Annotated in this window: 44 protein-coding genes, 1 tRNA gene and 4 pseudogenes; 24 read left to right on the plus strand and 25 right to left on the minus strand. The window is 46.0% G+C overall.

What is annotated here, in order from left to right; all coding sequences use genetic code 11:
* Positions 1 to 455: 455 nt before the first annotated feature.
* From QUA27_RS11500 to QUA27_RS11510, 3 genes are all read left to right on the plus strand, one after another.
* Positions 456 to 1,943, plus strand: a complete 1,488-nt coding sequence (locus QUA27_RS11500; RefSeq protein ID WP_333068092.1) for a catalase — start codon at positions 456 to 458, stop codon at positions 1,941 to 1,943.
* A 384-nt stretch (positions 1,944 to 2,327) separates the two neighbouring features.
* The gene (locus tag QUA27_RS11505; protein WP_333068093.1) at positions 2,328 to 2,768 is read left to right on the plus strand and encodes a peroxiredoxin; all 441 of its coding nucleotides are present in this window, start codon (positions 2,328 to 2,330) and stop codon (positions 2,766 to 2,768) included.
* 434 nt (positions 2,769 to 3,202) lie between these two features.
* A complete protein-coding gene (locus QUA27_RS11510) occupies positions 3,203 to 5,857 on the plus strand; it encodes a C39 family peptidase (RefSeq protein ID WP_333068095.1) in 2,655 nt (884 codons plus the stop codon).
* Between the two features lie 96 nt (positions 5,858 to 5,953).
* On the opposite strand, the gene QUA27_RS11515 is transcribed toward QUA27_RS11510, so the two are convergent.
* A complete protein-coding gene (locus tag QUA27_RS11515) occupies positions 5,954 to 6,841 on the minus strand; it encodes an XDD3 family exosortase-dependent surface protein (RefSeq protein WP_333068097.1) in 888 nt (295 codons plus the stop codon).
* 554 nt (positions 6,842 to 7,395) lie between these two features.
* On the opposite strand from QUA27_RS11515, the gene QUA27_RS11520 reads away from it, so the two are divergent.
* Positions 7,396 to 7,554 (plus strand): hypothetical protein, encoded by a 159-nt coding sequence (locus QUA27_RS11520; protein ID WP_333068099.1) that lies wholly within the window; start codon positions 7,396 to 7,398, stop codon positions 7,552 to 7,554.
* A 185-nt stretch (positions 7,555 to 7,739) separates the two neighbouring features.
* On the opposite strand, the gene QUA27_RS11525 is transcribed toward QUA27_RS11520, so the two are convergent.
* Entirely contained in the window at positions 7,740 to 7,955 is a 216-nt protein-coding gene (locus tag QUA27_RS11525) for a hypothetical protein (RefSeq protein WP_333068100.1), read from the minus strand.
* Positions 7,956 to 8,565: 610 nt separating this feature from the next.
* Here QUA27_RS11525 and QUA27_RS11530 point away from each other — a divergent pair.
* The 9 genes and pseudogenes from QUA27_RS11530 to QUA27_RS11570 all read left to right on the plus strand — a co-directional run.
* Positions 8,566 to 10,104 (plus strand): annotated as a pseudogene (locus tag QUA27_RS11530) (ferredoxin--nitrite reductase); the annotation flags it as partial.
* A gap of 66 nt (positions 10,105 to 10,170) precedes the next feature.
* On the plus strand, positions 10,171 to 10,449 hold the full coding sequence (locus tag QUA27_RS11535; RefSeq protein ID WP_333068192.1) for a 2Fe-2S iron-sulfur cluster-binding protein: 279 nt from the start codon (positions 10,171 to 10,173) through the stop codon (positions 10,447 to 10,449).
* A gap of 91 nt (positions 10,450 to 10,540) precedes the next feature.
* Complete coding sequence (locus QUA27_RS11540; RefSeq protein WP_333068101.1) at positions 10,541 to 11,863, plus strand: CmpA/NrtA family ABC transporter substrate-binding protein; 1,323 nt, start codon at positions 10,541 to 10,543, stop codon at positions 11,861 to 11,863.
* 166 nt (positions 11,864 to 12,029) lie between these two features.
* Positions 12,030 to 12,899 carry a nitrate ABC transporter permease gene (gene ntrB / locus QUA27_RS11545; RefSeq protein WP_333068102.1) on the plus strand — a complete coding sequence of 290 codons (870 nt, stop codon included), beginning with the start codon at positions 12,030 to 12,032 and terminating at the stop codon, positions 12,897 to 12,899.
* Between the two features lie 167 nt (positions 12,900 to 13,066).
* Complete coding sequence (locus QUA27_RS11550; RefSeq protein ID WP_333068103.1) at positions 13,067 to 15,091, plus strand: ABC transporter ATP-binding/substrate-binding protein; 2,025 nt, start codon at positions 13,067 to 13,069, stop codon at positions 15,089 to 15,091.
* A gap of 104 nt (positions 15,092 to 15,195) precedes the next feature.
* Complete coding sequence (locus QUA27_RS11555) at positions 15,196 to 16,914, plus strand: ABC transporter ATP-binding protein (protein ID WP_333068104.1); 1,719 nt, start codon at positions 15,196 to 15,198, stop codon at positions 16,912 to 16,914.
* Between the two features lie 373 nt (positions 16,915 to 17,287).
* Positions 17,288 to 19,471, plus strand: coding sequence for a molybdopterin oxidoreductase family protein (locus tag QUA27_RS11560; protein WP_333068105.1), 2,184 nt, complete (start codon positions 17,288 to 17,290; stop codon positions 19,469 to 19,471).
* 635 nt (positions 19,472 to 20,106) lie between these two features.
* Positions 20,107 to 20,418, plus strand: coding sequence for an RNA-binding regulator (rbp, locus tag QUA27_RS11565; protein ID WP_332948676.1), 312 nt, complete (start codon positions 20,107 to 20,109; stop codon positions 20,416 to 20,418).
* Between the two features lie 360 nt (positions 20,419 to 20,778).
* Positions 20,779 to 21,237 carry a phosphate-starvation-inducible PsiE family protein gene (locus QUA27_RS11570; protein ID WP_333068107.1) on the plus strand — a complete coding sequence of 153 codons (459 nt, stop codon included), beginning with the start codon at positions 20,779 to 20,781 and terminating at the stop codon, positions 21,235 to 21,237.
* Between the two features lie 76 nt (positions 21,238 to 21,313).
* On the opposite strand, the gene rimM is transcribed toward QUA27_RS11570, so the two are convergent.
* The 3 genes from rimM to QUA27_RS11585 form a co-directional block, all read right to left on the minus strand.
* Entirely contained in the window at positions 21,314 to 21,955 is a 642-nt protein-coding gene (gene rimM, locus QUA27_RS11575) for a ribosome maturation factor RimM (RefSeq protein WP_333068193.1), read from the minus strand.
* Positions 21,956 to 22,162: 207 nt separating this feature from the next.
* Positions 22,163 to 22,795 carry a response regulator gene (locus QUA27_RS11580; protein ID WP_015179099.1) on the minus strand — a complete coding sequence of 211 codons (633 nt, stop codon included), beginning with the start codon at positions 22,793 to 22,795 and terminating at the stop codon, positions 22,163 to 22,165.
* A gap of 115 nt (positions 22,796 to 22,910) precedes the next feature.
* A complete protein-coding gene (locus QUA27_RS11585) occupies positions 22,911 to 24,185 on the minus strand; it encodes a molybdopterin molybdotransferase MoeA (protein ID WP_333068109.1) in 1,275 nt (424 codons plus the stop codon).
* 117 nt (positions 24,186 to 24,302) lie between these two features.
* Here QUA27_RS11585 and QUA27_RS11590 point away from each other — a divergent pair, with 117 nt between their 5' ends.
* The 3 genes from QUA27_RS11590 to cobO all read left to right on the plus strand — a co-directional run bounded on the left by QUA27_RS11590 (position 24,303) and on the right by cobO (position 26,366).
* Complete coding sequence (locus QUA27_RS11590; RefSeq protein ID WP_333068111.1) at positions 24,303 to 24,920, plus strand: DUF8692 domain-containing protein; 618 nt, start codon at positions 24,303 to 24,305, stop codon at positions 24,918 to 24,920.
* 170 nt (positions 24,921 to 25,090) lie between these two features.
* Positions 25,091 to 25,669: a Uma2 family endonuclease gene (locus QUA27_RS11595; RefSeq protein ID WP_333068113.1), complete on the plus strand. Its 579-nt coding sequence runs from the start codon at positions 25,091 to 25,093 to the stop codon at positions 25,667 to 25,669.
* Between the two features lie 70 nt (positions 25,670 to 25,739).
* Positions 25,740 to 26,366 carry a cob(I)yrinic acid a,c-diamide adenosyltransferase gene (gene cobO, locus QUA27_RS11600; RefSeq protein WP_333068114.1) on the plus strand — a complete coding sequence of 209 codons (627 nt, stop codon included), beginning with the start codon at positions 25,740 to 25,742 and terminating at the stop codon, positions 26,364 to 26,366.
* 57 nt (positions 26,367 to 26,423) lie between these two features.
* Here the strand turns inward: cobO and QUA27_RS11605 are convergent, their stop codons facing one another.
* The 8 genes from QUA27_RS11605 to ribBA all read right to left on the minus strand — a co-directional run bounded on the left by QUA27_RS11605 (position 26,424) and on the right by ribBA (position 39,146).
* A complete protein-coding gene (locus QUA27_RS11605; protein WP_333068115.1) occupies positions 26,424 to 28,961 on the minus strand; it encodes a CHASE4 domain-containing protein in 2,538 nt (845 codons plus the stop codon).
* Positions 28,962 to 29,149: 188 nt separating this feature from the next.
* Positions 29,150 to 29,632 carry a hypothetical protein gene (locus QUA27_RS11610; protein ID WP_333068116.1) on the minus strand — a complete coding sequence of 161 codons (483 nt, stop codon included), beginning with the start codon at positions 29,630 to 29,632 and terminating at the stop codon, positions 29,150 to 29,152.
* A gap of 481 nt (positions 29,633 to 30,113) precedes the next feature.
* Entirely contained in the window at positions 30,114 to 31,118 is a 1,005-nt protein-coding gene (locus tag QUA27_RS11615; protein ID WP_333068118.1) for an RNA polymerase sigma factor, RpoD/SigA family, read from the minus strand.
* Between the two features lie 878 nt (positions 31,119 to 31,996).
* Positions 31,997 to 33,730, minus strand: coding sequence for a helicase HerA domain-containing protein (locus QUA27_RS11620; RefSeq protein WP_333068119.1), 1,734 nt, complete (start codon positions 33,728 to 33,730; stop codon positions 31,997 to 31,999).
* A 98-nt stretch (positions 33,731 to 33,828) separates the two neighbouring features.
* The gene (locus QUA27_RS11625; RefSeq protein ID WP_333068194.1) at positions 33,829 to 35,268 is read right to left on the minus strand and encodes a pentapeptide repeat-containing protein; all 1,440 of its coding nucleotides are present in this window, start codon (positions 35,266 to 35,268) and stop codon (positions 33,829 to 33,831) included.
* 43 nt (positions 35,269 to 35,311) lie between these two features.
* The gene (locus QUA27_RS11630; RefSeq protein ID WP_333068120.1) at positions 35,312 to 36,580 is read right to left on the minus strand and encodes an RNA-guided endonuclease InsQ/TnpB family protein; all 1,269 of its coding nucleotides are present in this window, start codon (positions 36,578 to 36,580) and stop codon (positions 35,312 to 35,314) included.
* A 129-nt stretch (positions 36,581 to 36,709) separates the two neighbouring features.
* Positions 36,710 to 37,165, minus strand: coding sequence for an HAD domain-containing protein (locus tag QUA27_RS11635; protein WP_333068121.1), 456 nt, complete (start codon positions 37,163 to 37,165; stop codon positions 36,710 to 36,712).
* 265 nt (positions 37,166 to 37,430) lie between these two features.
* A complete protein-coding gene (ribBA, locus tag QUA27_RS11640) occupies positions 37,431 to 39,146 on the minus strand; it encodes a bifunctional 3,4-dihydroxy-2-butanone-4-phosphate synthase/GTP cyclohydrolase II (protein ID WP_333068122.1) in 1,716 nt (571 codons plus the stop codon).
* Positions 39,147 to 39,316: 170 nt separating this feature from the next.
* Here ribBA and QUA27_RS11645 point away from each other — a divergent pair, with 170 nt between their 5' ends.
* From QUA27_RS11645 to QUA27_RS11655, 3 genes are all read left to right on the plus strand, one after another.
* On the plus strand, positions 39,317 to 39,547 hold the full coding sequence (locus tag QUA27_RS11645; protein ID WP_333068123.1) for a DNA methyltransferase: 231 nt from the start codon (positions 39,317 to 39,319) through the stop codon (positions 39,545 to 39,547).
* Between the two features lie 139 nt (positions 39,548 to 39,686).
* Positions 39,687 to 41,060, plus strand: a complete 1,374-nt coding sequence (locus tag QUA27_RS11650; protein ID WP_333068124.1) for a DUF4339 domain-containing protein — start codon at positions 39,687 to 39,689, stop codon at positions 41,058 to 41,060.
* 111 nt (positions 41,061 to 41,171) lie between these two features.
* Positions 41,172 to 41,438, plus strand: coding sequence for a ribbon-helix-helix domain-containing protein (locus QUA27_RS11655; protein ID WP_333068125.1), 267 nt, complete (start codon positions 41,172 to 41,174; stop codon positions 41,436 to 41,438).
* Between the two features lie 114 nt (positions 41,439 to 41,552).
* Here QUA27_RS11655 and QUA27_RS11660 read toward each other — a convergent pair.
* Positions 41,553 to 41,625 (minus strand) — tRNA-Phe (locus QUA27_RS11660).
* A 133-nt stretch (positions 41,626 to 41,758) separates the two neighbouring features.
* On the opposite strand from QUA27_RS11660, the pseudogene QUA27_RS11665 reads away from it, so the two are divergent.
* Positions 41,759 to 44,436, plus strand: a pseudogene (locus QUA27_RS11665) (phospholipid carrier-dependent glycosyltransferase).
* Between the two features lie 89 nt (positions 44,437 to 44,525).
* On the plus strand, positions 44,526 to 45,461 hold the full coding sequence (locus tag QUA27_RS11670) for a cobalamin-binding protein (RefSeq protein ID WP_333068126.1): 936 nt from the start codon (positions 44,526 to 44,528) through the stop codon (positions 45,459 to 45,461).
* A gap of 138 nt (positions 45,462 to 45,599) precedes the next feature.
* Here QUA27_RS11670 and QUA27_RS11675 read toward each other — a convergent pair whose 3' ends face one another.
* From QUA27_RS11675 to QUA27_RS11705, 7 genes are all read right to left on the minus strand, one after another.
* On the minus strand, positions 45,600 to 46,229 hold the full coding sequence (locus tag QUA27_RS11675; protein ID WP_333068127.1) for a fasciclin domain-containing protein: 630 nt from the start codon (positions 46,227 to 46,229) through the stop codon (positions 45,600 to 45,602).
* Positions 46,230 to 46,394: 165 nt separating this feature from the next.
* Entirely contained in the window at positions 46,395 to 47,177 is a 783-nt protein-coding gene (locus QUA27_RS11680; protein ID WP_333068128.1) for an MBL fold metallo-hydrolase, read from the minus strand.
* 323 nt (positions 47,178 to 47,500) lie between these two features.
* Positions 47,501 to 48,088, minus strand: coding sequence for an anthranilate synthase component II (locus QUA27_RS11685; protein ID WP_333068130.1), 588 nt, complete (start codon positions 48,086 to 48,088; stop codon positions 47,501 to 47,503).
* Between the two features lie 178 nt (positions 48,089 to 48,266).
* On the minus strand, positions 48,267 to 48,779 hold the full coding sequence (locus QUA27_RS11690) for a diacylglycerol kinase (protein ID WP_333068132.1): 513 nt from the start codon (positions 48,777 to 48,779) through the stop codon (positions 48,267 to 48,269).
* Between the two features lie 161 nt (positions 48,780 to 48,940).
* Positions 48,941 to 49,477: an rRNA maturation RNase YbeY gene (ybeY, locus tag QUA27_RS11695; protein ID WP_333068133.1), complete on the minus strand. Its 537-nt coding sequence runs from the start codon at positions 49,475 to 49,477 to the stop codon at positions 48,941 to 48,943.
* Between the two features lie 206 nt (positions 49,478 to 49,683).
* Positions 49,684 to 49,902 (minus strand): DUF3285 domain-containing protein, encoded by a 219-nt coding sequence (locus QUA27_RS11700; RefSeq protein ID WP_333062727.1) that lies wholly within the window; start codon positions 49,900 to 49,902, stop codon positions 49,684 to 49,686.
* A 266-nt stretch (positions 49,903 to 50,168) separates the two neighbouring features.
* Entirely contained in the window at positions 50,169 to 50,657 is a 489-nt protein-coding gene (locus QUA27_RS11705) for a tetratricopeptide repeat protein (RefSeq protein WP_333068195.1), read from the minus strand.
* A gap of 42 nt (positions 50,658 to 50,699) precedes the next feature.
* Here QUA27_RS11705 and QUA27_RS11710 point away from each other — a divergent pair.
* Positions 50,700 to 51,429, plus strand: a pseudogene (locus QUA27_RS11710) (IS1 family transposase); the annotation flags it as partial.
* A gap of 162 nt (positions 51,430 to 51,591) precedes the next feature.
* Here the strand turns inward: QUA27_RS11710 and QUA27_RS11715 are convergent.
* From QUA27_RS11715 to thrS, 4 genes and pseudogenes are all read right to left on the minus strand, one after another.
* Entirely contained in the window at positions 51,592 to 52,905 is a 1,314-nt protein-coding gene (locus tag QUA27_RS11715; RefSeq protein WP_333068134.1) for an aminotransferase class I/II-fold pyridoxal phosphate-dependent enzyme, read from the minus strand.
* A gap of 372 nt (positions 52,906 to 53,277) precedes the next feature.
* Positions 53,278 to 53,750, minus strand: a pseudogene (locus QUA27_RS11720) (IS1 family transposase); the annotation flags it as partial.
* A gap of 267 nt (positions 53,751 to 54,017) precedes the next feature.
* Positions 54,018 to 54,152 carry a DUF4058 family protein gene (locus QUA27_RS11725; RefSeq protein WP_333068136.1) on the minus strand — a complete coding sequence of 45 codons (135 nt, stop codon included), beginning with the start codon at positions 54,150 to 54,152 and terminating at the stop codon, positions 54,018 to 54,020.
* A 162-nt stretch (positions 54,153 to 54,314) separates the two neighbouring features.
* Positions 54,315 to 56,144 (minus strand): threonine--tRNA ligase, encoded by a 1,830-nt coding sequence (gene thrS / locus QUA27_RS11730; protein ID WP_333068137.1) that lies wholly within the window; start codon positions 56,142 to 56,144, stop codon positions 54,315 to 54,317.
* A gap of 410 nt (positions 56,145 to 56,554) precedes the next feature.
* Here thrS and QUA27_RS11735 point away from each other — a divergent pair, with 410 nt between their 5' ends.
* Together QUA27_RS11735 and QUA27_RS11740 are read left to right on the plus strand one after the other, a co-directional pair.
* Positions 56,555 to 56,884, plus strand: coding sequence for a DUF2605 domain-containing protein (locus tag QUA27_RS11735; protein ID WP_333068139.1), 330 nt, complete (start codon positions 56,555 to 56,557; stop codon positions 56,882 to 56,884).
* Between the two features lie 158 nt (positions 56,885 to 57,042).
* Positions 57,043 to 57,354 carry a DUF2973 domain-containing protein gene (locus tag QUA27_RS11740; RefSeq protein WP_333068140.1) on the plus strand — a complete coding sequence of 104 codons (312 nt, stop codon included), beginning with the start codon at positions 57,043 to 57,045 and terminating at the stop codon, positions 57,352 to 57,354.
* Positions 57,355 to 57,671: the final 317 nt, after the last annotated feature.

Consider the following 57,671-nt stretch of genomic DNA (forward strand, 5'->3'; position numbering starts at 1 on the left):
CACCAATCGTGCCTCCTAGAAGGCCACCTTGCCTCGGCGATCGCTTGACGCAGATTGTGCCAGTTGCGTAAGTCCTGCTAAAGTCAGAAATTCGTGTAATTCATTAATAGAAAGAGGCTTGAGACAAACATCAGACTCTAATTCATAGACTTCGGAGAATGACTCAATAGCTTAGCTTGTTTGAGTTTATCAATAGATTGTTCAGGAGTATTTATTTGACCCACCCAGCCATTTTTTTAACAAAAATAAACCCAAGAATCAGCATTTTATCTGAGAATCACAGTGTAGAAATAAATCATATTTTATTGAGAAATTAGTTTTAATTGACTCAGCAAATTTTGAAAACCTACTAATAATTTAACACAAAATCGCCAATCTGAAAATAACCTCCGCAGAAACACCTCTGCCCCAGAAAGGTATAGAATACTGAGGATGGAGCAAGAGATTTACCCACTATGACAGAAGACAAAACATTGACAACCGCTAGCGGAATTCCGGTTTCAGATAACCAAAATTCCTTGACTGCGGGTGAGCGCGGGCCTATCCTCATGCAGGATTTTTACCTGATGGAAAAACTGGCTCACTTCAACCGGGAACGCATTCCTGAGCGCGTTGTCCATGCAAAAGGAGCCGCTGCATTTGGCACGTTTACCGTCACCCATGACATGACTCGCTACACCAAAGCTCAGCTATTCTCAGAAGTTGGCAAAGAAACTCAAGTTCTCCTCCGTTTCTCTACGGTAGGCGGGGAACAAGGTTCAGCGGATGCCGAACGTGACCCCAGAGGTTTTTCGATGAAGTTCTACACCGAAGAAGGAAACTGGGATTTAGTAGGCAATAACACCCCTGTTTTCTTCATCCGCGATCCGCTCAAATTCCCTGATTTGATCCACACCCAAAAGCGCCATCCCCAAACGCATCTCAAAGATGCTGACGCGAAGTGGGATTTCTGGTCGCTAAGTCCAGAAGCTTTGCATCAGGTGACAATTCTGTTTTCCGATCGCGGTACGCCGAAAAGCCACCGCCACATGGACGGTTTTGGCAGCCATACCTTCAGCCTAATCAATGCTCGAGGAGAACGGGTTTGGTGCAAATTCCACTTCAAAACCATGCAAGGTATTGATAATTTCACCGCCGAAGAAGCGACGCAGATCAAAGGCGAAGACCCCGATCATGCGACTCGCGACTTGTTTGAGGCGATCGAGCAAGGTAATTATCCCAAATGGCGGTTTTGCATTCAAGTAATGACCGAGGCCCAAGCGGCAGAGTATCGCGAAAGCCCCTTTGACTTGACAAAAGTGTGGAAGCACTCAGAGTTTCCGTTAATTGACGTGGGAATTCTTGAACTCAATCGCAATCCACAAAACTTTTTTGCTGAGGTGGAACAAGCGGCATTTTCTCCTTCTAATGTCGTTCCAGGTATTAGCTTCTCTCCCGACAAAGTGCTGCAATCTCGCATCATGTCTTATCCAGATGCTCAACGCTACCGTCTCGGTGCAAACTATCAGCAATTGCCCGTCAATCAACCAAAGTGTCCGGTGATGCACTATCAACGGGATGGCGCAATGGCACCGGGTAACAACGGTGGTAGCGGGCCGAACTACGAACCCAACAGCCACGAGGATGCGCCGAAGCAAAACTGTGCTTATGCTGACCCAGCTTGGGACTTAGGAAACGTCAAAGTCGATCGCTACGATCACCGTAAGGGAAATGACGATTACACCCAAGCAGGAGACCTCTATCGCTTGATGAAACCCGACGCACAGCAGCGGCTTGTCGCTAACATTGTGGAAAGTTTGAGTGCAGCAAAACCGGAGATTCAGATGCGCCAACTGTGCCATTTTTTCCGCGCCGATCCTAATTACGGCCACCAAGTTGCAGAAGGTTTGGGAATTGCGATTGATCCGTCTACGATCGCCGCTGCTCAAGCGGTTGGTGTGTAGAATTCGCGAACATTCAATTAGACATCTGCTTTTTAGCAGATGTCTATTCTCACATCTTGCACCATTTTCGCTGAACAGGACAAGATGCCTGTTCCACAAGAAAATCTACTCTTTGTGGAACAGGCATCTTGCCTGTTCCACAAAGGATTATTGACAATGGTACAAGAGCTCAGTATTGAAACTATGCGTGTAATAGGCACTCTTACCCCGCGTCTTAGGTGCAAAATTAAATGCAGTAAAGCTTAACGTCATGGAGTTGGGGGCGATTAAGAGCGGGATAGCTTCGCTTCACGCTATTTTTAGCAATTGTCTCTTGAAAAGTCACAGAACCAAGTAAAATAACTTGAGGAACTGCAATAAAAACCAAACAAGAGAAATCAAACTATGACATTACCAATTGGCTGTGCCGCTCCTCAATTTACCGCCAAAGACACCAACGGCAACACCGTCTCCCTGTCCCAATTTGCCGGTAAAACCGTAATCTTGTATTTCTACCCCAAAGATGACACCCCCGGCTGCACCAGACAAGCCCAAAGCTTCAAAGCAGCCCATGAAGAATACAAGGGAAAAGATATAGTAGTTCTCGGTGTCAGCCGAGACAACGAGGAATCGCACAAAAAGTTCACAGAGAAATACGGTTTGCCTTTCCAGCTATTAGCAGATGTTGATGGCACGATTACCAAAGCTTACGATGTCGAGAAAGGCGATTATGCCAAGCGCGTTACTTTTGTCATCGACGGTACCGGCAAAATTATTCAGGTTTATGAAGGAGAAAATCTGAAAGTTGACTCTCACGCCCAAGATATTCTGGTCACCATAGTTTAGTCGAAATTTAGCCGATCGCACTAACACTCCTGCACGCACCAAACGGCTAAAAACCCGGTTTCTTCCTAGATGCTTCGTTGCTATAAGCAATATTCTCCTAGGAACCGGGTTTTTTTCGTAAGTCCTGACTCAGCAAGTGAGGGGTCAAAGGTACAGGGGGAAGCAACCTACTCGAACTAAATTCCTTCCCTCAAAACTTGCACCAGAAATCCTCTCAACCAGACATATATTCAGTTAAGGTGCTCATTGTACGCCTAAAGTTAGATTTGTGGCGCCACTCCCGCCAATAATTAAAAACTTATGCTGGAAAAGGCATTAACCGCCCGTAGGGTGAATCTAGGGGCGATTTTGTCCTGGTTCAGGTCATTGTGTTTAATAAAATCAGAAGTTATCCTTGCTTTAGCTGAATAATTAAGTAGGTAGGGGGATATATAATGACAAACAGCAACATTATTTTAAGTTACTTAGGCCCGCGAGAAATTGAGGTCAATAGAGCCGCTGTCTTAGTTGGCACTTTTGACAAAAATCTAGTGGCAGCGATTTCAGCAGCAGAAGGCTCAAATGCCCTGAATGTGGGGATAAATCTCTCTAGAGGCATTTGGAACATCAGTTTAGAAAAAGGATTCGATAGCGCCGGAACTCGCACAGTGCAGGTGAGGGCAAGTGATAAGACCGGCAAAGTTATCGGCCAACAAACAATTAACATCAAAGTTAATCCTGCTTCTCAGTCACCCGCTCAATTTTTCACGTTAATTACTCTCACAGATACCAAATTTAAAGCCGGAACACTGCCCGCGAGCAATCTCAACGAGCTGCAAAAAGCGGACATACCAGCAGGGAAAATTTATCAAATTACTGACTACGAGTTAGAAGACGGACATCTGAATGTTCAACTAAATAATCCAATTAATCCGGTAGGAAAGTCCGGCTTTTTCTACGAAAAACACGTACTCATCACCAAAGGCGCAAAAATTCTCATATTCGATCGCGCTGAGTTGCCGGTCCCGCCGCCTGGAATGCAGTTACTGTGGGTGATCAAAAAGACCTGGTTAAAGTTCACCCCCGTAGATTCTGGAACTTTAGGATCGACTCAGAAATTACAATTTAACCTGGGAGAAACTTTCAATCTTCTTGGCTACGCTTGCGTGGAAAACCATTTCCGAGTCGCTTTTGCTCGGGCAGTTCCTAACCTAGGAACTTCGGGATTTCTGTACTGGCAGCACGTCCAAATTTTGCGAGACGGCAGGGGAATTGAGTATGATAGAAATGCAGTTACGATGACAATCATCAAAACGACTGTGTTTAAAAAGCGGCCGATAAATGCCGCTAGCCTGCCACCCCAAGAAAAAATTACCTTGCCGGCGGGAATGATTTACGGAATTGCCGGATTCTCGATCGAACAAAGCCACATTAAAGTCTCGCTGACCGAGAATTTGCCGCAATTTGGCAATACAGGTTTCATTTATCCCGATTTTGTGCAATTCAGCCGCGGTGGCAAATCTTTTAATCCCGCTGTGAATTTAACTTATCAAGGGCCGTCAGAAGTTTTAGTCAATCAGCCGATCGTCCTTCGGGGTACTTTTGATCGGCAACAAGCAGCAAAAATTGACGTGATAGCTGAGGATAAATTTCCCCTAACCGTCACTCTAAACCAAGAAGCCAGCACTTGGCAAGTTAATTTGTCTAAAGGGTTTAGCGTAGCGGGAGCTCGGTGGCTTAGGTTGCGGGCAACTGACAGCAAAGGCAACGTTACTGGCAGCCAAATAATTTACATCACCGTAACTTCCGATCCGCTAACTGTCGGGCAAGGTTTGACCTTAAAGATAGTTTCTGACACTTTGTTTAAGGTAGCTCCCCTTGATTCTTCCCGGCTCAACAATCAGCAAAAAGTTTTTGTCAAAGCAGGCCAGACGTTGGCCGTTAGCAAATACGGATTTATTGACGGGCATCTCAAGGTGGTCCTGGATTCAGCAATTTGGCCGATCGGCACTTTTGGCTATTTTTACGAACCCGACGTTCAGTTGGCCAAAGGTACTCAAATCCTAAAATTTAACCTGGCTGACGTACCCAATAGCAACGTCAGCGCTCAACTATTGGTAACTCAAACAACTCAGATTAAAGCTAAGCCCGAAGATTCATCTAAACTGCCTGCCAATCAAGTTGCTGACCTACTTTTAGGCACTACCTATGCCATCACTGGTTATGCCTGCATTTTGGGGCATTTCCGAGTAACTCTAGCCGAATCAATTCCCGGTTTCGGCAATATCGGATTTATTTATTGGCAGGACGTTAAAATTAAAAAAGACGGCAAAGAAGTTCCCTTTGACCCCGATGCTTTGACCATGACAATCCTGCAAGCAACTGTGTTTAAAAAACGGCCGGTAGATGCTGCTAGCCTGAGCAGTAGCGAGAAAACTACGCTGCCTTTAGGTCGAGTATACGGCGTGAACAGCTACGGTGCGGAAGGATCTCACCTGAAAGTTTCCCTGACTGAAGAACTGCCTAATTTTGGCAATACAGGTTATGTTTTTCCTAGTTTTGTTCAGTTCAAGCGGGGAGATAAAATTTTCGATCCGGTTCCGAACAATGTGGAATTGAACGTGCCGTATTTTTCGCAGCGGGACAATCCGCGTTTTGACTGGTCTACTTGCAACGTAACTTCGATCGCCATGGTGCTTTATTATTACGGCCTTCGTTCTGAGTGGGGCGGACAGTTGGAGGATGAGTTGTTGCAGTGGTGTTTCGACTATGCCGGCCAGGGTTCTCAAACGGATCACAGCGTGCTTTCGGCGCTGATTCAAGCCTACGGGTTTAAGACGAGTTTTAGTACGACTCGCACATGGGCAGAGGTGCGATCGGAATTGCTGAATCGGCGGCCAGTAGTTTTAGCCGGAGATTTTACTGCGGCCGGTCACATTCTTACTGTAATTGGCTACAATTCTCAGGGTTATATCGTGCAAGATCCTTGGGGAAATGCACTCACTGGTTACAGCGATACTGAGGGGAGAAAGTTGACGTATCCCTACAGTTACGTCAATCAAGTTGCTGGGCCAGATGGGAATGTTTGGGCGCATTTTATCTCTCCCTAATCTACTCTACTGTTTGCAATTTGTGAGGCCCTACGCCTATTCGTAAGGTGTGCATAACAGCTATTCGTAAGGTACTTAATGCACACCCTACCTAACTTAGGAAATCTTGCGCTTAATTTTGCATTTTGCTGCGCCAATACCTAAAAAGCTCAATCCTACTAAAGTACCAAACCAAGTAGAAGGTTCGGGTACAGCCTCAAACGATCCCTGAACGGCGATCGCATCGTTAGCACACTCGGCAAAAAAGTTAGCAATATAGTTCCCCGAAGGCATTGAGGATTTATTGAAACTGAATCCAATTGTTTGAGAACCTACTGCATTAAACTGAGCGAAATCAAGACCGAGGATGCTCAAAGTCGCTGGCGTTAAAAAAATGATTTCTCCTACTTTTTTACCCGTAGCTATTGAGTTGAGAATAGTCAAGTTTCCTGTTTGTTCAAAGTAGGGGTCTGTGGCAGCTAAATCGCCCATTGATGGGGTTCCGCCTTGAGATGCCACTACCGTATTGAATTGATTTAAATTGCTAAAGCCAGAGTTAGTTTGGGTGACGTTGTTCGCTGTAACATTTGTGTAAACGCCTGTTGTCGCCACGCCGGAGTCATTGCCTTCGGCAAAGCGGATACCAAACAAGCTGCCGTTTGCGTTAGCTGTATTGAAGTTTTGACCGGAAAAATTGAAGAATAAATCGCCGTAGTTGATGTTGCCTCTTTGAGCTAGTGGGTCGGCATATCCTGCTAAACTTAGATTAGAATTGATGGCGATGAAAGCTGTATCTGATGTTTCTTTAATGGCGATGCCGTAAAATTCAAATTCTCCGCCGCCGATTTGGGGCCCTGTCACGCCGTCGTTAAAGGAATCGATCGCATAATTCCAGCCGTTAGATAGCGTTGCTGCTGTAGCTTTTTGTTGCTGTATTGCGAAAAGGGCACAGAAAATAGCCACTGAGTAAGTCCAGTGGATGCTGTTTTTAGCAATGGATTTCATAAAATGCTCCCTGGGAATCATTGTTAAATTGTCAAGTCTGCTCGCTCGACTGTTTTTAATTTTCAGTCAATCGTATATTTCGCCTGAAAATATTAAAATATTGCTAAAAATTTGGTCGGGCGATCGCATTATATCAACTATTTTGGTTAAAAAACTAACCAATGGCAGTAACTAAATACAGGATTTATGCAGGCACAATATAAAGTATGGCTGCATAAGCTTTGTATAGGTGAAAATAAACTGACTACCAGTTTTAGGTGGTTGAGTGCAGCAATAAACTGTCCGCGATTCAAGATCGAGGCTTTACCGGCCCCTACAAGATATTATTGTTTTTTCCTGCCGATCGACTTAATTGACTTTTTATCAATTACCAACGAATTTTGACAAAAAGGGGCATGATGTTGTAGATGCCGATGCCTGCTTCTGTGAATATTTCGATTTTTCGATTAATAAGTTTCATAACTTACCTGTCATCTCCAGCCCAGTTCAATAGACCTACCCAATAATTATTGTGGAACAGGCATCCTGTCTATTCAAGACAGGCTTTTATGGAGATGTCTAATAATTATAATTACGTGGGTTGGGATGACTTCATTCCTCAAACTCCTCAAATGCCGATCGCGCACAGCAGTTTTACTAATTTTACCATCACCGTTCCACCCAACAGGCTCTCAATTGAGGGTCAAAACTGTGAATCAGCACTTTTTCTGTAAGTGCCGCCCAAAGCGAGAATTGGATAATCAAAAAAAATCATACGGCAAGAACGATCGCACGTTTTTACAACAGCCAATAAACTTCCGGTCCTACATCCGCTGCCGGCATCGTGGGTTCCTTTTAACTCGGGCGGTGGTCTCTGCACTTGCAGCCCTGCATAAATCAATCAAATTTTTAAATGCTGTTAACATATCACCGAAAGTTCATTGACTATCTTGACTCTTCCCTTCACTACAGAACGCAGCAGGCGGTTAATTGAAAGTCTGTATTCATCGTCGAGAGAGTCGTCCAAAACAGCGGCCATCAAGCCGTAGCGATCGGCTAAAGTCAAACAACCCGTATCGGTAACAGAAGCAAGCATTTCGGAAATAGCGCCGGGGATAAGTTGAACTAAAAGCATGAGACCTTCCCTGAATTCGATACTTGTATCATCTCTCGTTCTTGGAAAATTAATAGTGACGCTGGCATAGCACATAATGTGATGTTTTGAGACAAACTGTGTGACAGCGACCGCTCTAATTTTGTGACGATCTCGTTTTAAGTCTGCGATCGCACTCACAACATTAATCTTAGATATTCCCATTTCCCCCTCTTCCGTCGTAAATCTAAAGATTTAGAGAGATTTTTCGGTTTTGGGGGTGTCTTTACCCATTCCCCATGTATAAAACGCATCGGCATTATGCGAAATATTCATAAAACTCAATATTCTGTAAAAATAGCTACGAATATTTACAATCGTGGGCTTTACATTAGCTCATAACAAAGGTGCATCGAAACGCAGCGATCGACCGAATCATCGGTAGCAACTATAACCATAAATAGTTTGGCGACGTTCGAGCCAGCGCCCAGTCAAACTCTAGTTTACAGAAGACCAACCATGCTTAAAAGAAATTCGATCTAGTAACTAAATATACAGTTTTAAATTCATACAGTCACTAAGGTTAGCAGGAAACACACACTTTATGCTCCAAGTCAATACCTCCCCACAAGCCAGCAGCGAGGGTAAACCGATGACCCAAACAATAGAACCCAAAGCCCAAGCGAGCCTGAACAAGTTTGAAAAACTCAAAGCCGAAAAAGATGGCTTAGCATTAAAAGGCGAACTCGACCACTTCGCCGCAATCGGCTGGGAAGCAATGGACGAAACAGATCGCGAGCACCGCCTCAAATGGCTCGGCATCTTCTTTCGGCCAGTAACTCCCGGCAAATTCATGATGCGGCTGCGCTTGCCCAACGGCATAATTACTAGCAATCAAACCAGAACGCTAGCAGAAATCGTCCAACGCTACGGCGACGACGGCAGCGCCGACATCACCACCAGACAAAACCTGCAATTGCGCGGAATTCGCATCGAAGACGTACCCGACATCTTCCGCCGCCTCAAAGAAGCGGGCATGACCAGCATCCAGTCTGGCATGGACAACGTACGCAACATCACGGGTTCCCCAGTCGCGGGCCTGGACGCCGACGAACTGATAGATACGCGGGAACTGGTGAACCAAGTCCAAGACATGATTACGAACAGCGGCGAAGGCAACCCCGCGTTTTCAAATTTGCCGAGAAAGTTTAATATTGCGATCGCAGGCTGCCGCGACAACTCAGTCCACGCAGAAATCAACGACATCGCCTTCGTACCCGCTTACAAAGACGACAACATCGGCTTTAACGTTTTAGTCGGCGGCTTCTTCTCAGCCAAACGCTGCGAAGCTGCAATTCCTCTCAACGCATGGGCAAGTCCCAGCGACGTTGTAGATTTGTGCAAAGCAATTTTAACAGTGTTTCGCGATCGAGGCCCGAGAGCAAACCGCCAAAAATCGCGGCTGATGTGGCTGATTGACGAACTCGGAATCGAACAATTCCGAGCAGAAGTCGAACAAGAATTAGGGCGCACTTTACCCGCCGCCGCGCCCAAAGATGAAATCACCTGGGACAAACGCGACCACATCGGCATCTACCCCCAAAAACAATCAGGTCTCAACTATGTAGGGTTGCACGTTCCAGTCGGACGGCTGCAGGCATCGGATTTGTTCGATTTGGCCAGAATCGCCGAGGTTTACGGCAGCGGCGAGCTCAGACTCACTGTCGAAGAAAACGTGATTATTCCCAACGTTCCCGACTCGCGGATTGAATCGCTGGTGAAAGAACCGCTGTTGCAGCGTTTTTCGATCGACCCCGCACCGCTGACGCGAGCCTTGGTTTCCTGCACCGGCGCCAAGTTTTGCAACTTCGCCCTCATCGAAACCAAAAGCCGATCCGTGGCAATGATTGAGGAACTCGAAGCCGAACTTTCAGTTCCCAAACCAGTGAGAATTCACTGGACGGGTTGCCCCAATTCCTGCGGTCAACCCCAAGTAGCAGACATCGGTTTGATGGGAACCAAAGTTCGCAAGAACGGCAAAACCCTCGAAGGTGTAGACATTTACATGGGAGGCACAGTCGGAAAAGACGCTCATTTGGGTACTTGCGTCCAAAAAAGCATCCCTTGCGAAGACCTCAAACCAGTGCTGCATCAATTGTTAGTCGAGCAGTTTGGGGCAGTTCCCAAAGAGATTACAGGGGATGTAGCTGTGCTCAACAGGCAACTGCAACTGACGGTTGACAGGGACGAAACGGCAGTGTCGGCAGCCAAACCTCAGACATCTACTGTCATTTTCGCTCGATCGGGCAAAGAAGTTGCTTGCAGCGAAGATGAGTTCATTCTTGATGTTGCCGAACGGGCCGGAGTCGAACTTGACAGCAATTGCCGGTCGGGAAGCTGTGGCACTTGCCAGCAAAAACTCCTAGAAGGCCAAACAGTCTACGACAGCCAACCCGACGCGGCCCGAGACTTAGAACCAGGGTTCATTTTAACTTGCAGCGCGCGGGCGATCGGCAAAGTGACGATCGACGCCTAATCTCACAATGTGAGATGCGATGCGAAGGTCCCGAATCAATCTCACATCTCACATTTCCACGATCTCAAAGTACAACAACAATTCAAGACAAATGAGCAACCTTTCCAGAAGAAAATTCATCATCACCGCTGGAGCAACAGCAGCCGGCACCCTTCTCGCCCACGGTTGCAGTTCCGCTTCCACTTCCACCACATCTAGCGCAACTCCCAGCGGCGCATCACCCAGCGCCGCACCAGCAGTCAACATCAACCCCGCCGACGCGCCAGAAGTTACCGCAGCCAAACTCGGATTCATCGCCCTCACCGACTCAGCACCCTTAATCATCGCCCAAGAAAAAGGGTTATTTGCCAAGTACGGCATGAAAGACGTAAAAGTTGAGAAACAAGCATCTTGGCCAGTTACTCGCGACAACTTAGAACTCGGTTCCGAAAAAGGCGGCATTGACGGAGCTCACATCTTATCCCCGATGCCTTACCAATTGACATTAGGCACAATTACCAAAGGCAATCAGCCAGTGCCGATGAACATTGTTGCCCGGTTAAATACTAACGGTCAAGCAATTTCCCTCAGCAAAAAATACCTAGATTTAAAAGTAGGTACTGACAGCAAACCTCTCAAAGAAGCCCTCGCCAATCAAAAAATTGCTATAACTTTTCCCGGCGGCACCCACGACTTATGGATGCGCTACTGGCTAGCAGCCGGCGGTATTAATCCAGATACAGATGTTTCCGTGATTCCCATTCCGCCGCCCCAAATGGTAGCGAACATGAAATCTGGCAGCATGGAAGCCTTTTGCGTAGGCGAACCTTGGAATGCTCAGCTAGTTACTCAAAAGGTAGGATACACCGCCTTAGTAACCGGAGAACTTTGGAAAGACCACCCAGAAAAAGCTTTTGCTTTAAGAGGAGATTGGGTTGAGAAAAACCCCAAAGCTGCTAAAGCAATAACAATGGCCGTACTGGAAGCCCAGCAGTGGTGCGACAAGGCAGAAAATCACGATGAGATGTGCCAAATAATCTCTCAAGATAAGTGGTTAAAAGTTCCAGTAGCAGATATTATCGGTCGCTCTAAGGGTCAAATTGACTACGGTACCGGCCGCATTGAAGCTGCTAGCCCAGTGGCGATGAAATTCTGGGCTGATAATGCTTCTTATCCCTATAAGAGCCATGATACTTGGTTCTTAACTGAAAATATTCGTTGGGGTTATATGCCGGCAACTACCGACATCAAAGCCACGGTTGATAAAGTTAACCGCGAAGATATTTGGAAAGCTGCTGCGACAGCACTTAGCGTTCCTGCCGCCCAAATTCCTACTTCCACTTCTCGCGGTGTTGAAACCTTCTTTGACGGCGTAAAGTTTGACCCAGAAAAACCACAAGAATATCTGAATGGTCTGGCAATCAAAAAAGCATAATTAATTTGTTTAGTGTTGACACTTGAGTGTTGACACTTGACAAACGCCTAAAATTGACGGTGTTGGGCCGAGTGAAACGCAGGGTGCGTTCCATGGTCAAAACCTGCTCAACTCTGTTCAAAGTATCTACACATAATCGATTATTCACAATACTGCAAAAACAAAAATGGCAACAAACCTCGCTGTTACTAAAAGCAAAAATCCAGTAAATTTCGTTCTGGATCAGGTTCAAAAAAACCGCCGAAAAATCATCCGCCCGCTGGTAGCAATTACAGTTTTGCTCATAATCTGGCAAATCCTCTGCCACGATGCCTCATCCACCTTGCCGGGACCAATCAAAGCTGTCCAAGAAAGCTGGAATCTGATTATCAATCCTTTCTTCGACAACGGCGGTACAGACAAAGGCTTGTTCTGGCAAATTTTGGCTAGCTTGCAGCGGGTGGCGATCGGCTTTACTCTAGCAGCAGTTCTCGGCATCAGTTTGGGAATCCTTATCGGCACAAACTCTTTAATGTTCGATGCTTTAGACCCGCTGTTTCAAGTATTCAGAACTATCCCGCCCCTAGCTTGGCTGCCGATCGCCCTGGCAGTATTTCAACAGTTCAATCCCTTTGAAGGCATGGGGGTAAAAGCTAACGAAGTATCAGCACTATTCGTAATCTTAATTACAGCAATTTGGCCGATTTTAATTAATACCACAGTAGGGGTTCAACAAATACCCCAAGACTACAGAAACGTCGCCCGCGTCTTGCGCCTCCCCAATCAAAAATACTTCTGGAAAATCCTGCTTCCCTCTTCTGTTCCTTACATCTTCACTGGGTTGAGAATTGGTATCGGTTTGTCTTGGCTGGCGATCGTAGCTGCGGAAATGTTAGTCGGCGGCGTCGGCATCGGGTTCTTTATCTGGGACGCTTACAACAGTTCTAGACTCAGCGCAGTTATTCTAGCAGTGCTTTATGTAGGAATTGTCGGTTTAATTTTAGACAGAATCGTTGGTTTCGTCGCTTCCAAAGTAGTTCCTGAAGAACAGAAATAGAATTTGGGGATTGGGCATCGGGCATCGGGCATGGCGAATGGGAAATGGGGAATGGTTGCCAACTACAAACTGGTAGAAATTAGTTGTAAATTAATGCCCAATGCCCCATGCCCTATGCCCAATTAATAATCAGCATCATACAAATTACAAACTAACCTAAAATTACCATGTCAGTATTTGTTGAAGTAGACCACGTTGACCGCGTATTTAACTTGCCCAATGGAGAGCAATACATCGCTCTTAAAAATATCGAACTGAAAATAAAAAAAGGAGAATTCATCACCTTAATTGGGCACTCGGGCTGCGGCAAATCTACACTGCTAAATATCATCGCCGGTCTCGACAAAGCAAGTCAGGGCGGGATTACTTTAGAAGGGCGCGAAGTCCGCGATCCAGGCCCGGACAGAATGGTGGTGTTTCAAAATTACTCGCTGCTACCTTGGCTGACGGTGCGCGAAAATATTGCCCTAGCAGTAGAGGAAATTTACAGCGGTAACTCGAAAGAAGATCGCGAGTTGGTGATCGAACACCACATTAAATTAGTCGGACTCGGACACGCCGCCGACAAACGCCCGGGCGAAATTTCTGGGGGGATGAAACAAAGAGTTGCGATCGCCCGCGCCTTGGCGATTCGCCCGAAATTGCTGCTGCTAGACGAACCCTTCGGCGCCCTCGATGCCTTAACTCGCGGCGGTTTGCAAGACCAGTTGATGAAAATTTGCGAGGAAAGCAAAGTCACTAGCGTGATGGTAACTCACGACGTGGACGAGGCTTTATTGCTGAGCGATCGCATTGTGATGCTAACCAACGGCCCGGAAGCGCAAATCGGGCAAATCCTCGAAGTGAACATTCCCCGCCCCCGCAAGCGCATGGAAGTTGTCAACCATCCGAGTTACTACGCGCTGCGTAACGAAATGGTTTACTTCCTCAACCAGCAAAAGCGCGTCAAACAGCGCCGGGCAAAACAACAGCCGCCTGTCATCGCCCGCAACGGCCTGGAAAAAATCAACCTCGACATCGGCTTTATTCCCCTCACCGACTGCGCCCCCTTAGTAGTAGCTAAAGAAAAAGGATTTTTCAAAGCCCACGGCTTGGAAGAAGTTACTCTCAGCCGCGAACCTGGCTGGAAAGCGATCGCCAAAGGAGTCGCCGAAGGACGGCTGGACGCGGCGCAAATGGTCGCAGGAATGCCGATCGGTATGCTGTTGGGGCTCGACGGTGAAGTCCCTGTGCCCGTCTGTAGCGCCCTCACGCTGTCCCGCAACGGCAATTCAATTGTTTTCAGCAAAGACCTTTACAGACAAGGCATTCGGACATTAGAGGATTTCAAAGCTGCGATCGCCAAGAGTCCCGATAAAGTTCACACCTTGGGCATGGTACACTCCGCCTCCATGCACAATCTGCTCTTCCGCTACTGGCTGGCTGCCGGCGGCATCGACCCAGACCTCGACGTGGGCTTGACCGTGATTCCGCCCCCGCAGATGGTAGCGAATTTAAAAGCAGGCAACATTGACGGCTACTGTTCAGGCGACCCCTGGAACTCCCACGCAGTCAACAGCGGTACGGGTTTTGTCATGGCCCGTTCCCTAGATATTTTGCCCGGACACATCGAAAAAGTTCTCGGTGTTACCGAAGATTGGGCTCAGAAATATCCTCAAACCCACCTCGCCCTCGTCAAAGCGCTTTTGGAAGCCTGCGACTACTGCGACGACCGCCGCAACCGCGAAGAAGTCCTAGAATTGATTAGCCAAGAACAATACATCGGCGCCGATCCCAAAGACATCCGTCCGGGGTTCCTCGATCCGTACAACTCCGGTACGGAGGCAGAACCTGAAATGCTCTACAACTTCAACCAGTTCTACGTTGACAAAACCAATTGTCCAGACCGCCTAGAAATGGTGTGGGTGATGGCGCAGATGGCTCGCTGGGGGCTGATCCCGTTCCCGAAAAACTGGGTGGAAGTGGTCGATCGAGTTTTGCGGCCCGATGTTTTCGGTCAAGCAGTGCGCGAATTGGGCTTGCCGGATATCGCCAGAGATCGCCGGACGATCGAGCTATTTGACGACACTGTGTTTAATCTAGACGACCCGATCCAGTATCTTCAGAATGTCAAAATTAAGCGCGCCGTCCGCATCGAAGAAATCTTAATTGAACAAATAGGCAGTCAGTGTTCCATCAAACTGCCAGCATAACCAGCAAATAGGAAGAGGGAATGAGGAGCAAGAAATCAGGAAACAAGACTCCACATTTTCCCCTTCCTCAATCCCTAATTTCAAATTCTCAATCGCAAGTTGTCATGTCTAATTCCTCGACCCAAAATCCACATCCTGAAAATATGCAAACTATAAAAACCCCCCAAACAACCACCACAATTCAAACGCCCAAGCAAGACTTTCTTACTATTAAAGACGTATCGAAAGTCTACGAAACTCAAAAAGGCCCTTACGTCGTTCTCGACGGTGTAAACCTGACTATTAATGAAGGCGAATTTATTTGTTTGATCGGTCACTCGGGCTGCGGCAAATCAACTTTGCTGAATATGATTGCGGGATTCAACGGGCCGACAAACGGAGAAGTGGCCCTCGAAGGTTCGCCGATTACTGAACCAGGCCCCGATCGCATGGTGGTATTTCAAAACTACTCGCTGCTACCGTGGCTGACTGCTACTGAAAATATTCACCTCGGCGTTGAAAATGTTTACCCGGAAAAGTCTGCCGACGAACACAATACGATCGTCAAGGAACACTTGGAATTAGTGGGGCTGACCGAAGCTTGTAACAAAAGACCGGGCCAATTGTCCGGGGGGATGAAACAGCGGGTGGCGATCGCCAGAGCTCTGGCAACTCGTCCCAAACTGTTGATTTTGGACGAACCTTTCGGAGCTCTAGACCCGATTACCCGGGAAGAGTTGCAGGAAGAATTGCTGAAAATTTGGCGGCAGGAAAAAATTACTGTCATTATGATTACTCACGATATTGATGAGGCTTTGTTTTTGGCCGATCGCATCGTGATGATGACCAACGGACCAGCAGCTTCCATCGGTGAAGATATGCACGTTCCGTTCAGCCGTCCCCGCAACCGGGCGCGGATTATGGAAGACCCGAAATACTACGAACTTCGCAACTTTGCTTTGGAGTTCCTGTTTTCTCGCTACGCGCACCACGAAGAAGGTGAAGCAACGGACTCGGAGACAGAAGCCGTCGCGCTACCGATGCCATTACCTGCTAGCAAAAAGCCTGTGATTGCTGACAGGCCGATCGCACCTGCACCTTTTGTGTCTCACGCTGCCGAACCCCCAGAAGCTTCGCCGGTCAAACGCGGCATCCTGGCAGCCTCGTGGTTCGTAGCAATGGTTACTTTAGCTGCCGTCAATATGTCTGTTGTTTCTAGCCAGCTAAAGCAAGCGAAACTAGAAGAAACTGCACCGCAGGCGGCGACTGCGGCGGCGGTTGTGAGTTCTCCCCCCAGCCCGCAAATCGCAGCAAGTTCGATCGCACCGACTGGTAGCCCTGCACCCATCGCTGCTGCTGCAAGTCCTGCGCCCATCGCTGCTGCAAGTCCTGCAGCCATCGCTGCTGCAAGTCCTGCACCGAATGCCAGCTCTGCAGCCATCGCTGCTGCAAGTCCTGCACCGAATGCCAGCCCTGCAGCCATCGCTGCTGCCGCTAACAGCGCCGTCGCGCCCAATGCAGCAACCAGTGCCACATCAGAGATTTCTGACCAAGCCGAACTCGATGCGATCGGACAGAAGTTGTATGCACAAATCGACCAAAAGTGGAGAACAATTCCAACGTTTACCGAAAGTTTGACTTATCGGGTCAAAGTAAAACAAAACGGCGATATCCTACAGTTCGATCCCACAAATAAAGCAGCTAAAGATTTCGTCAAAGAAACTCCTCTGCCTGTTTTGCAAACTCCTGCCGGTGCCGCAGCAGGCGCTGAAAAAACTGCTGAGTTCCAAGTAACTTTTAGCCCCACCAACGGTGGCGTATTTGAAGTTAAATCAGGGAAGTAGCCCACCTAATACTCCCGCACTAAATCTCACATTGCTATCAACAACTAGGTCAAAAGTAGTACCTGGGCGCTGTGTGAACTAGGCAAAAATTCCTCCTAGCCCCCATTCTGGGGGTGATAAGAGTTAGGTTAAACTTTTCTCAAATAGAGGAAGATTTAGTAGCAGCAAAAAGCTGAATGCAAGCGAGAGCGAGCGCGATTTTTAGTAAGAGAGCGGGTAATTTTTACTCAGGGTATTGTCCGTTTCTGGGAAGCATATATGCGGAAATTTAGTAATGATTGACACGTTATTTGCAGGAGCCCTCAGTTCCGACTATAATGACAAATTACGAATTACCCATTAGCTTTCAAAAATTAGCATCTAAAATCACCAGATGGAAACTATAAAAACTCTTTGCCCTTACTGCGGTGTAGGTTGCGGTCTAGAAGTTGTAGCAGACAAAAAACAAAGTTGGAAAGTCCGGGGCGATCGCAATCACCCATCGAGTCAGGGCATGGTTTGTATTAAGGGAGCAACCGTAGCAGAGTCGATTCGGAGCGATCGGCTAATGTATCCGATGATGCGAGATAGTCTCGACCAACCGTTCCGCCGCGCTAGCTGGGACGAAGCTCTCAATGCAATTGTTAACCGCATCCAAACAATTCGCAGCACCAGCGGCCCCGATGCTTTGTGCGTTTACGGTTCGGGTCAATTCGCAACAGAAGATTATTATATTGCCCAGAAACTAATGAAAGGTTGTCTGGGGACTAATAATTTTGATGCTAATTCTCGCTTGTGTATGTCTTCAGCAGTCTCTGGATACGTTCAAAGCTTTGGCTCGGACGGGCCACCTTGCTGTTACGACGATTTAGAATTAACAGATTGCGCTTTTATTATCGGCAGCAATGCAGCGGAATGCCATCCGATCGTATTCAATAGATTAGCAAAATACCACAAAAAGCATCCAAATGTCAAGATGATTGTGGTAGATCCAAGGCGAACTCCGACTGCTGAAGCGGCGGATTTGCACTTAGCAATTAAACCGGGTACGGATATAGATTTGCTTAACGGAATTGCATATTTGCTGTTACGCAGGCAAGTAATAGATTCTGAGTTTATTCAAGAATGCACGGCGAATTTTTCAGCTTTTGCTGAGGTTATTAGCAGCTACACGCCGGAGTTTGTAGCCTCGCGCTGTGGCATTACTGTCAGCGAGTTAGAAACGGCGGCAAACTACTGGGAACAGTCGCAGCGCGTTTTGTCTCTGTGGTCGATGGGAATGAATCAGTCATCGGAAGGCACGGCAAAGGTGCGATCGCTGATTAATTTGCACTTGATGACCGGTCAAATCGGCAAACCGGGATGCGGCCCGTTTTCCCTCACCGGGCAGCCAAACGCGATGGGAGGGCGGGAAGCCGGAGGACTGTCTCATTTGCTCCCAGGCTACCGTTTTGTGAAAAATGCTGAACACAGAACCCAAGTCGAGGAGTTTTGGGGACTCGCACCGGGAAGTATTTCCCCGAATCCGGGCCGCACAGCTTGGGAGATGATTACCGGTTTGGAAACTGGCGATGTCGAGTTGCTGTGGATTGCAGCTACTAATCCGGTGGTGAGTATGCCGGATTTGGAACGCACTAAAGCCGCTTTGCTGCGATCGCCCTTTACTATTTATCAAGAAGCTTACTATCCCACTGAAACCTCTGCCTACGCTCATATCCTGCTGCCGGCAACGCAGTGGAGCGAAAAAACGGGAGTAATGACGAATTCCGAACGCCGGGTGACGCTTTGTCCCGGTTTCGACACTCCCTCCGGGGAAGCCCGCGACGACTGGAGGATTTTCGCCGAGGTGGGACGGCGGTTGGGTTTTGCCGAACACTTTGCTTTCGAGAACAGTGCGGAGGTTTTTACAGAGTACGCGCAGTTGACGCGGGGCCAGCCTTGCGACATGACCGGTCTGAGCCACGAATACATCCGCCAACAAGGCCCCCAGCAGTGGCCTTGCCGGGAAAACGAGCCTGTGCATCCAGCCCAAGAAGCGAAACGGCTGTACACTGACAGGCGTTTTCACACTCCTGACGCGCGGGCGAGATTTTCGGCCTATCACTCCCGAGGACTGGCAGAACCTCCCGATCCGAACTATCCGTTTGTGTTGACGACAGGGAGACTTTACGGACACTGGCATACGATGACGCGGACGGGTAGAACAGAGAAAATTAATCAATTGCACCCCGATCCGTTTTTGGAAATTCACCCCCGCGATGCTGCCAAATTGCAGATTAAGGAGGGAGATTTGCTGGAAGTTCGATCGCGCCGCGGTAAGGCGCAGTTTCCTGCAAAAGTCACAAAGGCGATCGCCCCAGGTACGCTATTTGTACCGATGCACTGGGGTTCTCTGTGGGCTGAAGGTGCTGAAGCTAATGCCATGACTCATGCTGCAAGCTGTCCAGATTCCAAACAGCCTGAGTTAAAAGCTTGTGCGGTGCAGTTGGTCCTGGTTGGGGCAGACACTGCAGCGGAAGTTGTCGCAGAAGTTGGGGAATTTAATTGGGCAAAATCCACCCTTGCCGTCACTTCTTGAGCTGCCCTCCAACTACGGGATGTTACAAATCACCGAAGAACGAGCCGGAAGCCCCAGGCTTTAGACATCGGGAGGAACGTGGTGGACGTTCGGCGATACGTTCGGGGAGCGCTCAGTCAATCGCGCTCAGTCGAACTATTGGAGATTTACTCCACACATGAATCTGGGTTCTTGAACAAGAGTCTAAAATTTTGCACTCTTCCCGACAAGAGTCCGGGGCTTGTATCCGTTTTTTGGGGTAACAACCTTTCTCGATCGAGCAATTTTGAATCCGGACATACCCTACACATAAATCTTAAATCTCACATCCCAGATCTAAAACCTAAAATCGTTAGGCCATTACGCAGCCTAAAAACTGCGTTTCCCCGGCAGAGCCAGGGAATAAGGAAAATTAAATTTATGTAAATTTATGTATTCTGAGTTTTTTCTTCTTTATTGGGGGTTTTTGCTTCCGCAGAATGCCTTCTGGCGAATAGCTTCTGCTTTCTTTTTAATTAATCGAGTCAGACAATTGCCGTTTGCACCTCAAGGTGCTATAATGGTTTTACAAGGCTTTATTTTCGGCAGTACAGTTCGTTCGATCGGCGTTCCTCCGGATTTAAATCTCTACACACTCTGATTCTGGAGAATGTTCAATGTCAATCTATGTCGGCAATTTATCCTACGAAGTAACGCAGGAGCACCTCAACCAAACTTTTGGAGAGTACGGTACAGTAAAGCGCGTTCAGTTGCCTGCTGACCGGGAAACAGGTCGGATGCGGGGCTTCGCTTTTGTAGAAATGTCTACTGAAGCAGAAGAAGCCGCAGCCATTGAGGCTCTTGACGGTGCTGAGTGGATGGGTCGCGACCTCAAGGTCAATAAGGCAAAACCCCGCGAAGAACGTGGTTCTTCTAACAGCGGTAACTGGGGTAACAACGATCGCGGTGGCAATTCTCGTCGCTACTAAACCACCCGAGCTAAATTTTTAGCTATATTGTATATTGCGTCGGAGCAAGCTGGGAGTTAACAATCATTCTCTGTGGAGAATAGATAGTTAGTTCAGTGGTCGTACCGCGCCTTAAAAGCCTCAAAATATTGCTAGACAATAGTTTGAGGCTTTTTTATCGCAAAAATTATTAATTAGGAGTTCGAGGGCGTGCGATCGCTTCCTAGCTGACCCGAAAAACTATAAAATATAACAGGCCCAGAGAGCCTCCTTCCCCAGCAACCGGTTGCCGCCGTGAAACCAAACACTCACCGAGTTTTGCGCTTGCAAAGTGTACCGAACAATGACAGAATCATCAAGAATGATGATTAAATCACTGGTATGCTGAAAAAAATATTTAGGCAAATTGCCAAGTTAGGGAGTGAGGAACAATTTCTGCATTTTACAGAAAGTGTAGAAGTAATAATATCGAAAATTTTATCACTCGCGATGATTTGGGTAATTCTCCTCAGCGTTTGCGATTTGCTGATTTTTTTAGCAAAAGAATTGGTAAACCACAGTGATAATTTGTTAAAAGACACGTTATTTGTCATATTTGGGTTGTTTTTAAATGTTTTAATTGCTCTAGAAATATTGGAAAATATTACAGCTTATCTGAAAAAGCACGTAATTCAAGTAGAGCTAGTTATTGTAACTTCTTTGATAGCAGTATCTCGAAAAATCATCATTCTTGACCTAGAAAAGAAAACAGCAGCCGACTTGATTGGTTTGGCGATTGCAATTTTCGCGCTTTCCATCAGTTACTTGATAGTGCGGTACACAAATAAAGGAAATGATTAATATTGGAAATTGGGAATCGGAGATTGGGAATTGTTAATAACTAATATCATGTCCGGTCGCTCGACCGGACATGATATTATTCCAACAAACCAGGAGGAGGCACAATTTCAATTCTGCCTTGTTCTAAGTCAACAACTGGCACAATCTCTTCCACAAAAGGAATCAATATTTTTGTGGATTTAGGCTCTTTAACGCGAATTTTCCGTGGTTTGCGGGTATTTCTGGGGTCAGCGTTTGCTTTGGGAGTTTCAGGCTGTTTTGGCTTTTCTAATTCTGCCGCGACAGTTGCCGGCGCAGTTAGATTTGTTTCTACTTCTAAAAGGTCGTTACCTGCGGGAATAATATCACTTACCTTGCCTAGGATTTCCCCGGTTAACTGGTTAAAAACTTCCATACCGATCAAATCTTGGACGTAAAACTCATCAGACTCGAGGTAAGGTCGATCGGTCTTTTCAACAAACAACTTGCAGCCCCGCAGCGCCTCAGCACTATCGCGGTCTTCCACACCCTCTACCTCTACAGCATATAACCCTTTACCCGGAATGTAGCGACCGCCCAAAAACTCGATCGGTTCCGGTTCACTTTTGTTAGGGCGCAAAATCCACCGCTTCCCCGGTTCGATAAACCTTTCCGGGAAATCAGAATCGGGATAGACTCGCACTTCCCCGTCCAAACCTTGAGCTGCTACAATTTTACCGATTTCTATCCACTCAGACATAAACTTTTTGGGAATTGGGAATTGGGCATGGGGCATGGGGCATTGGGCATTGGGCATTGGGAATTGGGCATCGGGCATGGGGCATCGGGCATGGGGCATTGGGCATTGCTAATTGCGAATTGGAAATTGCGAATTAGTAACTGAAAAACGTTGAATTATTTTTCTTCCTTCTTCCTTCTTCCTTCTTCCTTCTTCCTTCTTCCTTCTTTACACCAATCCAGTTCTCAGCGCTACAACGGCTGCTTGCACGCGGTCATCCACTGCCAACTTATTCATAATACCGCGAACGTGAGTTTTAATAGTATTTGGACTCAAGTAAAGTGCCGCTGCTATCTCCGGATTGCTGTTACCTTCCACCATTAATTTTAACACCTCCAATTCCCGCTGTGACAACTGACCAAAAGTAGTTGTAGAGGCAGGTATCGGGGGTTTGAGGTGTTCGATGACAGTCCGGGCAATTTGAGGGTCAAGATATGTAGCTCCCTCTGCTGCGGCTGCAATCGCTGCTAACAGCCTATCTACAGAAGCACCTTTAATACAATAAGCATCAGCCCCACTAGAAAGGGCGGCAATAATTTCAGTTTCTGCCGTGTGAGAAGTTAACATTACTACTCGAACTTCTGGCAGTTGTGCTTTAATTTGCTGCGTCGCGGCTATGCCGTCGAGCCGTGGCAAACCGATATCCATCACAATAATATCAGGTTTGAGTTTCAGTGCTGCTGCTACGCCTAAATAGCCGTCTTCTGCTTGTCCTACTATTTCTATTTCTGGGGAATCGGCTAAAACTTGCTCTAATCCCAGTTGCATCATCGGGTCATCTTCAACAATTAAAATTTTCATAATACGAAGAAAGTTCGGCAACGGATTGTGTAACGGATGTCAGGAAGAAGGAAGAACGAAGATTACTTAGTTGTTAATATTTTACATGAACTTATACCGAACCAATAACAACTAACTAATGACTAACTTTTAAGACTTCAACCAATTCGCCTGGTAAAATCCCGGTTTCCACTGGTGGCAAAACGGCTAAACCACTTGTATTGGCGAGATTAATTAAATTCGCTGAATTTTGGCTGCCGCTAGCAGGTTCAAATTCCCAGACTCCGGCAACTAAATGCAGTTTACCCCAAATATAAGTTTCGCGTCGGCCAGGCGATCGCAATTCAGCATTACACCTAGCTTTGACAAACTCCGGCCCCCAAGCATCAGGGGCAAGCCCAGACATCTTTCTCAAAGCAGGCACAACAAAACGCCAACAGCATACTAAAGCCGAAACCGGATTTCCCGGCAAACCAAAATAGAGACAATCCGAACTCAAACTCGGCGACTCATCATTTTTTTCACCTCGTTTAAACGCAGCAACCGTTAAAGGTTTACCCGGTTTAATCGCCACAGAACTAATGTGAACTTGGCCTCCCAAATCTGCCAAAATTTTCTCGACATAATCGTAGTCTCCTACCGATACGCCCCCCGTAGAAAGCACCACATCCGCCGTCGCCACAGCCCCCGACATCGCCTTATTTAACGCCTCTTCATTATCAGGAACAATCCCCAATCGAATCGGTTCAAATCCCATTTGCGCCAACAAAACTGTCAAAGCATACTGATTCGAGTCTACCAGTTTCCCCGGTGCCAAAGGTTCGTCTGGCGATACCAATTCGTCACCCGTAGAAAAAATAGCCACCCGCAGCCGCCGATAAACAGGAACTTGAATGCACTGGGCAGTTGCTAACACCGCCATTTCTGCGGCGTTGATAACTGTACCGGGAGTTAGCAAAGTTGTTCCTGCTTGATAAAAAGCGCCTTTGTGCCTGACAAATGCTTGCGGTTTTTCAGGAGAAAGTAAGATAAAAATACGATCGCCCTCACGCCTTGTTTCTTCCTGCATTACAACCGTATCAGCACCCGCAGGCATCACCCCACCCGTAAAAATTCGCGCCGCTTGCCCCGATTGGACGGTATTTTGAGGCTGATATCCGGCTGGAATCTCTTCAACTACTTCGAGTACCGCTGGTTTTTCGGCGCTACAGTTTTCCACATCAGCAAACCGCACCGCGTACCCATCCATTGCTGAATTGTCCCAATAAGGAAAATCCAGGGAACCAGTGACGGCTGCTGCCAAAATGCGCCCCGATGCTGCCAGCAAGTCTACAGTTTCTACATCCCGCTGACTGTCGAGGGGATGCGCCAAATTTAGAACGATCGATTCTGCTTCTTTCACTGACAGCATGACTGTCTCCTTGTTTTGATTACACTCCTGATTAAGTTTAGCAAAATCTCCAGAGATATTGGTGATATAATTTTTTTGTATTTGGACAGTAAACCTAATTTTTGGTATTAATTGCTTATGACTATTTCTCGCTTTGTAGTCAGACTAAATTTTTTATCCTTCTTCCTAGTGGTGCTGCTGATAATTTTAACTCAACTTTCCGGCTTAAAAGTCAGCGATTTATTCTTTCACCCTTATTTTTCCCCCAATCCCAATGCCGCCTTGTTAACTCGAACATTCCAAATTTTATGTTCTGTACCAGTCATTGTTTGTTGTTTTACCTATAAATTAGCTCGAACCATTCAACCGCGTACTTCAGAAAATCGATTTATTCTTTTTTCGGCTTTGTTAACAGGTGGATTTTTACTCAATGAAATTTACAGAATTCATATATATATGATAGCATTGGGAATTTCCAAGCTAGGAGTAAGTCTTTTGTACGCCCTTGTTTTGTCTTCCTACGGATGGTTTTTTCGGCGAGAACTACAGTTGACTCCCTACCAAATACTGTTAGCGGGTTTGGGCTTGTTGTTTTTTGCGATCGGCGTAGATTCCCTGCATTTAAAAAACAAGATATTCTCCAGTTTACTAGAGGGAGTACCTAAATTGTTTAGTGAAATTAACATTGCATTTTATTATTGGTATGTGTGTAAGTGTTTTCTCCAAAAAACTTTTTATAAAACTATAGAGAGCTAGTTATAAGTAGGTGATATAATGATATCACAAATGCCTACCAAAAACTACGATTTAAATCCTCCTTACCTTCCCACATCAATAATATTTACCGCCTCTGCATCGCTCGGCATTTATCCGCATTCAGATACATTATGTGGCTTTAAAATCCCAACGCATCCTGATAAAATACCATGATAGCAGTTACCATCAACTTCAACTCCATAGTTAAACTAACCGACGACCAATTTTATCAATTGTGTCGCGAAAATCCCGATCTCAAATTTGAACGCAATGCCAAAGGAGAAATAATCGTTATGCCACCCACAGGAGGAGAAACTGGAAATTACAACTCAGAAATTAATGCTGACTTTGTGATTTGGAACAGACAAACTCAACTGGGAATTTGTTTCGACTCTTCAACTTGCTTCCAACTGCCCAGCGGTGCCAATCGTTCTCCCAATGTCTCTTGGATAAAAAAGGAAAGATGGGACGCACTTACTCCCGAACAAAAACAAAAATTCCCTCCCATCGCCCCAGATTTTGTCTTAGAGTTAATGTCGCCAACCGACAGTTTAAAAGATACCCAAGACAAAATGCAAGAATACATGAATAATCAAGTAAAACTCGGCTGGTTAATCAACCGCAAAACCCGGAGAGTCGAAATCTATCGCCAAGGACAAGAAATAGAAGTTTTGGAGTGTCCGACAGAACTTTCAGGAGAAGATATTTTGCCAGGTTTCGTGCTAAACTTGAAAACACTGTGGCAATAACTAGACATATTGCATCTATCAGCGTTTATTTGCGTTCATCTTTCTCGTCCATCTGCGGTTAAAAAATACTATGGAAACCAATATAGAAACCACTGGCTTAACAGCCGAACAACACAAACAGAAAATGCAGCGCCGCCAAGAAGTACAGGCGCAGCGAATCGCTAACTCCTCAAAAGAAAAAGGTTTAATTATAGTCAATACCGGGAACGGGAAAGGCAAAACCACAGCCGCTTTGGGAATGGTTGTGCGATCGCTCGGTCACGGATACCGCGTCGCTATAGTACAATTTATCAAGGGAGCTTGGGAACCTGCAGAAAAAGCCGTTTTTCAACTCTGGGAAAAACAGTTAGAATTCCACGCAATGGGGGAAGGCTTTACCTGGGACACGCAAGACCGCAATCGAGATATTGAAACAGCTCAAAAAGCGTGGGAAAAATCCCTAACTTTCATCTGCAATCCCGAATTTAAATTAGTTCTTCTAGATGAAGTTAATATAGCATTAAAACTAGGTTATTTGCGCGTAGAGCAAGTAATCTCCGGGTTAGAAAAAAAACCAGAACAAACCCACCTTATTTTAACAGGCAGAGGCGCGCCAGATGCACTAATTGAACGAGCCGATTTGGTGACAGAAATGACATTAGTTAAGCATCCATTCCGAGAACAAGGTATTAAAGCTCAACCAGGTATTGAGTATTAATGTTTTTTGCAGTCAGGACTTTTGCACCCCTCTCACATCTAAAATCTTAAATATATCCTACGCTGGCAACGTTAAAGTAAAAGTTGACCCCTTGCCAAACTCGCTACTCACAGTAATTTCTCCCCCCAGCATCTGAGAGTATTTCTGCGCTATTGCCAAACCCAAACCCGTACCTCCGTACTTGCGGGTAGTCGAAGCATCAGCTTGCGTAAAAGGTTGAAATAACTTTTGTAGCTGTTCAGGAGTAATCCCAATTCCCGTATCCGTACACTTAATAATTAATTCTTCTAAATTCCAACTATTCTCGTCATTTTTAATTTTTTCAACGCTGAGTGTAATTGTCCCTTTATGAGTAAACTTAGCTGCATTGCTGAGCAAATTAAATAAAATTTGAGTAAACTTAATTTGATCGGAATACAATTCGCCAATATTATTAGGACACTCCACATTCAGGCGATTAGTGTTTCGTAAAAATAGCGGTTCAACTGTTCTGGCTACATCTTGAACTGCCTCCGACACGTCAAAAGTTTCTAATTCAAGTTCCGCGTGACCGGCTTCAATCTTCGACAAGTCCAGAATATCATTAATTAAGGAAAGTAAAAGCTGGCCTGAATTGTGAATTCTCTCCAAATCCGATACAAAATTTTCTTCGCCCAAATCTAAAGCCTCTTCTTGCAGAATCTCGCTGTAACCGATAATCGCATTCAGAGGAGTTCGCAGTTCGTGGCTCATGTTAGCCAAAAACTGACTTTTAGCCAAATTAGCTGATTCTGCCGCTTCCTTTGCCTTGTATAGTTCTGCCTCGGCTTGCAAGCGGTTGGTCACGTCGAGAGCCAGCACTAATTCAGCATTTCTGCTATCAAATAGCATGGCATAAGAAGTAATTTCAACATCAATAATTGTTCCGTCTTTTTTCTTGTGCTGCCACACACCTGCAAACTCAATACCGGCATCTACTTGGGAGAAATTTTCTAGCAATCTCGGCAGCTCTTGGGGGGGGCGAATGTCCGCAACGGTCATGTTGAGAAATTCGTCGCGAGTGTAGCCGTAGTGTTGGACAGCAGCCTGATTTACGGCTATAAATTCCAGAGTTTCTAAATCGTAAACCCACATCGGATGGGGGTTATTTTTAAACAAAAGTCTGTAGCGTTCTTCCGAGGCTCGCAGTTCTGCTTCGGCTTGTTTGCGCTCGGTAATGTCGCGGACAACCGTGCAAATAATCTCGCGGCCGCCGTAGGAAATCACGCTCCCGCTCACTTCCACGTCCACGCAGGAACCGTCTCGGCGGCGGTAGAGAACTTCGCCAATTCTGAATTGTTTGTCCGTCAGCAGCAACTCGATATTGTTGTCAATTAGGTCTTTAGAGTAAGCGATGATATCGTAAATAGTTAGTTGCGAAATCGCCTCAAGATTGTAATCGAGGAGGTCTCTAAATGCTGTATTGGCTTCCAAAAGGCGTTTGGTTTGAGCGTCCCATAGAAAAATACAATCTGTAGCTTGCTCAACTACGGCTCGGTATCGAGCTTTTTCCTCAAGTTGTTCGCTTTCGGCTTGGGCGATCGCACTCAACATTCCGTTGATAGTATGGGCAAGGTCGGACAACTCGTCTTCACCCGTCACAGGTAGTCGCACCGAGAGGTCTTGGCTGCTGCTGACGTGGTTGACTGCTTTCGCCAAACCGCTCAACCGAGACAGCACCAGACGCTCTAGCAGCAGCAGAGTGCAGCCGACCAACCCAACTCCCGCTAGCGCTACAGACCCCAGCAGGTACAGTAAACTAATTTGACCTTGCCGATATATTTCTCTGGGGATATCCACCCGCAATAGCAGCGCAGGTTGGTTGTAAATATCCCGGATCAAAGTGTAACCCGCGATCGACTCTTCGCTTAAAGGACGCACCAAAATCGGTTTTTTTTCCGACAGTTTCTCCCGCATTTGCTGAAAGTCAGCAGGCAAATTAGCCTCATTCACGCTGTGTACGATTAGCGGCAAACGAGTAATTTTAGAAACCTTCGCAATGCCTCCAGCATCCAAATTGCGCCCGAATATCAGCGTACCTCGGATCGGGCCGGTGCTTTTAGTGGTGAGAATAGGCCGGGAAGTAATCAGTATCGGCCCTGACGGCAGCAACAGGATACCAGCGAGGCTGCTTTTGGTGTTAGGGTGCTGCAACAGCGGGTCACTGAGAGAAATACGCCGTTTTAATGCTTCTGGAACAGGCGTTAGTTTCAGCTTTTCGCTGTCTAAACCCGTAGCGTAAACTATTTTGCCAGAAGTATTGACAAAAATGGCTATATTAACTCTTATATTAGCCAGCCCTTCTGGAATTAAATTGGAGGCAATGTATTCTGAGTTGCGGTTTTGGATGAAAGTGTAGGTGTCGTCCCAGGACGACCAGTCGGCAAAGCGCGAGTTGAATTCGTCTGCGGTTTGCCCGAACACGCTGAGCACTCCCTTGACAACCTGTGTGGCTTCTTGTTCCTCTGCTTTGATCATGCTGCCCAAGAGGATGCTGGATGAGGCGACATACAGAATGCCAGTCAATCCAGCGATGGTAATGCCAATGATCGATAGTGTTTTCCGACGCAGTTTCATCTTGCCATGTGTGTGGTGTCCGTCCGAAATTCTCAACTCAGGAGCAATTTTACTACTGTTTCCTGAACCCTGACCGAAAGCAATTTGGTCCGGGAGCTCCCGATGTATCAGTGGGGTTGCTTTCTTCAAATCTAAAATCTAAAATCTAAAATCTAAAATCGATTGACTGGTGGCGCAGCGCGTGTTTCCTACTTTTCCCACACCTGCTGTTTGTGAGATTCTTTGCAAATACCCAAGATGCGCCGATCGTTGTCGCTGATGGTGGAAATTGAGTAATATTGTTGCAGGTTTACGGAGTAGGGAGAGCGACTGCCGTCGTAACTGTCCACTACTATTAAATTTAACTGAGTTCGAGCGCTTGTGCCGTAAAAACAGTAAAAAGCAGACCGAGGCAGGTAAAAAGCGCCGATTACCTTACTCTGCCGCATTTCAAATACAAAATATTCTTGTTTAATTTCCTCTGGCTTGCTCGACTGGCCGTAGAGGTAAATGCCATCTGCTAAACCTGTGCTAGCTGTATCTGGCTCAGGATTTGGCGGAGATTGCGAGCTTAAAACGCCGGATTTGATGTCCGAGTCGTGTGCCCGGCGTGCGGGGAATGCGATGCTCAAGTTACCGGGCCAGAGAGCAAGCACGATCGCGATCGCTTCTAAACTTCGTGTCAATATCAAATAAGTCAAAACCACTCCAGACCCCAAAATTTAAAATAGCTGGTTCCAAACGCCTCTTATACCAGTTTCACAAAGATTGTAGAGAAACCGGGTATTTTGCTTAATGTTGGCTATTAACTTGAAGGAACGATCGCCCGCCCGATGCCTGAACTTTAATCTAAGATTAGTTGTGATAAATTTTGCGTCCACCCTGATTGGGAAATCCACCCGTCCAATAATACCATTTTAGATTTTAAGTTTTATAGTCTTGGACGCATATACTAGGATTTTCTGTCCGCCGAAGACAACTTAGTGAACCAATCTCAAACCCTTGATTTAACTTCGATAGTGCGTCAGTCCTGTTTGAGATTAAAAAATGCAGTAATTGGGAATGACCTATTGCCTAATGGTTTGAATCGCTGGCATACATTAACACTTTTTTTTAACTGGTATAGACATAAAAAAAGTTGAGATTTTCCAAAATCTCAACTTTTTTTAGTTACTAACTAGCCAAGTATTCTCGAACTTGAGATTGGCGGCGCCGCAGGTGGGCAAGGGCTTGATGTTCTAGCTGCCGCACCCGTTCCCGGCTGAGATTTAACCGTTCTCCGACTTTTGCCAGAGACATTTCTGTGCCGTCCTCCAAACCGAAGCGCAGAATTATTACATCTCGCTGCTGGGGGGTCAGTTCTGATATCAAAGTATCGAGGTCTTGCCGCAGCAACTCCGAGGTAATGTAGTTGTCGGGAGATGCAGTTTCGTCTTCTAAGAGTTCTTGCAGTTCGGTATCTTGGTTGTCTCCTACCCGCAAGTCCAAAGAAACTGGATGTCTTGCCATCAGCAGGTATTCCCGAATTTGGGAAGGGTGCAGTTCCAAGGCGGCGGCAATTTCCCCTGGGGAGGGAGACCGGCCCAACTGCTGCGTGAGTTCCCGCTGCACTTTTTTGATTTTGTTGAGTTTTTCGGTGATGTGAATTGGCAATCGAATTGTGCGGGCGTGTTGGGCGATCGCGCGGGTAATTGCTTGTCGAATCCACCAGTAGGCATAGGTAGAAAATTTGTATCCCCGCATCGGGTCAAATTTTTCGACTCCTCGTTCTAAACCGAGGGTGCCTTCTTGAATTAAATCCAAGAATTCCATATTGCGTTTCTGGTATTTTTTGGCGATCGCCACTACTAGCCGCAAATTCGCTTCAATCATCTTTTGCTTGGCCCGCCGCCCTATGTGTAAGATGCGGCTAAGTTCAGGTTCGGTCAACTCCATTTCGGCAGCCCACTCTTGATTCGTCAGATCCCGCTGCCATTCTTTAGCAAGTGCTTGTTTTGCTTCGATTAATTTCATCATTTGCTGCACCTGCTTCCCGAAAACAATTTCTTCTTCTCGGGTTAGCAGGGGTACGCGACCGATCTCGTGCAGATAGGTACGAACCGTATCCGTTGAGGAGTATGGCCGGCTGCCCATGCGATCGGCTTTCACTGTTTTGTTTTTGGGGGTTGTGGTGGACATGGGTGAGTATTGCACTCCTTGTAACAACAGATAAAAAGTTGGTGATACCCTGTCCCACTTTTACAAGTGGGATAAAGACTGCGACAAGGGGGATGTTTTCCCTCCTGTTTATCGGTGAGGATCGGTAGAAGCTTTTTGTTTGGGATTACTTTTGTGCTGGATTTTCCAGTAATCGCCGTCGATTTTCGGTAGCTCGCTAGCTTTAACGGCTAGTTCAAGGCGAAGTGAAGCAAGAGTTTAGTTTTCTCAATATTATTCCCAATTTTGAGGATCGTAAAGGGTAAAAACCTCTGTCTTAAGGTCAAGATTCTACATTTTTCCTTAAGGTTTTGAATTCCCTGTTAGTTTTAACTGCCACTCAACTTCACAATACTCATGCAAACAGACTCATGCAATTCGAGGGCTTTGTTTTGCTCTCTGTTCCATCATCGCTTGAAATTTTCTCGCTGCCTAGATGGTGGGATGCGAGATAACCGAACTCGATCGCCGTATTAGAGGCGAGTAACTGTTTAAAATATTTATTGACATTTTTACTTAAATATGCTAATTAAATTCGGCTACGAGTAACGACAAGGTGTATAAAGGCTGGCTGTTGCCCTGTTTGACTTCCATTATCCTGCGACGCTCCATCATCTCCATTATGTTTAAGCTTATGCAAATTTTGTGTAGTTAGGGATGAGGGGTGAGGGGGTGAAAGGGGAAAAGCTTCTGACTGAAAGCTGGGGCCTAATTTTTTTGAGGTTCGATCGCACTTTTTCGTTTATAACTGAGGCAAAAATCTGATATTTCTCTAATTGCAAGCGATCGCCAATTCTGCGCCCCGACTAATTTACAGTAACCTTTGCCTAAGTTCTGTAATGAATCTAGCCGTTGTCAATCTAAAATCCCAAATCCATTTTAGCAGATTCTGCCTCGGCAAATACTTGTTCATCGGGCATTTCTTGCCAGTCAATATCCCCGATTTCCCTGTAGAATTGCTCGTCATAGGGGCGAGTTTGCACGACTACGGGCATGGGTACGGCGTGCCCCAAAACTAATGCTTGCTGTTTGGAGTCGAGTTTTGCCAAAACTGAACGCAAACTCTGCCCTCCCGAAACGCCGGTAAAAATAGCCTCGATGTCTTTATCATCGTTTAGCAAAGCAGTAATGCGCGTTCCGACTTGCGACATGACTTCGGCGTCGATACCGGAAGGACGCTGGTCTACAATCAGCAGAGTGACAAAGTATTTTCGCATTTCTCGGGCGATCGTACCGAAAATAGTCGATCGCACGATCGCCGGATCGAGAAAGCGGTGAGCTTCTTCAATGGTAATCACCAACGGCTGCGGGCGATCGCACGGATTTTTACTCTGCAAAAACTTCTCAGCTTTTCGCACGTAAGATCCGTGAATGCGACGAGTAATCACGTTTGCCGCCAACATATACGACAGCAAATCAGAGTGCGAACCAAACTCAATTACTACATTTTTCCCAGCATCCAAACACTGCAAAACTTCAGTTACATAATTTTTTGGACAGCGTTTCCGAATGTATGTTAAATCATTCAATCTCTCTAACTTTCGCTGCAAAGCCATAATCGAAGACTTATTTCCCCGCTTTTCTTCGCAAAACATTTGGATATCTTCGTTGCTCATTTCCAGCAACTTGTTTATCCAACCACTTCCCAACTCATTTCGCAAAATAATCGCATTTTCGATACTAGCTTCCGACAAATTTAGCTCGCGCTGCACTAGCGCGATGTCTTCCACTTCAATTTGATCGAAACTTAAAAATAACTCTTGAGCGTCGCGGACTCCCCGGCGTTTTGTCGATTCTGGATCGAGGGTATAAATCTGCATTTTATCGGGAAACAACTGTCGCAAACCTTTAACAGTGCTGAACTGTTTTCCTTCCGAAACAGCTTCCCACCCGTACTCCGAGTGCATATCAAAAATTAGATTGACAGCAGCTTGCTTGCGAATAATTCCCGATAGAAGCAAGCGCGTCAGGAAAGATTTTCCCGTTCCCGACTTGCCAAAAACGCCGTTGCTGCGTTCCACAAATCGGTCTAAATCCAAGCACACAGCAACGTCCATGTCAATCGGTTTGCCGATCGCAAAATTGCGGCGGTACGGGTCATCTTCCCAGCCAAAAACTGCCCGAAAATCAGTTTCTTTGGCATCAAACACCTGCGAAAAGTGGCTGGGAATAGTTTTGACAGGCAGCAACTCAATATCCGCGCCGGTTTGTGACTCAAAAGAAGCCAAATTTCCTAACGCCAGCTTATTCTCGCGAACTGGGCCGTTTTTCGTCGGGTCGAAAATTGCCTGCTGTTTTTCTCTTTCAGCAGTCAACATCAACATCGGCGACAGTTCGATCGTACCGTAGGTGCTGCTACCGGCTAGCACTGCGAGAAGAAAATCGTCGTCGGGATTGGGAGGATTCGATAAAATGCGGGCGCTAGAAGTTCCGAGAGACACGTCGGTGAGCATACAGAAAAAGTGCGATCGCACCCCCCGCACTACTAGAAATTTCCCCACCCTCATATCTTCCACCGAAACGTCGGCGTGCAGTCGCACTTCTAATCCCTTGCTCAGAGAACCTTGAATAACAGAGCCTAACGGTCGATCCATTTTAGATTTTAGATTTTAGATTTTAGATTGTTAATAATCGAGCAGTTTTCGCTGGGCGAGTTTTGATTTTAGATTTTCGATTGTTAACAGTCAACTAATTACCATTCCGATTCTAGTGGCAATTCAAAATAACTCGGACTCAGATGTATATCGGTCAAATCCGTTTCGCTCAAATAAGCGTCGGTCAAAAATACCCCTTTTAAACTTGCGCCTTTGAGGTTAGTACCTTTCAGGTTAGCACCTCTGAGATTAACTCGGAATAAATGAGCATCGCTCAAGTCTGCCTCAGTTAAATCTGCTCCCTCCAAATTTACTCTCATCAAATCTGCTTTTCGGAGGTCAGCTTCGGTTAACTTAGCGCCGCTGAGGTCAGCTTTTGTCAAGTCTACACCTCTCAAGTCGGCCCCGCTCAAGTTAGCGAACAGCAAAGTAGCTCCCGTGAAATCTGTCTCCCTCAAATCGGCATCCCTTAAATTAGCGCCGCTGAGGTCAGCCCTTGTTAAGTCTACACCCCGGAGGTCAGCAGAACTCAAGTTTACTTGGTGTAAAATTGCCCCACTTAAATCGGCTCCTCTCAAATCTGTTTGCTCTAAGTTTGCACCTTTGAGGTAAGCTTTTTTTAAGCTAGCTCTGCTGAGGTCTACATTTTTGAGATTAACCGAACTTAAGTTAGAACCGCTCAAATTAGCTCCGCTTAAATCTGATCCGTTTAAGTCGGCTCCCGTTAAGTTTACCCCTTGCAGCGATACATTGGGAGCAATTAAATAAGCTCCGCCCAGAGCGGGGTCAATGCCTTCTGAAAACAATGTTTTGTTGCTGTAAACAGCTTTCTCCAAAATCGTGCCGCTCAAACTAGCTTCCCTCAAGTCCGCTGCGCTGAGGTTGGCTCCTGCTAAGTTTGCCCGATCGAGTTTTGCGCCAAATAAAATAGCTTTGTATAAGTTTGTCCGCCGCAAATCGGCTCCTTTTAAATCGGCTTCGGTCAAATCTACCATAGCCAGATTTAAGCCAGGGAGCGAAGCATTGGGAGCTAGCAAAAATGCTCCCAGTGCACCCGGATCAATATCGTCGGGAAAGATAGTCCGGTTGTTGTATACCGCCTTGTCTAAAATCGCTCCGCTCAACTGAGAACCGCGCAAATCTGCTCCGCTAAGGTTGGCTCTGGTTAAGTTGGCTTCGTGGAAATTGGCTCCAACTAAATTAGCCTTGATCAAACTTGCTTGTTTGAGGTTGGCGCCCGTGAATTCGGCTCCTACCAGATTAGCTTCTCGCAGGACAGCACCAGTCAAATCGGCTCTCGTGAGGTTAGCTAAATTAAGAAATGATTCAGCTAAATCCGCCCCGCTGAGATTGGCGCCGCTGAGGTCGGCTTCAATCAGGTCTGCATACCTGAGCGTAGCGCCGCTGAGGTTAGTTTCTCGGAGATCCGTGCCTCGGAGGTTTGCCCCCCGGAGTTCCGCACCGCCAAGGTTGGTGCCTTTAAGTGCTTGTCCTCTGAGATCGAGTCGGTGCAGAAAGTCACCAACGTTCATTTCCATGTCAAATTCACCCTCTCTATTCCGATAGCTGGCAAAAGTATAGTCATTTATAGACATGGGAGGCTTTAAGCCCCTCCCCCTTCACTTTTACTTTGAGCGGATTAACCCGCCTCGGCTGAACTACGCAGCTCCCTATCCCATTGCTGAACGCATTTGGGATTGCTTTTCTGAGGATGTTGTAGGAAGCGTTGATATCAGAATTAATTAACTGACCAGTCGATGTTTTGTACAAACCTCGCTTGATACGCTTACCAGTAAACATCGGCTCTTTTTCTGTTTTCCCGTAGACAGGGATTGGGTCTAGCCCCACGAAGTTGGCCCGCGATGTGTAGGATTCTTCCTGCACAATTACATTGATTCCCGCCAACCGAGCTTTGTACTCCAACATTTCAATTAATCGAGAGTGAGGAATACTAACAAAGTTTTGGTTGGTTTGCTTCCCTAGATTAATTTCAGTTTTCCACTGTGCATTCTTGCCAATTACTAGCGTCTCAATTTGTTTTGTATTTAAAATCGCAACAATCAGGCGACTAGCATGATGCAAGTAATTATCAACTTTTTGATGGCGACAACGAGTTAAGCGCTGAATCCTGGGTGAAGTTTTGCGGTTCCCTTTTAACTGGGATTGTAATCGTGAAGAGCGTTTGTTGTAGAACTGATTAATCGATTTCAATGGTCGCCCGTTGATCAACAAAGGGATAAATCCCGGTTGATTTGAAGTTAACGCCACTAAATTATCTAGTCCTAAATCAATACTAGCTACAGAATTTGCGTTGCCAAGGGTGGACTCCGGTTCATCATAAATTACCTCAATTACATAGGAATCACATTTCGGAACCAGCCTAACTTGAGAAATCTTATCAGGAGCGACTTTGGTTTTGATTAAAAGTTCAGTACCCGAAAGTTTAATGATTCCTTTCTTCAACTGTTTACTACTAATCGCTTGAATCGTGTAGACGAGAAGGTTTCGCCCTTTGGTTTTGTCTTTGTACTTTGGCAATTTTGGGCGACCTGTGAATTTTGAAGAATCAGCCTTGTAAGCTTTAACTGCTTCAAAAAATGATTTCCAATTCTTGTCTAACACCATTAAGATTTGCTGGCTTACTTTGGCAGGCAAAGCCTTGTAGGCTTCATGAGACTTCATCAATCGGTTCATTTCGTTATAACTGACATAACCCCATCCATAAATAAAGCTCTGACGAATGACGTAATTGGCGGCATTGTAGAGGTTTTTGGACTTGAAAGCTAGTTCGTCTATTTGGGCGAAACGGTATTCCGTTGATTTAATGATGTGCCTCTCTGTTAGTTGCATTTGAGACTTCCGTTCTTGGGGCTATGCGTATTCCTTGTTCAACACTCACAACAATATAATACCATTATTGTTTATAATTGCTTATAAACTAAATGAAGTTTTACAATACTTTTTGTCTAACCTTTGAAATCAAGTTAGATATTCTGAAAGTATCTTTGCTGAGTTCTGGTCAAAACCATTGTAATCATCAATAGCCACAACTGGTGCATCTGGCGGATAGTGTTCTGGAATATCGTCAATGGCTACCCAAGGTGAGTTTTCTGCTTGATTTTGTCGAAGATACTCAAGAACTTCCTGGTGTCGTAAATATTTGTGTTGGTGAATATTTTTGGGGTTGAGAAAAGGGGTGAATCCGATAATACGGATAGCGATATCTGGTGAAAATAATGGCGGGATTACCTCGAAGGGGAATATTTCACGCCAGGATGATGAAATTACTACTCGCGCATTAGGATAGGAACGAAGGACGTTTTCAAAGTGATTAAGGCAAACTGAATTAAATTTCATTATATCTGTTTGCAAACTCGATGTTTCATGTCTTCTGTCAGGAATAAGTACACCATCAATGTCTAAAAAAATTAACATTAACTAAAAGTCCTAGTGAATAATTTAATGAGTATTAATACTGCTTAATAATATAAATGTGCAGCGACGCTTCTCTCTCAATTGTTCGCTACATCGACTTGTTAGACTGCAATCAACATTGTTATTCACTGTTTGTATTGGTGGCTGCTTTCTGACGAAAGGAAGATGCTGGTATCAACAAGTATTCTTCTGAAATTCACAGTTTTTCTTGGCTTCGGCCTTCCCCCCTGCTGGCGTAGGGGGGGTTGGCTTCTACCTTCTGCCTTCAGGCAAGAGGAGCAAAACTGTAGATTTTTTGAGGTTCGAGCCGATCGCAAATTCCGGTTAATTCCGACAAAAGGAATGTCTCGCGATCGAGCTGGACTTGCAGGGTTTTGAGCGGATCTCCACCGGAGGAAACCATGAATTCTAATGTTTGCAAATTCGGCTCAGTGCTGATTTCGCCCAGAATTTTGCCGATCGCCCTGACGTAAGGATGGTTTGGATCTTTGTACCAGTCAGGGGCTGCGAGTCCGGCTTGATCGAAGCCTAGATGAACGATGAGGGAGCCTTCTCCGAAAAGGGCTATTCCCACCGGCCGCGCTTCTTCTTGCAGCAGCAAGTGCTGGTTAGCCGCCAAACGCCGCAGCTTTTCGAGGTGTTCGTACCGATTTTGAATGGCAGAATCTTCATCTTTTCCTTCTGTTTTCTGGCTTCTACCTTCTTCCTTCGTTTCGTTCCACTGAATCGCCACTGTTACTAAATAAGTTTGCAGTAACATATGACCGAGTTTTTCGGCTTTTGTTGCCAAATAGATCGAGTTGTAATCTGTGGCTTCAATTAGTAAGGGGACGCGATCTGCTACTTCAATCCCGTAACCTTTCAAACCCGCAATTTTGCGCGGGTTGTTGGTAATCAACCGAATTTTTTTAACTCCCAAATCGTTGAGCATTTGCGCTCCGACGCCGTAGTTCCGCAAGTCGGCGGGAAATCCCAACCGTTCGTTGGCTTCTACAGTATCCAATCCCAAATCTTGCAGCGAGTAAGCTTTTAGTTTATTTACCAATCCAATACCCCGACCTTCTTGGCGCAAGTAAACGATGATGCCAGAACCGACATTTTCGATCATTTTCAGTGCCGCTTGCAGTTGCATCCGGCAGTCGCAGCGCAGGGAACCCAAAGCATCGCCGGTCAGGCATTCGGAATGCACCCGCACCATCACGGGTTTGTCTTTAAATTCTGCCGGGTCGCCCTTGACAATAGCAACGTGTTCTGAGTTGTCTTGAGTGTCGCGGTAGGCGTAAATCATAAACTCGCCGAATTGAGTGGGCAATTTGGCGACGGTTTCGCGGCGGACGAATCGATCGTGCTTGAGTCGGTAGCTAATTAAGTCAGCAATACTGATTATTTTTAGGTTGTGGGTTTTGGCGTACTCGATTAATTCCGGCAACCTCGCCATCGAACCATCGGGGTTTTGAATTTCGCAGATGACGCCGCTGGGATAAAGACCGGCGAGTCTGGCGAGGTCAACCGAAGCTTCGGTGTGACCGGCGCGTTTGAGGACGCCACCGTCGATCGCCCGCAGGGGGAAAATGTGACCGGGACGGCGCAAGTCTTGAGGTTTGGTGTCCGGGTGGATGGCTACTTGGATGGTGCGGGCTCTGTCTTCGGCCGAGATACCGGTACTGACGCCGTTGACTGCATCGATGCTGACGGTGAAGGCAGTTTGGTTGTTGTCAGTATTTTTGCTGACCATCAGGGGCAATTCCAGGCGATCGAGCCTTTCGCCACTTAAGGCCAGACAAATCAAGCCTCGCGCGTTCACGGCCATGAAATTGATGTTGTCGGGGGTGGCGAATTGGGCAGCACAAATCACATCGCCTTCGTTTTCGCGATTTTCGTCATCGACTACTACCAGGGGGCGACCTGCTTTGAGGTCTGCGAGGGCGCTGTCGATCGAGTCAAATTGAAAGGATTGAGTTGAGGAGTTGTTATTTGGCACTGAGGAGTTCAAGCTATAAACAGTAATGTTATGGAAATAGAATGTATTTGTGATTGTAACCTTTTGTTTCCGACAGGGCGATTCCCCAGTCCAGATGAGTTTGACAATATTTCTAAACTCATTTACTATAATTATTGCATCTTGTCAACAAAATCTCTCCCCAATATTTCATGAGCTTGACTGAGCTCGTCGATCGCATCATCAAGTCGGCATCTAATTTAAAGGAAATTGTTTTAGATCCGTTTATGGGTTCCGGGACTACAGCAATTGTGTCTCTGGGTTTGCAGCGACAAGTTATTGGATTTGAAATTAGGGCTGATTACTGTCAGATTGTCGCTAGTAGAATAAATAATTTTTTGATGGGCAAGGAACTCAGAGAAGCACAGTTATCTTTATTCTAAAGTTGGTAAATTGCAGCAACTTAATTTAAATTGTCCCAGAGCGGGCGAGCGGTCTCAAGCGATCGGCGCTTAAGATCGCACTGCCCAGAACGATCGGCGCAATGGGACAATATTGATATCCAGTCAAATTATCCCAACCATGAATAATTGGCCGAAATTCCTCCCCGATCCTAAATCGTGCGCTAGAGGGTTTGCCTTAAGCATTAGCTTTTGGCTGATTGTTTCTTTACTGTGGCCCAATGCTTACTACTATTCCTACAGATTTAGCAGGACGTACTGGTACACCATCAGGAACTCTGACTGGGAATCCCCGATCGTACTTGCTTGGTTGTGCCAAATCTGGTTATTTGCTTTCTATCACTGGGGGTTAACCAAGTTTGCAGAGTGGGTGGAAATTCGCCGACACAATCAGCAACCGCCGACTGTATCGGCTTGGCAGCACTGGAGGGAAGGCGTTATAGCATTTCTCACACTGCCAGCAGCAATCGTGATGGGAATTCCGCCGACCGCCCTTTTTATGCTGTCGCTAAGAAGCTTTTCGGGCGCGCTCGTTGCTTTAATTCTAGGAACTGCGATCACATCTGCTTACCTGTATCACTTCCGCTTTGGAAAGCTGCTTAAAAATCTTCTTAAATTCTTATGGATTTTCTATGCAGAGCTTCTAAAGATAGTGGAACTTGTGTTAGTTCCAGTATTAACTGGTACTCCGTTTTTTCTGCTAACTGTTGCGACGGCAGAAATCGTGCCAATACAGCTACTGCCGCTGACAACCTTTCTGTTAGTTATTTGCGTACTGCTAAGCGGGATAGTGGGATATGCAGCTTTGCAGTATTGGTCAGCGCATCTAGTTAATTGGGCCGCGACGTGGTGGCCCGCTGACTCTCCTGGTTACAGTCGCCTTCAAGCCCGAAAAGCCTGGAAACACAACAGGACAGCAACTAGCCAATCTTTTGTTCGGCACACAACCAGTTGGCACTTAGCAGCTAACGACACTACCAACCTAATTTACCTAAACCTCATAGCGATCGTACTCGGTGCGATCGCTTTTCTGTTGTTTGGAAAGTCTTCAGAATCGTCAGAAACACAAGAAGAGATTTTAGGATCTGCAGTAGCCCTAGTATGTGTGGCGCTGTGGCATTTCTGGGGGTGGCCTCGCGAAGTAGAAATTGCTAAAGGTAAGCTGGAGGCTAAGAAAAGTAAGAGTTCAGCTAAGAAAAAGCGATCGCCCAATTCTAACTCACCGCCTCCGAATCCGGTAGAACAAGAGCTAAATCAGCTCAAAGCCACAACTGGAATGAATCGGATGAAGCCTGTGACACCCTCGACCCAGCCAACTCCTGAAGTTGCTCAATGGTATGTGTTTCGCAGCGGTGAAGCCAAGGGGCCCTATACCAAATTGCAATTATGGGAGATTCAGGAAATCACAGCCCGAACCAAAGTCCGGCGCGGGGAAGCCGAGTGGCAGCGCGCCGGTGAAATTCCAGAATTAGCGTCGTACCTCACTCAAAAATAAGACAGTACACGTCACCGCAGGTCCATCGGCGCTCAAGACGATCGCACTGCCCAGAAAGTAGCCCTATTCTTAGAAAAGGGATTTTTGTTAGCGAGACTCCCGGAGATTTTTATGAATATTACTTTGAGTCCTGAGCAGGTGAAATTGATCGAAGCGCAATTAGCACTGGGGAAGTTTACCTCGCCGGAAGAGGTGATTACAAAAGCCCTCCAGACTTTGACTCAAACGCGGAAGCTTTATTGCGAGTGGGTGGAAGAGGTGCGCTCTTCGGTGGAGGAAGCGGAGGCGGAACTATCACGGGGCGAGGGAATTCCCTCAGAGACTGCGTGCGAGCAATTGCAGGAAAAGTTTCGCAAGGCACGAAAGGTTAAGGGATGAGCCGATGCTTTGTCTCTCCAACAGCAAGCCGAGACTTGGATGCCATTGGTGATTATTTTGTTGGCTCAACTTTATACATAAAAAAAAGCCCTCAACTTTGTGAGGGCTTTGCGATGCCAGGAACGAGACTTGAACTCGTGACACGTGGATTTTCAGTCCACTGCTCTACCAACTGAGCTATCCCGGCTTGTTTTTTCGCGCTTTACTATCTTAGCAGACACATACGGAATTTAGCAAGCACTTTTCTCAATTAATTTTTCGATCGCCCGGAACCGCCCGCCTGTAAGCTAAAAGCTGCAACCTAAAATCCAAAAATCGCAATGGCACAGCAACATCGGGACAGCGGGAGTAAGAGTCTGCTTGTCTTGGGCATAATTTGGCTGCTGGGGGCAATTAGCGATCGCCTCTGGTTTGCCCTCGATCGATCTGTCCCGGCGTGGGATCAAGCAGAATACCTGACTAGCACCCTGGATTACTTGCAGGCGTTGCAGCATCCTCAGTGGTTTTCCGGGGAGTGGTGGACAAACTTCTGGCTGCTTTCGACGAAAATTCCGCCCTTGGTGTATATCTTAACGGTTCCGTTTCTTCAGGTTTTTGGTACCGGGGGCGATCGGGCAACCCTCGTTCATCTATTATTTAGTGCAATTCTCCTCGCCTCAGTCTACAGTCTGGGCGTCCAACTCTTTAACCGGCAAGTCGGTTTGTGGGCCGCTGCAATTTGCGTTTTGTTACCCGGACTTTATCGGTTCCGCTTGCAATTTTTGCTCGACTATCCCCTCACTGCTGCGATTACTTTTGCTTTCTATTGTCTGACAATGTGGAAGGCTTCAGAAGGAAGAAGGAAGAAGGAAGAAGGAAGAAGGAAGAAGGAAGAAGGAAGAAGGAAGAAGGAAGAAGGAAGAAGGAAGATTTTCCCCATTCTCCGGATCTCCCCCTCTCCCCCTCCCCCAATCTCCCCCTCTCCCCGTCGTCTTTCTTTTGGGCGATCGCCTTTGGAATTTCTCTCGGCTTATCAATATTAGTTAAACACACTACCGTGTTATTTCTATTTACCCCGATTGTTTGGCTGGCTGTGGGTGCTGTGCGGCAAAAAGCTTGGGGTAGATTAGGTCAATTAACTGGTGCTCTGTTGCTGTCGGTAGCGGTGTTTGGGCCGTGGGCAAAAACCAATTGGCTGTTAATTTTGACCGGGGGAAAACGGGCAACGCTGGATTCTGCGATCGCCGAAGGAGATCCGGCCCTCAATACGATCGACGCTTGGATTTACTACGGTCAACACTTACCCGAACACATTTCTTGGCCTCTGTTACTTATTCCCTTAGTAGGATTGATACTTTATTGGCGTCGCAGGCAAGATAGTTCGTCAATCTTGCATCTCAACTCCTGTCGCTGGCTGGCTGTTTTCTGGGGAGGAGCTTATTTAATTAATTCTCTAAATATCAACAAAGACGACCGATATGTGATACCTTATTTGCCAGTTTTATCTATTTTCTTAGCCTACTGTTTAACCCTGTGGCCTTCTCGGTGGGGACGACAAATTCGCTGGGGTACAATTGGCTTGGCAATTCTGGCGATGCTGTTCCATATCTGGCCGCTGGGAGGTGCTCTCGGAAATAGCTTAGCCCAAATTATCAGTCCAGGCAATTCTAACTATCCTTACTTGGGGAAAGAGTGGCCGCACCGAGAGGTAATTGCAGAAATTATTGATAACGAACCTTATTTGCAATCAACTTTAGGCGTGTTGCCTTCGACACCGGAAATTAACCAGCATAATTTAAATTTTTACGGTGCTTTGGCTAATTTTCAGGTTTACGGGCGGCAGGTGGGAACGAATTTAAAAGAAGTGCCGCAAGATGTGCGATCGCTCTCTTGGTTCGTAACGAAAACTGGCCCGCAAGGTTCGATTCGCGAACGGATTAAAACAGCTCAAAATGCAGCGGTGACTGCGATTGAAAAAGGCGATAAATTTGAGTTAGAAAAAACTTGGATTTTGCCAGATTATACTAATTTAAATCTTTATCGCAAGCGAGTACAGCCTGTCGAAATACAGCCGTTGAATGAAGCGCGATCGCAAGTACAATTAGATCGAGTTACTGTGGATGAAAAAGCAGTTCCCGGAGTGGCGCTGCCGGTTACTTATACTTGGTCGGGGCCTTGGCAGCAGTTGCAGTCTGGTTTAGTGTTGGTAACGTGGCAAAATCAGCAGTCTGGCAATATTCCACCGGGACAGACTTTCAGGATTTTACACGATCGCGCGATCGCCCAGGCCACTTTGCATCCGGGGATGCTGGCAGCGGATAAATTTGCTGTGGGGTTTCGAGTTGTCGATCGCACGGCGATGCTTCCTCCTGCTAATATTGCACCGGGAACTTACAATCTGCAAGCTACTTATCTAAATCGAAAAACCGGGGAAACTTATCCGATTAATGTGCCGGCAATTAGTGTTAAGATCGAGGCAGAGGCTCGGGATATGCGTTCTCAGGCAGAGCCGGGAAACGAGGATAATACAGATAAGCCTGAGTTAGATTTGGTGACTCAATTGCGGGCGATGGCAGTTAATTTACCCAAAGGATTGCCCGGTTTAGAACCTGTGTTCGAGCAGATTGGGCGCATCAATCAGTACGATCCAATTCAAGATTATACCGTGCAAGCGGAACAAGCGTTAGAATATCGGTTGCAGCAAGAACCCAATAATCTAGAATTGGCTTATGCTTTGGCATTTTCTCGGGTATTGCAGCAGAATGTCAAAAGTGCGATCGTCGCCTTAGAAAAAGTCACTCAACTCGACTCAAAAAACCCTTACGCTTACGCCTATCTCGCTTTCGTACACCTGTACGGCTGGCATCCCAAAGCCGCTCAAACAGCCTTAAAACCTGCTCTTGCTCTCAACTCCAATCTACCAGAAATTAGAGTTTTAAACGGTGTAGCGGCTTTGATGCAAGGTAATCTCATTCAAGCATGGCAAGATTTGCAATATTTAAAACAACTAAAAATTTAACAATCCCTTTTATTGTGGCACGGGCGTCCCGCCTGTGCTTATAAATCTGTAACGCCTGTGCTTATAAATCTGTAAAAAACCGAAAATCAATGAACCAAATCAGAATAGTTTCTCTAATTCCCAGTGCCACCGAAATTGTAGCAGTTTTAGGATTAACCGACGCCATTGTGGGCCGTTCCCATGAATGCGATTATCCCCCAGAAATCCAAAATTTACCTGTTTGCACTCAGCCTAAATTCAATCCAGAAGGAACTAGCAGCGAAATTCACAACCGCGTGACAGAATTGTTGCAAAATGCCCTCAGCGTGTATAAAGTAGAAATAGATACTTTGGAAAAATTGCAGCCGACTCACATTATTACTCAAGCTCAATGTGAAGTCTGCGCTTGTTCTCTAGCAGAGGTTGAACAAGCAGTAAGCACGCTGGTAAATAGCAAGCCAGAAATTATTTCTTTGCAGCCGAATCTGCTAGCAGAAATCTGGACGGATATTCAGCGAGTTGCTGATGCTTTGGGCGTAGATGGCAAAAGTGCGATCGACCTTTTGCAATCCCGCATCGATGCTATTACCTCGAAAACACAAGCATCATCTATTCTTACAACAAAACAGAAACTTCCCAAAGTAGCCTGCATCGAATGGATTGAACCTTTGATGGCTGCGGGAAATTGGATTCCCGAATTAGTGGCAATGGCGGGAGGCAATTCGCTGTTTGGAATTATTGGGGAGCATTCCCCTTGGTTAAAATGGGAATCTTTAGTAGAAGCTAATCCCGATGTAATTATTTTCATTCCTTGCGGCTTTGATCTAAACCGCACTCGCAGCGAAGCAATGCAGATAACTAAATACGCAGAATGGGCTAATTTGCAAGCAGTAAAAACGGGGAAAGTTTACATAACTGACGGCAATTCTTACTTTAATCGACCGGGACCGAGATTGGTTGATTCGTTAGAAATTTTAGCAGAAATTCTCCATCCCGAAATCTTCGATTTTGGCTATCGGGGTAAGGGTTGGCAGCCATTTTTGTAAGTACCCGCAGCTAGCTAAAGCTTTATCTATATTAATTCTCAATTGCCTGCCATACAAATAAGGACACAATATTGTTGTGTCCTTACTTCGCCTTCATTTAACCGAATCTGACATCAATTGATGCAAAAACCGCTAGTCTTACTTCACATCAGGGGGCATCAGCACCTTGTCAATTACGTGAATAACCCCGTTGCTAGCTTTGATATCAGCTTTCACAACATTAGCGCCGCCGACAGTAACTTTGCCTGCGTTAACTGCCACCTTCAGCGAGCTGCCTTCAACACTTTTAACATCGCCGGATTTCAGGCTAGTAGATACAACCGAACCAGGAACAACGTGGTAAGTTAAAATCTTAGTAAGTTGGGCTTTGTTTTCCGGTTTGAGCAAATTCTCCACAGTTCCTTTTGGCAAAGCAGCAAATGCTGCGTCAGTCGGAGCAAAAACAGTGAAAGGGCCTTTGCCTTGTAAAGTTGTAACCAAACCAGCAGATCCCAAAGCCTTTGTCAGCGTCTTGAATTGAGCGTCGCCAGATGCAATAGCAACAATATCCTTAGCAGCGGCAGTTGGTGCCGGTGAAGCGCCAGTTGGTGCCGGTGAAGCAGCGGTTTTCACCTTTCCTGGAACTTGTTGAGTTTGAGTTGCATTAGCAACATTGGTGTTGGATGTGATGTGAGCCCAAGCCGGGAAACCAATCAACGCGCTAGCGCCGATTACTCCTGCGAAACCTGTCAGTTGTTTCATCCAGCTAGGTAAATTTTGATTTTTCATTTCGCTTGCATTTCCTTATGAGATAAAACAGTGAACATGAATTGTTATGTTAGCCAAATCTCGACAAAAGGCAAGGTTGCCAGAGGCTAAGATAGCAAGAAAATTCTCTTGCATCCCCGATCGACCAAAACTTCCTTACTATAACGCAAGCTAATAAATCTGGCATCAACCGCTAAATCTGTAACTCAAAACCTCAATCACCGAACCAGTTTGGGGTAAGTCAGCAGATTTGATCGAAATCGTGTCATTATTTACTCGGCGCACCGGCGTACCATCCATCAGCGCCAAGAATTCATCTAGCGGCACCAAATCGCACGCAGCAGCATCGGCGGCTTGGGTTTTGAAATGTGTCGGAATCACCATCTTCGGTTTGAGAAGTTGCAAAGTTTGCTTCGCTTCCGCCGGAGTGTAAGCTTTCGGCCCTCCGCCCACGGGAATCAGCACTACATCGGGCCGCCCGATCAAGATTTGCTCTTCAATGCCGATCGGGCCAGCAACTCCGCCCAAGTGTAAAATCTTAACGCCCGCTTGCTGCCACAGCCAAGCCACATTGACCCCAAATCGCCTTCCTCCCTCACGGTCTTTTTCCGTCCGAATCCCTTGAATCCGCAGCCCGTTAGACCTGTAAGCCCCAGGCTCGTACAAAAGGCCGGGATTGCCCGCAAATCCGTCGATCGCCCCTTCATCGAGCAACCGACTGCTAATCAGAATCAAATCTGTTTGCACTTTAGGAGAGCGATAGCCTGCCGTACAGCCCAGGGGGCGAAAAGGATTCACCAGCACCCTCGCACCGCCTCCGGCGAACAAGAAGCAAGTGTGGCCCAACCACTGAACCGACAAAGAATCAGCAGTTTGAGCTTGATAGCTTTCCCATCCAGATGGTAAACCAGTTGCTAAAGCTGCTAGCAAACCCGTCTGTGCGTAACGTATTAATTGTCGCCGTTTCATCTTGTGGTTGGGGTTGTCGGGTGTTAGTCGTTTGTTGTTATACCACAAAACACCGTCAGTCGATTTTAGATTTTAGATTTTAGATTTTAGATTTACTCCACAGATGAATCTGGGATATGGAACTTTCGTCTAAAATTTGGGGTTCACCACGACCATTTTCGCGGGCTTGTATCCTTTTGTGGGCGCCTGAGATGCGAAAATGTACACCCTAGTTTTACCGTAAAGTTCGCAGTGCCCACCCTAAAAATTTAGATAATTTAAACAGTCAGGTGTGGATTCGGCACCCGAAAGATGCAGATAAAAACTCAAAATTCCCAACCCAACTAAAGCCGTTCCAAGAAATTTCGCAATAATTGCTTTCCGGCAGTCGTCAAAATACTTTCCGGGTGAAACTGTACACCTTCAATGTGCGGATATTCCCGGTGTCGCACACCCATAATAGTTCCGTCTTCAACCCAAGCGGTAATTTCCAAAACTTCTGGACAACTCTGCTTTTCAATTACCAAACTGTGATAGCGAGTTGCAATCATCGGCGATTCCACGCCCTGAAAAACTCCGACTCCTGTGTGTTCTACCTGAGAAGTTTTGCCGTGCATCAACAGGGGTGCAGAAACAATTTGGCCGCCGAATACTTGACCGATACTTTGATGTCCGAGGCACACGCCTAAAATTGGCAGAGTCGGCCCCAACTCTTTGATTAATTCCAGAGAAATTCCCGCATCTTCCGGCCGCCCCGGGCCTGGAGAAATCACCACGGCGGCAGGCTGTAATTGGCGAATTTCTGCTAAAGAAATTTGGTCGTTGCGGTAGACTTGCACTTCGCTTGCTACGGGCAACTCAGCACCGAGTTCTCCTAGATACTGTACCAAATTGTATGTAAAACTATCGTAGTTATCGATGACTATAATCACGGGTTAAGTTAGATTTTAGGTTTTAGATTTTAGATTTTAGGTTAACTCGCTGTCTGAAAGCAAGGGTTTCAAGATTTTAGATAGATGCCGAAGATAAAAATAGCTGCAATATAGACGAATAAAACTAAAAATCTCAAATTGGTCATCTAAAACCTAAAATTTGCGATCGCCCAATAAGTTACTGACGGGCGATCGCAATTTGAACCACTGCCCACAAAGGAGGCAGCAGAAGTGCAGTACCGACGATGATCGCAGCCATTGCCGATACCAGAACCGCTCCCGCACCGCAGTCTTTGGCAATTTTGGCTAGTTCGTGGTAAGATTGCCCGACTGTCAAGTCTACCACCGATTCGATCGCCGTATTCAAGAGTTCCATGGCTAAAACTATGCCAATGGTGACGCCGATCACAGATATTTCTACAGGTTTCAGTTGCAAAAATAGCCCTAGTCCGATCGCCAAAGTGCCAATAACAGTGTGAATCCGAAAATTGCGCTGAGTTTCAAAAGCATAACTCAGACCCCCCCAAGCGTATCTAAAACTCGTAGCTAAGCTAGATGCGATTTTCCAGGACAGCTCTCGGTTGTATTTCAAGGCTTTTTTAGGCTCGTGGACTGTCTGGCTAGAAGAGTCTTGAGGCATGGGCAGAAACTGTGCGACTTGTGATGAAATTGAGGGTCTATCTAGTGTCATAAAGAACCAACTTTAATTTACAGAGATGAATGAAAGCTAAACTTTTCAAATTAACTTCATCAAGTCTAGGTAACTTTTCTAAGTTTTTACTAAAGTTCTGGTTTAATTTCAGAAAGTTATGTTGGGCTTGACATGATTTGTTAAATAACCATCAACTTCAGTTATGCTGTTTGGATCGCAAGACCGATCGCCCGCAGCAATGTTTCCTGTTGATCGAGCATTTGAGTCAGACTTTCTTCATCCGGGTGATCCCAGCCCAAAAGATGCAGAAAACCGTGGGCTGCTAGCCAAGCGAGTTCGGTCTTCAGGGGATGTCCTTGCTGCTGGGCTTGTCGGTTAGCTGTATCGATCGAGATGACGATATCACCCAAGTATAGGGGTTCACATGACTGCATTTCCTCTAGCTGAGGACAGTCTACCTCTAAAGCTGCGAAAGCTAGTACATCGGTCGAGCGATCGAGCTGGCGGTACTGGAGGTTGAGGGCTTGCATCTCAGTATCGGCTGTTAAACGCAGACTGACTTCGTAGCCCGGGGCCGCTGGCACATCCGCCGCCTGGTTTTCCAGCCAAACGCTAAACCAATTTTCCCAGGTTTCGGCTGAAATCTCCCCGCTGGGTGTACTCTCAGGGAGGTTGGAAGCGTCGGCTGACTGCTGGGCGATCCCGTAACAGTCTTCGACGTTCACCTCTATTAACATTTTTTTTCTCTCCTGTCAAGGCATATATTCAATTTCTTTACAAATTCCAATTGCGCGATCGAACGGCAGGGGATTTTGCTGTTGCTGGAAAGATACAGTAATCTGTTAGAGATTGCAACAGGCAGGCAGAACAATCAGCTTAACTCTCGATTAAGAAATATCAAAAACATCAGCAGAAATTAGAGGCTGATTGTTGACATCCCCGATTAAGAATTGAAATATCGATCGAGAAAAGCCAAACCGACGAGTACGCCTAAAAGTCCTGCGGCTGTCAAGGCAAAATGAAACAGAGAAGTCGCCCGCTTGCGAACCATGTTCCGCATCGCCAGCTTGACATAACTCGGTGGAGGTGCAGTGTTTGTCGGCGCTGTCTGGGTTTCCGCGGACTCTTCGGAGGCGGGAATTGCTGAGGGAGGTTGACTCATAACGGTTAGTTTAGAAGGTTAAAGGTTAACAGAGAGGCTGCTGAGAACAGACTCGCCCCGATGGTAACAAATATGTAACGTTTTGTGTAGGTGTTTTTAGATTTCAGATTGCCGCAGGCTGGTTTCGGGCGGCAGAGAATCGGGCTAAACTTTCTTCAGCCATCAGCCATCCGCTGAACTTCAGCAATAATTCGCCTCACTGTCTCCGCGTCGGGCGATCGCAAATGCTGCAAAATGTCCAAAGATTGCTGTAAATAATTCAAAGCTTAGTCAAAATCTCCCTTCTTATCTGCTAACAACTGTCCTAACATTGCGAAAGTAGCAGCTTTTCCTCGAACATTGCCAATCTTTTCCTCAAGTTCGAGAGATTGTTCATAAAATGCGATCGCCTTGGCTACTTCCCCTTGATTGGCATAAATTCCTGCTAGTTGGTGCAAAGTAGCAGCTTTCCCTTGAACATTGCCAATCTTTTTTTTAAGTTCGAGAGATTGTTCATAAAAGGCGATCGCCTTGGCTACTTCCCCTTGATTGGCATAAATTCCTGCTAGTTGTTGCAAAGTAGCAGCTTTCCCTTGAAGATTGCCAATCTTTTCCTGAAGTTCGAGAGATTGTTCATAAAGTGCGATCGCCTTGGCTACTTCCCATTGATTGGCATAAATTCCTGCTAGTTCGTGCAAAGTAGCAGCTTTCCCTTGAAGATTGCCAATCTTTTCCTGGCGTTGTTGAATTGAGGTACGATAGATCGAGTGAGCGATTCACAAAAACCAATTAACTGAAAGTCAAAGCCAAGGAAATTTCCTGAATATAAGTCAACTCATGTTAATAAAAATGCGCCGAATAAAGGCAAGGAAAATTATATTTGTGTTGACTGTGACCGGCAATTTAGAGATTGCTATTAAACCCACCAGTGTTACGCGCAAGAAGTTAAATATCAATACTTAAAAATATATGTCAATGGGAGGGATTTTCGTGCGAGCAAGAGAGTCAAAGACCTGCATCACACGACAATAATTAATTGGCTCAAGCAAGTTGGAAAGCTACTACCATCCGCTTAGGATCGAGAGACTATTCCAGAAGTAGGAGAACTAGATGAGCTACAAATATTTATAGGATAAAAAAAACACAATCTGGGTGTGGACAGCAGCAGATTACTTTAGACCAGGTATTCTAGGATGGGTATTAGGAGACCGAGCGTCCTAAAACGTTTGAACCTTTGTGGGATGTAGTTAGTAGATGGGGATGCTATTTTTATGTGACGGATGGCCCCAAAGTTTATGCAATGTTTATTCCAGAGAGAAACAAAATTATGTGCCCAACTTACATGACTTGCTGTTGAAGGTGAAAACACAAGATTAAGACACTATCTGGCTCGCTTAAAACGAAAGACTTTTTGTTATTCAGGCAGCCGAACAAAGGCTCAGATATCCAATTAAGCTACTTATTCATTATCTCACGTTTAATGATGTTCGCCTTCCCTATTCAATTAATTATTTCTATCGAGCATTAGTCACCGCACGCGATCGCTAAACCATACCCCAATTCAGTAACGCCATATCATAAATTATACCAGCATGAAGGTGTGTAAAAGCTTTGAAGCTTCTGACTTCTGAAAACAGATTTCTGTAATAGCGACAATACTCATCAATTAATTTCAAGGTTGAATTAGCTTGGCGAGGGTTAACCATAGACCTAGCTCGGGTTTGAGAGATTTTGTTCTATGATACTTTGCCGCTTAGTGACAGAAGAGGAGGAAGCAAGTGGGTTAGCAACAGCGTATTCCATCGCAGCTTGGAATTTGGGTAGAGAACGCGAAATCATTTCTTCGTTGGCAGTAAGGGAAATTCGGAAGTAACCGGGTATTTCCTGGGGAGTTCCTGGTAAAACAAATATATCTTGACTTGCTAATAACTCGGCAAAAGCAAGGTCATCATCCCAAGGTGATTGCACCAAGAGGAAGAACGTCCCATCAGGGTTATACATGGTGTAACCCATATCCCGCATTGCCTTCACCATCCCATCTCGCTTGTTTTGTAAATGCTCGATATTTATGTTGAGCTGCTCTAAGTCTCCTAATGCATACTGCATGAGCACACTAGGATAACACCAACCAAAAGGACTTTGTTGTAGGAGGCCAATGATTCGTCTTATTTCTTCCCGATTAGGCATAGTGGGAGGTAAAGCAATATACCCTATACGTTGACCGGGTGCCATTAAAGTCTTGCTATAACCATATACTAAGAAAGAAAATGGGTAAAACTGAGTAGGGCTGGAACAAGTTTGGTTGTCGAAAACAACGCGGCTGAAGGTTTCATCGGAAATAATATAAATAGGCTTGCCATAGTGCTTAGAAGCCTCGTTAAGTATACCACTCAAACCCTCCAGGGTACTAGCTGAAAAAAGCTTACCTGTAGGGTTGTGGGGTGAATTGATAATGATTGCTCGAGTCCGTTCTGTAATTGCAGATGCGATCGCCTGCAAATCCATATCAAAGGTGTTTTTATCCACAGGCACACCAACCGGAACCGCACCGGTAAAATGCACCATACTCCTATAGCCTAACCAGGGTGGAGTCAAAATAATTACCTCATCTCCCTCACCAGCTAACATTTGCAGACAAATCGCCAAACCAACTACAGTACCATTGGTCATAAAAATATCTTCAGGCAATATAGAAAGTCCGCGTTTATCCTGAAGAGCAGCGGATACAGTGATCCGTGATTCTGGAATATTTCCCTTGTAGCCATACCACCCTTGATTTTGCGGTACACTCCAACGCTGTAAGGCTTCTACAAACCCTGGAGGTGGTATTTCATGGGCATCACCGAAAGTAAAATCAATACTTTCCGGCTCAGTTCGGCGACTCATATAGGTCGCTTGGGCCAAGAATTGACTTATAGGGGTCGGGCAATCTAATAACTTTAGTAACCGTGGTGAGATATAGTGAGTCTTCGCTTCACTTTTTGGATCTGGCACGAGCTTATTTCGATTACTTTTGTCGTACATAGTAATTGGGTAGTGGTGTATAGTAATTGCCGGTCACGGAACTCGCCTTAACGATAAATTATACTCAGGGACAAAATACCGTCGCCCCCATTCTTGACATTTATATCCTTGTTTACCACTTGTTTACCATAAGTATGAACGTATTTAATAATTTTCCCCGAAGGATATCTTACACAAGTGATACTCATATATACTCAGGAGTATTGATATTATTTTATTAGTTTAACATGATAATGCACCACTACCAACTATCTCACTCTTTACTGCATCACGGCATTATTTCGCAACAATTTGTAACGCATCAACCGTAGAACCCAGTACCCTACACTGTCCACAAAAACCAATCCCGGCGTTGCTGAATTGGGGTATGGTTTAACAATCGCGTGCGGTGACTAATGCTCGATGGAAATAATTAATTGAATAGGGAAGGCGAACATCATTAAACGTGAGATAATGAATAAGTTGTTTAATTGGATATCTGAGCATTTGTTCGGCTGCCTGAATAACAAAAAGTCTTTCGTTTTAAGCGAGCCAGATAGTGTCTTAATCTTGTGTTTTTACCTTCAACCGCAAGTCATGTAAGTTGGGCACATAATTTGGTTTCCATCTGGAATAAACATTGCATAAACTTTCGGGCCATCCGTCACATAAAAATAGCATCCCCATCTACTAACTACATCCCACAAAGGTTCAAACGTTTTAGGACGCTCGGTCTCCTAATACCCATCCTAGAATACCTGGTCTAAAGTAATCTACTGCTGTCCACACCCAGATGGTTTTTTTTCTCCTATAAAGGTTTGTAGCTCATCTAGTTCTCCTACTTCTGGAATTGTCTCTGGATCGTAAGCGGATGATTATTAAAGTTCCCTCTTTTTCATCATCCCCGGTTGTTTCCCAATTTCCCGACAAGCCAGAAATCGCAAACAGTTCATCTTTAGCAGCAACTGCATCTTGTCATTCGACGCTGATTTGAATATCTGCCATTACTTTTTATTGCCACTCTACGCCATCTAATTATATCTCAGCAATTTATATGCGGGCGATCGCACTTAAACCTCCCTCTACCATCCGATCGATCTCCTCTGCTCCAACAAAACATCCGCCCCAGCAGCTTAAGTTTCGGACAGCGGGGGAACTGTTGCGGCGATATAATCTATTCTAAAGTCCTTGGCGGGGCGATCGTAAACCCCATTTACTAACGCTTGTAAATCTACAATTGGTTCAGCATCACCTGCACGCAAAGGCAACGGAGAAGATTGTGAAAATTAAATGCACAACCGCTTATCATTTGTATTAATTGTGGAACGGGCGTCTCGCCCGTTAAGTGAATCGTGGAAGGGGAGAGACGCCCATTAAGTGAATTGTGGAACGGGCGTCTCGCCCGTTCTAAAATCTGCGATTAAAATCGCTTAAAAATCCCCGTAACTACTAATCGCCCCCTGCAACCTCCGAATCACTTCATCAACCGAAATCGCCCCCAACTCCCCAGAAGCCCGAGTCCGAATATTCAAACTATTCGCCTCAACTTCCTTCGCACCCACAACACCCATCACCGGAATTTTATCCTTCTCAGCATTGCGAATCAACTTGCCCAAACGCTCGCTATCTTCATCAGCTTCAGCGCGAATATTGAGCGCCTTCATCTTCGCTGCCACTTCCTTCGCAAACGGCAAAAACTCCGCGCTGACAGGCAACAACCGCACCTGAATCGGCGCCAGCCACAGCGGAAAATCCCCCGCATACTGCTCGATCAAAATCCCGATCAAGCGTTCCAAAGAACCGAAAGGAGCGCGGTGAATCATCACCGGACGCTTGCGAGTGCCGTCTTCAGCAACGTATTCCAAATCAAAACGTTCTGGCAAATTGTAATCTACCTGAACAGTTCCTAATTGCCATTCTCTATCCAAGACATCTTGGAAAATGAAATCGAGTTTCGGCCCGTAAAAAGCCGCTTCCCCAATTCCCTCAAAATAATTCATTCCCAAAGTTTCCACCGCGCGGCGGATTGCACCTTGAGCCTTTTCCCAAGCTTCATCCGAACCGATGTATTTCTCTAAATTGTTTGGATCGCGGAAACTCAAACGCGCTTTAAAGTTTTTCAGTTGCAGACTCTTGAAGACTGACAGAATCAAATCCACTACATTCAAGAATTCTGCATCCAACTGTTCCGGCGTCACAAATAAGTGGGAATCATCTACCGTAAAGCCGCGCACCCGCGTTAAACCGCCCAATTCTCCCGATTGTTCGTAGCGGTAAACCGTGCCAAATTCCGCTAAGCGCATCGGCAATTCGCGATAGGAACGCAATTCGCTTTTGTAAATCTGAATGTGGAAAGGGCAGTTCATCGGTTTCATCACAAAACCCTGTTCGTTTGCTGCCGATTCTTCATCCTCCGCCATCAGCGGAAACATATCTTCTTTGTATTTTTGCCAATGTCCAGAAATTTTGAACAAATCGACTCTAGCGATGTGCGGAGTCACAACTTGCAAATAGCCGCGCTTGATTTGTTCTTGTTTCAAGTAATCTTCTAAAATACTTCTCAAAACAGTGCCTTTCGGCGTCCACAAAGGCAAACCCGGGCCCACCGCATCGGCAAAAATAAATAAGCCTAATTCTTTACCTAATTTGCGGTGATCGCGCCTTAATGCTTCTTCTTTGCGGTGTTTGTATGCTGCTAGCTGTTCGGGAGTTTCCCAAGCAGTGCCGTAAATGCGCTGTAACTGAGCTTTGGTTTCGTCGCCGCGCCAGTACGCGCCTGCTAGGCTTTCTAGCTCGATCGCCTTTGGATTCAACTCACTGGTATTATCCAAGTGAGGCCCAGCGCACAAATCCCACCATTCCTCGCCCAAATGGTAAAGAGTAATCGGTTCTATCAAACCTTCTAAAATTTCTAATTTGTAAGGTTCATTAATCTCCTTAATTCTGCGTTCCGCTTCCTCGCGGCTGACTTCTTCTCGAATTACAGGCAATTTACGGTTGATGATTTTGATCATCTCTTTTTTAATGGCTTTTAAATCCTGTTCCGTAAAAGGTTCGGGAGTGTCAAAGTCATAATAGAAACCGTTTTCAATCCAAGGGCCGATCGTTACTTGCGCCTTGGGAAATAACTTCTGCACCGCCATCGCCATAACGTGGGAGGTGGTGTGGCGAATTTTTTTTAGTGCCTCCGACTCACTCGTGCGGGGCAACTCAATCTTAACGGACTCTTCTGGAGGGGACATGGATTGTGAGCTAGACATCGGCTGAATTAGCAATTAATTTAGTTGCAGTTGCTTCTATCTTACTCAGATTGGGACAGCAAGCGCCGACTTCCGGCTGGGGGACACTCCGGGAAATTACAGCAACGGCCTGTCAGGGTTGCGAGGTTTAGTACGTCCCGCACTCCGACTCTCACAAACCGGGTTTTTTACTATTTGGGTGGGCTTTAACCCGTCTTGCCTGAAAAAAACCGCTTTCTAACCACCCGTGAGCTCGCAAACTAATTCGGCAGGATTTGGGGATTTCGACTCAAAAATCGCTGCTGACACAATTAAATTTATTCACACCCACCTGCTAATTGTTGTTAAATCATTGAATTTTTGTTGAAAATATGTTACAGATTGTAAAGACCGTCTAAGATTATAATAAATAAATAACCCAATTTTGATCCATGCTTAATTCCAACTTGCCCGAATCAGAATTGCTCAAAGCGTTACTGGAACCGCTGTTAGAGGATTTCAATTACTGGTTTGAGCGATCGGCAAACCTCTTAGAAACTGAGGAAATTCCTTTTCTGAGCGGCGAAGATCAATCTGACTTGGTGGCGCGAGTCAAACAGGCTCAGCAAGAAGTAGGCGCAGCTCAAGCTCTATTTCAAGCAACCGGAGGTCAAGTTGGGATTGAAACCGCAGCACTAATGCCGTGGCACAGACTGCTCGCCGAATGCTGGCAAGTATCGGCGCGTTTTCGCTCATTGCAGTCAGCTCCCCCTGGAAAATAAAAAGGCCTGTTCAAGTTCAACCCGCAGTCAAATCCCAAACCTTGGGAAATGTGGTCACCCACTTGACAACCTCAAACCGATTTCCAGTTAATAAGTTATTACTTGCTGAAACACATTTGTAAATTGCTGTGTGGCTGTTTAGCCCGGAGGAGAAAATAATGTTGCACCTGCTTTATATTTTAGCTTTTACCGTTCTAGCCTTTCTGGCAGTCGGTAACTTAATCCGCAGTCTAGTCACCGTAGGTATGGAGTCCCAGCGCCCTCAACAATTCAGGGCAAATAATCACTACGCATCCTATCCTCGCTCTCAATCTGTACCGCATCCAGAACTTTTAGACGAACACGGAAACGTTGTCAATGAGCCGCTGTTAGTGATGCGTTCGCTGACTGTGCAAGACGCCCGCGAACAATTAGATGCTCTCTACAAATCATCTCCGGGCGGCAACGACGAAGGGGGCGAACTAGCCTGATACAACCACAGCCACAGCATTTATACTCAGGCGCGATGCCTCAAAAAAATATAGGACTTACACCCTAGGTGTCCGAAACTCTTTTTCTTCATAGATTTTTGGTGAAAATCGTTTCCGCTGGCATCGGAATAATCATTTTCCGAGTTCAGTGCGAGCTTACGATATCGCGAGGATGCTCGCACTCTCGGTATCATTCCGCATCTAACCAGATTGAATATAAGTCCTCAAAATAATTGGCCGTTAGTTTTTAACTAATGGCCAATTATTTGTGATTTTTGAAAGTTTAATTGCCGATTAGCCAGATCGATCGCCAAAAA

Origin of the sequence: Microcoleus harperi Pol14_C6 (genome assembly GCF_036701295.1) — a bacterium.
Taxonomy (GTDB): domain Bacteria; phylum Cyanobacteriota; class Cyanobacteriia; order Cyanobacteriales; family Microcoleaceae; genus Microcoleus.

What these genes read in the sequence shown, in the direction of transcription:
- QUA27_RS11550 (WP_333068103.1), top strand. Translation starts at nt 13,067, where the DNA reads ATGTCAGTATTTGTTGAAGTAGACCACGTTGACCGCGTATTTAACTTG.
- QUA27_RS11505 (WP_333068093.1), top strand. Translation starts at nt 2,328, where the DNA reads ATGACATTACCAATTGGCTGTGCCGCTCCTCAATTTACCGCCAAAGAC.
- QUA27_RS11740 (WP_333068140.1), top strand. Translation starts at nt 57,043, where the DNA reads ATGTTGCACCTGCTTTATATTTTAGCTTTTACCGTTCTAGCCTTTCTG.
- QUA27_RS11680 (WP_333068128.1), bottom strand. Translation starts at nt 47,177, where the DNA reads ATGAAACGGCGACAATTAATACGTTACGCACAGACGGGTTTGCTAGCA.
- QUA27_RS11590 (WP_333068111.1), top strand. Translation starts at nt 24,303, where the DNA reads ATGACTATTTCTCGCTTTGTAGTCAGACTAAATTTTTTATCCTTCTTC.
- ntrB (WP_333068102.1), top strand. Translation starts at nt 12,030, where the DNA reads ATGGCAACAAACCTCGCTGTTACTAAAAGCAAAAATCCAGTAAATTTC.
- QUA27_RS11690 (WP_333068132.1), bottom strand. Translation starts at nt 48,779, where the DNA reads ATGACACTAGATAGACCCTCAATTTCATCACAAGTCGCACAGTTTCTG.
- QUA27_RS11675 (WP_333068127.1), bottom strand. Translation starts at nt 46,229, where the DNA reads ATGAAAAATCAAAATTTACCTAGCTGGATGAAACAACTGACAGGTTTC.
- QUA27_RS11510 (WP_333068095.1), top strand. Translation starts at nt 3,203, where the DNA reads ATGACAAACAGCAACATTATTTTAAGTTACTTAGGCCCGCGAGAAATT.
- QUA27_RS11595 (WP_333068113.1), top strand. Translation starts at nt 25,091, where the DNA reads ATGATAGCAGTTACCATCAACTTCAACTCCATAGTTAAACTAACCGAC.
- QUA27_RS11715 (WP_333068134.1), bottom strand. Translation starts at nt 52,905, where the DNA reads ATGTACGACAAAAGTAATCGAAATAAGCTCGTGCCAGATCCAAAAAGT.
- QUA27_RS11605 (WP_333068115.1), bottom strand. Translation starts at nt 28,961, where the DNA reads ATGAAACTGCGTCGGAAAACACTATCGATCATTGGCATTACCATCGCT.
- QUA27_RS11515 (WP_333068097.1), bottom strand. Translation starts at nt 6,841, where the DNA reads ATGAAATCCATTGCTAAAAACAGCATCCACTGGACTTACTCAGTGGCT.
- QUA27_RS11500 (WP_333068092.1), top strand. Translation starts at nt 456, where the DNA reads ATGACAGAAGACAAAACATTGACAACCGCTAGCGGAATTCCGGTTTCA.
- QUA27_RS11560 (WP_333068105.1), top strand. Translation starts at nt 17,288, where the DNA reads ATGGAAACTATAAAAACTCTTTGCCCTTACTGCGGTGTAGGTTGCGGT.
- QUA27_RS11540 (WP_333068101.1), top strand. Translation starts at nt 10,541, where the DNA reads ATGAGCAACCTTTCCAGAAGAAAATTCATCATCACCGCTGGAGCAACA.
- QUA27_RS11525 (WP_333068100.1), bottom strand. Translation starts at nt 7,955, where the DNA reads ATGCTTTTAGTTCAACTTATCCCCGGCGCTATTTCCGAAATGCTTGCT.
- QUA27_RS11620 (WP_333068119.1), bottom strand. Translation starts at nt 33,730, where the DNA reads ATGGATCGACCGTTAGGCTCTGTTATTCAAGGTTCTCTGAGCAAGGGA.
- QUA27_RS11670 (WP_333068126.1), top strand. Translation starts at nt 44,526, where the DNA reads ATGAACCAAATCAGAATAGTTTCTCTAATTCCCAGTGCCACCGAAATT.
- QUA27_RS11520 (WP_333068099.1), top strand. Translation starts at nt 7,396, where the DNA reads ATGTCTAATAATTATAATTACGTGGGTTGGGATGACTTCATTCCTCAA.
- QUA27_RS11735 (WP_333068139.1), top strand. Translation starts at nt 56,555, where the DNA reads ATGCTTAATTCCAACTTGCCCGAATCAGAATTGCTCAAAGCGTTACTG.
- thrS (WP_333068137.1), bottom strand. Translation starts at nt 56,144, where the DNA reads ATGTCTAGCTCACAATCCATGTCCCCTCCAGAAGAGTCCGTTAAGATT.
- QUA27_RS11580 (WP_015179099.1), bottom strand. Translation starts at nt 22,795, where the DNA reads ATGAAAATTTTAATTGTTGAAGATGACCCGATGATGCAACTGGGATTA.
- cobO (WP_333068114.1), top strand. Translation starts at nt 25,740, where the DNA reads ATGGAAACCAATATAGAAACCACTGGCTTAACAGCCGAACAACACAAA.
- QUA27_RS11555 (WP_333068104.1), top strand. Translation starts at nt 15,196, where the DNA reads ATGTCTAATTCCTCGACCCAAAATCCACATCCTGAAAATATGCAAACT.
- QUA27_RS11650 (WP_333068124.1), top strand. Translation starts at nt 39,687, where the DNA reads ATGAATAATTGGCCGAAATTCCTCCCCGATCCTAAATCGTGCGCTAGA.
- rbp (WP_332948676.1), top strand. Translation starts at nt 20,107, where the DNA reads ATGTCAATCTATGTCGGCAATTTATCCTACGAAGTAACGCAGGAGCAC.
- rimM (WP_333068193.1), bottom strand. Translation starts at nt 21,955, where the DNA reads ATGTCTGAGTGGATAGAAATCGGTAAAATTGTAGCAGCTCAAGGTTTG.
- QUA27_RS11625 (WP_333068194.1), bottom strand. Translation starts at nt 35,268, where the DNA reads ATGGAAATGAACGTTGGTGACTTTCTGCACCGACTCGATCTCAGAGGA.
- QUA27_RS11700 (WP_333062727.1), bottom strand. Translation starts at nt 49,902, where the DNA reads ATGAGTCAACCTCCCTCAGCAATTCCCGCCTCCGAAGAGTCCGCGGAA.
- QUA27_RS11585 (WP_333068109.1), bottom strand. Translation starts at nt 24,185, where the DNA reads ATGCTGTCAGTGAAAGAAGCAGAATCGATCGTTCTAAATTTGGCGCAT.
- QUA27_RS11655 (WP_333068125.1), top strand. Translation starts at nt 41,172, where the DNA reads ATGAATATTACTTTGAGTCCTGAGCAGGTGAAATTGATCGAAGCGCAA.
- ybeY (WP_333068133.1), bottom strand. Translation starts at nt 49,477, where the DNA reads ATGTTAATAGAGGTGAACGTCGAAGACTGTTACGGGATCGCCCAGCAG.
- QUA27_RS11645 (WP_333068123.1), top strand. Translation starts at nt 39,317, where the DNA reads ATGAGCTTGACTGAGCTCGTCGATCGCATCATCAAGTCGGCATCTAAT.
- QUA27_RS11615 (WP_333068118.1), bottom strand. Translation starts at nt 31,118, where the DNA reads ATGTCCACCACAACCCCCAAAAACAAAACAGTGAAAGCCGATCGCATG.
- QUA27_RS11635 (WP_333068121.1), bottom strand. Translation starts at nt 37,165, where the DNA reads ATGTTAATTTTTTTAGACATTGATGGTGTACTTATTCCTGACAGAAGA.
- QUA27_RS11630 (WP_333068120.1), bottom strand. Translation starts at nt 36,580, where the DNA reads ATGCAACTAACAGAGAGGCACATCATTAAATCAACGGAATACCGTTTC.
- QUA27_RS11570 (WP_333068107.1), top strand. Translation starts at nt 20,779, where the DNA reads ATGCTGAAAAAAATATTTAGGCAAATTGCCAAGTTAGGGAGTGAGGAA.